The organism is Peribacillus sp. NPDC101481 (assembly GCF_044767165.1).
Classification (GTDB): domain Bacteria; phylum Bacillota; class Bacilli; order Bacillales; family DSM-1321; genus Peribacillus.
In genome coordinates, this window is record NZ_JBIWNJ010000003.1 from 115343 (window position 1) to 172777 (window position 57435).

At 42.9% G+C, this 57435-nt stretch carries 61 protein-coding genes, 1 tRNA gene, 2 pseudogenes and 1 riboswitch (2 of these 65 only partly in view); of the genes and pseudogenes, 48 read left to right on the forward strand and 16 right to left on the reverse strand.

Going from position 1 to position 57435, the window contains the following annotated elements; all coding sequences use genetic code 11:
• Together ACIROD_RS19265 and ACIROD_RS19270 are read left to right on the forward strand one after the other, a co-directional pair.
• On the forward strand, positions 1 to 455 hold the 3' portion of the coding sequence (locus ACIROD_RS19265) for a glycosyltransferase (RefSeq protein ID WP_402943181.1). The gene continues 667 nt to the left of window position 1, outside the view; only the last 455 of its 1122 coding nucleotides appear in the window; its start codon lies beyond the left edge, outside the window; its stop codon occupies positions 453 to 455.
• 10 nt (positions 456 to 465) lie between these two features.
• Positions 466 to 1002, forward strand: coding sequence for a serine O-acetyltransferase (locus ACIROD_RS19270; protein WP_402943184.1), 537 nt, complete (start codon positions 466 to 468; stop codon positions 1000 to 1002).
• Between the two features lie 84 nt (positions 1003 to 1086).
• On the opposite strand, the gene ACIROD_RS19275 is transcribed toward ACIROD_RS19270, so the two are convergent.
• Positions 1087 to 2379, reverse strand: a complete 1293-nt coding sequence (locus tag ACIROD_RS19275) for an NCS2 family permease (protein ID WP_402943186.1) — start codon at positions 2377 to 2379, stop codon at positions 1087 to 1089.
• Positions 2380 to 2674: 295 nt separating this feature from the next.
• Here ACIROD_RS19275 and ACIROD_RS19280 point away from each other — a divergent pair, with 295 nt between their 5' ends.
• The 3 genes from ACIROD_RS19280 to ACIROD_RS19290 are packed head-to-tail and all read left to right on the forward strand — an operon-like array spanning position 2675 to position 6421.
• Entirely contained in the window at positions 2675 to 4276 is a 1602-nt protein-coding gene (locus ACIROD_RS19280; protein WP_402943189.1) for a DEAD/DEAH box helicase, read from the forward strand.
• 15 nt (positions 4277 to 4291) lie between these two features.
• Positions 4292 to 5200: a phosphotransferase gene (locus ACIROD_RS19285; protein ID WP_402943192.1), complete on the forward strand. Its 909-nt coding sequence runs from the start codon at positions 4292 to 4294 to the stop codon at positions 5198 to 5200.
• 33 nt (positions 5201 to 5233) lie between these two features.
• Positions 5234 to 6421: a class I SAM-dependent methyltransferase gene (locus ACIROD_RS19290; protein WP_402943195.1), complete on the forward strand. Its 1188-nt coding sequence runs from the start codon at positions 5234 to 5236 to the stop codon at positions 6419 to 6421.
• 107 nt (positions 6422 to 6528) lie between these two features.
• Here the strand turns inward: ACIROD_RS19290 and ACIROD_RS19295 are convergent, their stop codons facing one another.
• The gene (locus ACIROD_RS19295) at positions 6529 to 8079 is read right to left on the reverse strand and encodes an ABC-F family ATP-binding cassette domain-containing protein (protein ID WP_034316019.1); all 1551 of its coding nucleotides are present in this window, start codon (positions 8077 to 8079) and stop codon (positions 6529 to 6531) included.
• Positions 8080 to 8311: 232 nt separating this feature from the next.
• Between ACIROD_RS19295 and ACIROD_RS19300 the strand changes: the two genes are divergently transcribed.
• Positions 8312 to 10504, forward strand: coding sequence for a DNA topoisomerase III (locus ACIROD_RS19300; RefSeq protein WP_402943198.1), 2193 nt, complete (start codon positions 8312 to 8314; stop codon positions 10502 to 10504).
• A 214-nt stretch (positions 10505 to 10718) separates the two neighbouring features.
• Here the strand turns inward: ACIROD_RS19300 and ACIROD_RS19305 are convergent, their stop codons facing one another.
• On the reverse strand, positions 10719 to 10883 hold the full coding sequence (locus ACIROD_RS19305) for a hypothetical protein (RefSeq protein ID WP_156404392.1): 165 nt from the start codon (positions 10881 to 10883) through the stop codon (positions 10719 to 10721).
• Positions 10884 to 11404: 521 nt separating this feature from the next.
• On the opposite strand from ACIROD_RS19305, the gene ACIROD_RS19310 reads away from it, so the two are divergent.
• Positions 11405 to 13393, forward strand: a complete 1989-nt coding sequence (locus tag ACIROD_RS19310) for an acyltransferase family protein (RefSeq protein ID WP_402943201.1) — start codon at positions 11405 to 11407, stop codon at positions 13391 to 13393.
• 177 nt (positions 13394 to 13570) lie between these two features.
• On the opposite strand, the gene ACIROD_RS19315 is transcribed toward ACIROD_RS19310, so the two are convergent.
• Positions 13571 to 13644: transfer RNA gene (locus ACIROD_RS19315), tRNA-Arg, on the reverse strand.
• A gap of 228 nt (positions 13645 to 13872) precedes the next feature.
• On the opposite strand from ACIROD_RS19315, the gene ACIROD_RS19320 reads away from it, so the two are divergent.
• The 23 genes from ACIROD_RS19320 to ACIROD_RS19430 all read left to right on the forward strand — a co-directional run bounded on the left by ACIROD_RS19320 (position 13873) and on the right by ACIROD_RS19430 (position 32878).
• A complete protein-coding gene (locus ACIROD_RS19320) occupies positions 13873 to 14721 on the forward strand; it encodes a polysaccharide deacetylase family protein (RefSeq protein WP_402944029.1) in 849 nt (282 codons plus the stop codon).
• Positions 14722 to 14807: 86 nt separating this feature from the next.
• A riboswitch (cobalamin riboswitch) is annotated at positions 14808 to 14982 on the forward strand.
• A 164-nt stretch (positions 14983 to 15146) separates the two neighbouring features.
• Positions 15147 to 16112, forward strand: a complete 966-nt coding sequence (locus ACIROD_RS19325; RefSeq protein ID WP_483878379.1) for an ABC transporter substrate-binding protein — start codon at positions 15147 to 15149, stop codon at positions 16110 to 16112.
• Entirely contained in the window at positions 16075 to 17130 is a 1056-nt protein-coding gene (locus tag ACIROD_RS19330) for a FecCD family ABC transporter permease (protein WP_402943207.1), read from the forward strand. The genes ACIROD_RS19325 and ACIROD_RS19330 overlap by 38 nt, the downstream gene beginning before the upstream one ends.
• Before the next feature lie 6 nt (positions 17131 to 17136).
• Entirely contained in the window at positions 17137 to 18609 is a 1473-nt protein-coding gene (locus tag ACIROD_RS19335; protein WP_402943210.1) for a heme ABC transporter ATP-binding protein, read from the forward strand.
• Positions 18606 to 19571, forward strand: coding sequence for an adenosylcobinamide-phosphate synthase CbiB (cbiB, locus tag ACIROD_RS19340; protein ID WP_402943213.1), 966 nt, complete (start codon positions 18606 to 18608; stop codon positions 19569 to 19571). The genes ACIROD_RS19335 and cbiB overlap by 4 nt, the downstream gene beginning before the upstream one ends.
• Complete coding sequence (gene cobD, locus ACIROD_RS19345) at positions 19546 to 20619, forward strand: threonine-phosphate decarboxylase CobD (protein WP_402943215.1); 1074 nt, start codon at positions 19546 to 19548, stop codon at positions 20617 to 20619. Before cbiB ends, cobD begins: the two co-directional genes overlap by 26 nt.
• The gene (locus ACIROD_RS19350; protein ID WP_402943218.1) at positions 20592 to 21167 is read left to right on the forward strand and encodes a bifunctional adenosylcobinamide kinase/adenosylcobinamide-phosphate guanylyltransferase; all 576 of its coding nucleotides are present in this window, start codon (positions 20592 to 20594) and stop codon (positions 21165 to 21167) included. The genes cobD and ACIROD_RS19350 overlap by 28 nt, the downstream gene beginning before the upstream one ends.
• Positions 21164 to 21955 (forward strand): adenosylcobinamide-GDP ribazoletransferase, encoded by a 792-nt coding sequence (cobS, locus tag ACIROD_RS19355; protein ID WP_402943221.1) that lies wholly within the window; start codon positions 21164 to 21166, stop codon positions 21953 to 21955. The genes ACIROD_RS19350 and cobS overlap by 4 nt, the downstream gene beginning before the upstream one ends.
• Positions 21913 to 22530: a histidine phosphatase family protein gene (locus ACIROD_RS19360; RefSeq protein ID WP_402943224.1), complete on the forward strand. Its 618-nt coding sequence runs from the start codon at positions 21913 to 21915 to the stop codon at positions 22528 to 22530. The genes cobS and ACIROD_RS19360 overlap by 43 nt, the downstream gene beginning before the upstream one ends.
• Before the next feature lie 5 nt (positions 22531 to 22535).
• The gene (locus ACIROD_RS19365; RefSeq protein ID WP_230176086.1) at positions 22536 to 22910 is read left to right on the forward strand and encodes a bifunctional adenosylcobinamide kinase/adenosylcobinamide-phosphate guanylyltransferase; all 375 of its coding nucleotides are present in this window, start codon (positions 22536 to 22538) and stop codon (positions 22908 to 22910) included.
• Positions 22911 to 22924: 14 nt separating this feature from the next.
• Positions 22925 to 23509: a cob(I)yrinic acid a,c-diamide adenosyltransferase gene (locus tag ACIROD_RS19370; protein ID WP_101223890.1), complete on the forward strand. Its 585-nt coding sequence runs from the start codon at positions 22925 to 22927 to the stop codon at positions 23507 to 23509.
• A gap of 2 nt (positions 23510 to 23511) precedes the next feature.
• Entirely contained in the window at positions 23512 to 24006 is a 495-nt protein-coding gene (locus tag ACIROD_RS19375; protein ID WP_402943228.1) for an ECF transporter S component, read from the forward strand.
• Entirely contained in the window at positions 24003 to 24701 is a 699-nt protein-coding gene (locus ACIROD_RS19380) for an ATP-binding protein (protein ID WP_101223888.1), read from the forward strand. Before ACIROD_RS19375 ends, ACIROD_RS19380 begins: the two co-directional genes overlap by 4 nt.
• Before the next feature lie 39 nt (positions 24702 to 24740).
• Positions 24741 to 24956, forward strand: a complete 216-nt coding sequence (locus tag ACIROD_RS19385) for a GntT/GntP/DsdX family permease (protein ID WP_402943231.1) — start codon at positions 24741 to 24743, stop codon at positions 24954 to 24956.
• Between the two features lie 27 nt (positions 24957 to 24983).
• Positions 24984 to 25112: a hypothetical protein gene (locus tag ACIROD_RS19390; RefSeq protein ID WP_260358807.1), complete on the forward strand. Its 129-nt coding sequence runs from the start codon at positions 24984 to 24986 to the stop codon at positions 25110 to 25112.
• 184 nt (positions 25113 to 25296) lie between these two features.
• Complete coding sequence (locus ACIROD_RS19395; RefSeq protein WP_402943234.1) at positions 25297 to 25395, forward strand: hypothetical protein; 99 nt, start codon at positions 25297 to 25299, stop codon at positions 25393 to 25395.
• A 22-nt stretch (positions 25396 to 25417) separates the two neighbouring features.
• Positions 25418 to 26962 carry a gluconokinase gene (gene gntK / locus ACIROD_RS19400; RefSeq protein WP_402943237.1) on the forward strand — a complete coding sequence of 515 codons (1545 nt, stop codon included), beginning with the start codon at positions 25418 to 25420 and terminating at the stop codon, positions 26960 to 26962.
• Between the two features lie 97 nt (positions 26963 to 27059).
• Positions 27060 to 27536 (forward strand): Cys-tRNA(Pro) deacylase, encoded by a 477-nt coding sequence (gene ybaK / locus ACIROD_RS19405; protein ID WP_101223884.1) that lies wholly within the window; start codon positions 27060 to 27062, stop codon positions 27534 to 27536.
• Positions 27537 to 27625: 89 nt separating this feature from the next.
• Positions 27626 to 28744: a PRK06851 family protein gene (locus ACIROD_RS19410; protein ID WP_101223883.1), complete on the forward strand. Its 1119-nt coding sequence runs from the start codon at positions 27626 to 27628 to the stop codon at positions 28742 to 28744.
• A 166-nt stretch (positions 28745 to 28910) separates the two neighbouring features.
• The gene (locus ACIROD_RS19415; protein WP_101223882.1) at positions 28911 to 29777 is read left to right on the forward strand and encodes a Cof-type HAD-IIB family hydrolase; all 867 of its coding nucleotides are present in this window, start codon (positions 28911 to 28913) and stop codon (positions 29775 to 29777) included.
• A 27-nt stretch (positions 29778 to 29804) separates the two neighbouring features.
• Entirely contained in the window at positions 29805 to 30893 is a 1089-nt protein-coding gene (locus ACIROD_RS19420; RefSeq protein WP_402943242.1) for a PQQ-dependent sugar dehydrogenase, read from the forward strand.
• A 341-nt stretch (positions 30894 to 31234) separates the two neighbouring features.
• Positions 31235 to 31654, forward strand: coding sequence for a MarR family winged helix-turn-helix transcriptional regulator (locus tag ACIROD_RS19425; RefSeq protein WP_053536927.1), 420 nt, complete (start codon positions 31235 to 31237; stop codon positions 31652 to 31654).
• An 18-nt stretch (positions 31655 to 31672) separates the two neighbouring features.
• Complete coding sequence (locus ACIROD_RS19430) at positions 31673 to 32878, forward strand: MFS transporter (protein ID WP_402943245.1); 1206 nt, start codon at positions 31673 to 31675, stop codon at positions 32876 to 32878.
• Positions 32879 to 33029: 151 nt separating this feature from the next.
• Here the strand turns inward: ACIROD_RS19430 and bshB2 are convergent, their stop codons facing one another.
• The 3 genes from bshB2 to pdxK form a co-directional block, all read right to left on the reverse strand.
• Entirely contained in the window at positions 33030 to 33695 is a 666-nt protein-coding gene (gene bshB2 / locus ACIROD_RS19435; RefSeq protein WP_402943248.1) for a bacillithiol biosynthesis deacetylase BshB2, read from the reverse strand.
• Between the two features lie 97 nt (positions 33696 to 33792).
• Positions 33793 to 34140: a YojF family protein gene (locus tag ACIROD_RS19440; RefSeq protein WP_096339115.1), complete on the reverse strand. Its 348-nt coding sequence runs from the start codon at positions 34138 to 34140 to the stop codon at positions 33793 to 33795.
• Between the two features lie 124 nt (positions 34141 to 34264).
• Positions 34265 to 35092, reverse strand: a complete 828-nt coding sequence (gene pdxK / locus ACIROD_RS19445) for a pyridoxine/pyridoxal/pyridoxamine kinase (protein WP_230176092.1) — start codon at positions 35090 to 35092, stop codon at positions 34265 to 34267.
• 370 nt (positions 35093 to 35462) lie between these two features.
• Here pdxK and mobA point away from each other — a divergent pair, with 370 nt between their 5' ends.
• Genes mobA through ACIROD_RS19465 form a run of 4 tightly spaced genes read left to right on the forward strand, consistent with a single transcriptional unit; the run spans position 35463 to position 37822 of the window.
• Positions 35463 to 36098 carry a molybdenum cofactor guanylyltransferase gene (mobA, locus tag ACIROD_RS19450; RefSeq protein ID WP_402943253.1) on the forward strand — a complete coding sequence of 212 codons (636 nt, stop codon included), beginning with the start codon at positions 35463 to 35465 and terminating at the stop codon, positions 36096 to 36098.
• The gene (locus ACIROD_RS19455; protein ID WP_260358804.1) at positions 36088 to 36552 is read left to right on the forward strand and encodes a molybdenum cofactor biosynthesis protein MoaE; all 465 of its coding nucleotides are present in this window, start codon (positions 36088 to 36090) and stop codon (positions 36550 to 36552) included. Before mobA ends, ACIROD_RS19455 begins: the two co-directional genes overlap by 11 nt.
• Complete coding sequence (gene moaD, locus ACIROD_RS19460; protein WP_402943257.1) at positions 36545 to 36778, forward strand: molybdopterin converting factor subunit 1; 234 nt, start codon at positions 36545 to 36547, stop codon at positions 36776 to 36778. The genes ACIROD_RS19455 and moaD overlap by 8 nt, the downstream gene beginning before the upstream one ends.
• Positions 36779 to 36802: 24 nt before the next feature.
• Positions 36803 to 37822 carry a MoeB/ThiF family adenylyltransferase gene (locus ACIROD_RS19465; RefSeq protein WP_402943260.1) on the forward strand — a complete coding sequence of 340 codons (1020 nt, stop codon included), beginning with the start codon at positions 36803 to 36805 and terminating at the stop codon, positions 37820 to 37822.
• Between the two features lie 62 nt (positions 37823 to 37884).
• Here the strand turns inward: ACIROD_RS19465 and ACIROD_RS19470 are convergent, their stop codons facing one another.
• Positions 37885 to 38232 carry a YflT domain-containing protein gene (locus ACIROD_RS19470; protein ID WP_053536921.1) on the reverse strand — a complete coding sequence of 116 codons (348 nt, stop codon included), beginning with the start codon at positions 38230 to 38232 and terminating at the stop codon, positions 37885 to 37887.
• Between the two features lie 135 nt (positions 38233 to 38367).
• Positions 38368 to 39801, reverse strand: a complete 1434-nt coding sequence (locus ACIROD_RS19475; RefSeq protein ID WP_402943263.1) for a phospholipase D family protein — start codon at positions 39799 to 39801, stop codon at positions 38368 to 38370.
• Between the two features lie 150 nt (positions 39802 to 39951).
• Between ACIROD_RS19475 and ACIROD_RS19480 the strand changes: the two genes are divergently transcribed.
• The 3 genes from ACIROD_RS19480 to ACIROD_RS19490 all read left to right on the forward strand — a co-directional run bounded on the left by ACIROD_RS19480 (position 39952) and on the right by ACIROD_RS19490 (position 41552).
• Positions 39952 to 40632, forward strand: a complete 681-nt coding sequence (locus ACIROD_RS19480; protein ID WP_402943265.1) for a uracil-DNA glycosylase — start codon at positions 39952 to 39954, stop codon at positions 40630 to 40632.
• A 270-nt stretch (positions 40633 to 40902) separates the two neighbouring features.
• On the forward strand, positions 40903 to 41160 hold the full coding sequence (locus ACIROD_RS19485; RefSeq protein WP_402943268.1) for a YwdI family protein: 258 nt from the start codon (positions 40903 to 40905) through the stop codon (positions 41158 to 41160).
• Positions 41161 to 41183: 23 nt separating this feature from the next.
• Positions 41184 to 41552: a DUF423 domain-containing protein gene (locus ACIROD_RS19490; RefSeq protein WP_137017372.1), complete on the forward strand. Its 369-nt coding sequence runs from the start codon at positions 41184 to 41186 to the stop codon at positions 41550 to 41552.
• Between the two features lie 110 nt (positions 41553 to 41662).
• Here ACIROD_RS19490 and gerQ read toward each other — a convergent pair whose 3' ends face one another.
• Both gerQ and hemQ read right to left on the reverse strand, forming a co-directional pair.
• Positions 41663 to 42193, reverse strand: a complete 531-nt coding sequence (gene gerQ, locus ACIROD_RS19495; protein ID WP_230176097.1) for a spore coat protein GerQ — start codon at positions 42191 to 42193, stop codon at positions 41663 to 41665.
• Positions 42194 to 42602: 409 nt separating this feature from the next.
• Positions 42603 to 43352 (reverse strand): hydrogen peroxide-dependent heme synthase, encoded by a 750-nt coding sequence (hemQ, locus tag ACIROD_RS19500; protein ID WP_101223873.1) that lies wholly within the window; start codon positions 43350 to 43352, stop codon positions 42603 to 42605.
• Between the two features lie 254 nt (positions 43353 to 43606).
• On the opposite strand from hemQ, the gene pta reads away from it, so the two are divergent.
• Together pta and lipL are read left to right on the forward strand one after the other, a co-directional pair.
• The gene (pta, locus tag ACIROD_RS19505; protein WP_402943274.1) at positions 43607 to 44593 is read left to right on the forward strand and encodes a phosphate acetyltransferase; all 987 of its coding nucleotides are present in this window, start codon (positions 43607 to 43609) and stop codon (positions 44591 to 44593) included.
• A 35-nt stretch (positions 44594 to 44628) separates the two neighbouring features.
• Entirely contained in the window at positions 44629 to 45477 is an 849-nt protein-coding gene (gene lipL, locus ACIROD_RS19510; protein ID WP_402943277.1) for an octanoyl-[GcvH]:protein N-octanoyltransferase, read from the forward strand.
• 236 nt (positions 45478 to 45713) lie between these two features.
• On the opposite strand, the pseudogene ACIROD_RS19515 reads toward lipL, so the two are convergent.
• Both ACIROD_RS19515 and ACIROD_RS19520 read right to left on the reverse strand, forming a co-directional pair.
• Positions 45714 to 46013, reverse strand: a pseudogene (locus tag ACIROD_RS19515) (hypothetical protein); the annotation flags it as partial.
• A 167-nt stretch (positions 46014 to 46180) separates the two neighbouring features.
• Positions 46181 to 46460 (reverse strand): annotated as a pseudogene (locus tag ACIROD_RS19520) (RsfA family transcriptional regulator); the annotation flags it as partial.
• A 269-nt stretch (positions 46461 to 46729) separates the two neighbouring features.
• On the opposite strand from ACIROD_RS19520, the gene ACIROD_RS19525 reads away from it, so the two are divergent.
• The 3 genes from ACIROD_RS19525 to ACIROD_RS19535 all read left to right on the forward strand — a co-directional run bounded on the left by ACIROD_RS19525 (position 46730) and on the right by ACIROD_RS19535 (position 49037).
• Entirely contained in the window at positions 46730 to 46951 is a 222-nt protein-coding gene (locus ACIROD_RS19525) for a YuzB family protein (RefSeq protein ID WP_048683566.1), read from the forward strand.
• 236 nt (positions 46952 to 47187) lie between these two features.
• A complete protein-coding gene (locus ACIROD_RS19530; RefSeq protein WP_101223869.1) occupies positions 47188 to 48495 on the forward strand; it encodes an HD domain-containing protein in 1308 nt (435 codons plus the stop codon).
• A 32-nt stretch (positions 48496 to 48527) separates the two neighbouring features.
• On the forward strand, positions 48528 to 49037 hold the full coding sequence (locus ACIROD_RS19535; RefSeq protein WP_098185024.1) for a YwgA family protein: 510 nt from the start codon (positions 48528 to 48530) through the stop codon (positions 49035 to 49037).
• A 29-nt stretch (positions 49038 to 49066) separates the two neighbouring features.
• Here the strand turns inward: ACIROD_RS19535 and ACIROD_RS19540 are convergent, their stop codons facing one another.
• A complete protein-coding gene (locus ACIROD_RS19540; protein WP_061465772.1) occupies positions 49067 to 49252 on the reverse strand; it encodes a 2-hydroxymuconate tautomerase in 186 nt (61 codons plus the stop codon).
• Positions 49253 to 49392: 140 nt separating this feature from the next.
• Between ACIROD_RS19540 and ACIROD_RS19545 the strand changes: the two genes are divergently transcribed.
• On the forward strand, positions 49393 to 50067 hold the full coding sequence (locus tag ACIROD_RS19545; protein WP_230176100.1) for a site-2 protease family protein: 675 nt from the start codon (positions 49393 to 49395) through the stop codon (positions 50065 to 50067).
• Positions 50068 to 50105: 38 nt separating this feature from the next.
• A complete protein-coding gene (locus ACIROD_RS19550) occupies positions 50106 to 50615 on the forward strand; it encodes a YwhD family protein (RefSeq protein ID WP_230176101.1) in 510 nt (169 codons plus the stop codon).
• Between the two features lie 150 nt (positions 50616 to 50765).
• Here ACIROD_RS19550 and ACIROD_RS19555 read toward each other — a convergent pair whose 3' ends face one another.
• On the reverse strand, positions 50766 to 52835 hold the full coding sequence (locus ACIROD_RS19555; RefSeq protein ID WP_402943283.1) for a transglycosylase domain-containing protein: 2070 nt from the start codon (positions 52833 to 52835) through the stop codon (positions 50766 to 50768).
• A 207-nt stretch (positions 52836 to 53042) separates the two neighbouring features.
• On the opposite strand from ACIROD_RS19555, the gene speE reads away from it, so the two are divergent.
• From speE to argS, 4 genes are all read left to right on the forward strand, one after another.
• On the forward strand, positions 53043 to 53870 hold the full coding sequence (gene speE, locus ACIROD_RS19560) for a spermidine synthase (protein WP_101223866.1): 828 nt from the start codon (positions 53043 to 53045) through the stop codon (positions 53868 to 53870).
• Positions 53871 to 53884: 14 nt separating this feature from the next.
• Positions 53885 to 54763, forward strand: coding sequence for an agmatinase (gene speB / locus ACIROD_RS19565; protein WP_101223865.1), 879 nt, complete (start codon positions 53885 to 53887; stop codon positions 54761 to 54763).
• Between the two features lie 280 nt (positions 54764 to 55043).
• The gene (locus tag ACIROD_RS19570; RefSeq protein WP_402943286.1) at positions 55044 to 55484 is read left to right on the forward strand and encodes a YwiB family protein; all 441 of its coding nucleotides are present in this window, start codon (positions 55044 to 55046) and stop codon (positions 55482 to 55484) included.
• 3 nt (positions 55485 to 55487) lie between these two features.
• Positions 55488 to 57158, forward strand: coding sequence for an arginine--tRNA ligase (argS, locus tag ACIROD_RS19575; protein ID WP_402943289.1), 1671 nt, complete (start codon positions 55488 to 55490; stop codon positions 57156 to 57158).
• A gap of 49 nt (positions 57159 to 57207) precedes the next feature.
• Here the strand turns inward: argS and uvsE are convergent, their stop codons facing one another.
• Positions 57208 to 57435 carry the end of a UV DNA damage repair endonuclease UvsE gene (uvsE, locus tag ACIROD_RS19580; protein ID WP_101223862.1) on the reverse strand. It continues 726 nt past the right edge of the window, so the window shows 228 of its 954 coding nt (coding positions 727-954); the start codon falls outside the window, past its right edge; its stop codon occupies positions 57208 to 57210.

A 57435-nucleotide genomic window follows, 5' to 3' on the forward strand; every position in this document is an offset into this window, starting at 1 on the left:
TTGGAACGGGCAGTGAAGGCTACATCGAAAAATTGAAAACATTCATCCTGGACAACGGCTTGGAAGATTATATCAGCCTAGAGGGTGTAGTGGCCTTTGATAAAGCATTCGAATCCATCCAGAAAGCACATGCAGGCATGGCATTTTTAGTTCCTGATCCTAATTTCATGGGTGGTAAAACAACAAAGTGTTTTGAATATATGGCCGCGGGCATTCCATTTATGGTTTCTAATTTTCTTATTCAAGATGTACTGGATAAATGGAACTGTGGAGTGTCGGCCGATGTAGCGAACATGGATGATATGGTTCAAAAAGCGGTTTATTTACTGGAATCCCCTGAGGAAGCAGCGAACATGGGGGAACGAGGAAAAGCTGCATATAGACAAGAATATAATTGGGAGAATGAAAAGGAAAAACTACTATCTCTGTTAGATGAATTAAATTCATGTTCCTAGGAGGTTTGCTATGGGATTATTTAAATGGATAAATAAATTGGCATTTATTAGTAACTGGGGGAGGTTGGGCGGAATCCACGGAATAATCGTCATGTTTGTTTACCGGATAGGCAATATAATTTACTATAAAGTGAACGTTCCAATCTTAAAACAAGTATTATGGATTTTGTACCGCATGATTGATTTGTTAATTATAAGACTCTTCATGAACTGTGAATTTCCTGCGCAATCTCAAATAGGAAAAAAATTGCACCTCCCACATGGAGCTAAAGGCATTATAATCAATCCGTTTACTAAAATAGGCGATCATGTTACAATATTGCATCAAGTAACGTTCGGGCAAAGTAAAGAAATCAGAAAAGCTCCTGAGGTTTGTGATTATGCATATATTGGAGTGGGCGCTAAAATATTGGGCGGCATCCGAATTGGCACGAATTCGAAAGTGGGGGCAAATGCAGTTGTTTTGACATCCGTTCCCGATAATTGCACGGCGGTTGGGGTGCCAAGTGTGATTAAAGGTAAGCAGAAAGAAAACGTTATAAAATAATTGCACGTAAACAAATAAAGGAGTGTTCAATTAGCCTAATTGAACACTCCTTTTTATTATCCCATGGTGCCCTTCATGAGATGATCAAGCCAGGAAAATCAGTTGATAAAGAAATAGGGCAGCAAACATGTACACGAACGGATGCACTTCACGGAATTTGCCTCTTGCCATTTTTAAAATGGGGTAGGCGATGAATCCGAGTGCTATCCCGTTGGCGATGCTTGATGTCAAAGGCATGGCGACAATGACCAAAAAGGCTGGGAATGATTCATCAAAGTGTGTCCAGTCAATTTCATTAATGCTCTTAATCATCATGCTTCCCACGATGATCAAGCTAGGTGCCGTGATTGCCGCTACATTTGAGACAGCTCCTATCAATGGACTGAAGAAGGCTGTTATCAAGAAAAGGATGGCCACTACCAAAGCGGTTAAACCTGTCTTGCCGCCCGCTCCTACACCAGCTGATGATTCAACCGAGGCAGCGGTCGGGCTTGTACCGAACATGGCACCGACAGTAGTGCCGACGGAATCTGCAAAGAAGGCACTGCCGGATTTTTCAAGCTTGTTCTCCTTCAGCAATCCAGCTTGGCGGACAATTCCTAATAAAGCACCGGTCGTATCGAATAGCATTACAAGCAAAATGGAGAAGACGACGCCATATAGCCCGTAGTTAATGACATCGGCGATAGATGTGATGGGATTGGCGACTATAATGCCTTCAGGTAATGAAGGGGTGGAAACCAGGCCGTTAATTTCCAATTGGCCTGTAAAGAAAGCGATTATGGCAGTCACGATCATTCCGATGAATATCGCTCCCTGCACATTGCGAACGATCAGAACGAACGTTATGACTAAACCAACCAATGTAAGCGCCACGCTGGGATCCCTGAAGCTTCCAAGGGTAACCAGGTTGGATTCATGCTGTGTGACGACACCTGACAAACGCAGTCCGATGAAGGTGATGAAAAGCCCGATTCCGGCACTGATAGCATGTTTCAAGTTATTAGGTATGGCCTCGATCAATTTTGAACGGAAAGAGGTTAGGGATAAAAGGATAAAGATGATGCCCGTAACAAAGACTGCAGAGAAAGCAACTGTATATGAGATATCATGGGTTCCCAATACCGAGTATGCAAAATAAGCATTCAATCCCATTGCCGGTGCTATGACAATTGGGTAATTGGCTAAAAGGGCCATGCATAGGGTACCGACTATTATTGCGATTATGGTTGCTGTGAATGCCTGGTCGAATGGAACACCGGCATCAGAAAGGATCATGGGGTTTACAACGATGATATAAGCCAGTGTTAAAAAGGTTGTAAGCCCCGCAAGTACTTCCGTCTTAATATTTGAATTCCGTTCTTTTAATTTAAACATGCGGTCACTCCTTTTTTCTATACAAAAAATCCTTGCAAAAATCTACAAGGAGGAGATGCTTACCCTTTTTCAAGTAAGTAGCTCGATGATAATAAATCTTATAAATTATATTAGAAAAATAACTAAAGTACAATAGCATGAAAAATTTTAAGGTACAGGTTTTCTCGAAAATAGATAATGATATACTAACAAATAGCTTAGACTAAGGATAATGACATGAAGTGAACGAAGCTGTTACCATTAAAGTGGATTTATCAGTCAATTAAATGAAGAAATTCAGAAAGTAGGCCCATACATGACAGAATTCATCGACCTTGGCGTCAGCCCGGCGATTAATAACATATTAAAGCAAATAGGAATATCCGCCCCTACCCCGATTCAGGAGAAATCGATACCAGATATCCTTGCTGGAAGGGATGTCATCGCGAAGGCGCAGACGGGAACGGGGAAGACTTTGGCATTTTTGCTGCCAATCTTGGAAAAGGTCGATCCCGCCGCATCCCACATACAATCATTGATCGTCACGCCAACCAGGGAATTGGCTTTGCAAATCACTGCTGAATTGAAAAAATTCGCTGATGAAATCGAGGGACTTCAAGTGCTTGCAGTTTATGGCGGACAGGATGTCGAGCAGCAAATGAAAAAGCTGACAAGAAACATCTCCGTGGTGGTCGCCACGCCAGGAAGGTTATTAGATCATTTACGAAGAGGCACCATTGATCTCTCACAAACTCAAACACTTGTGCTTGATGAAGCTGATCAAATGCTTCATATTGGGTTTTTACCAGAAGTGGAAGAGATCATGGGACAGCTTCCAGATGAGCGCCAAACGCTGCTCTTTTCAGCAACGATGCCTGAACAGGTGCATCAATTGGCAAAACGATACATGACTAAACCATTAACTGCCGCTGTGAAGGCAGAGCAAGTAACGGTCGAGAAAATCAGGCAGCTTGTCATCGAGACGACCGATCGTGCCAAACAATCTTCATTAATCAACATGATCAAAGAAGAACAGCCATACCTTGCGATCATATTTTGCCGTACAAAACGGCGTGTTTCGGTTTTGAATGATGCCCTGAAGGCAGCTGGATTCAATTCTGAAGAGCTTCATGGTGACCTTTCACAGGCAAAGCGGGAACGTGTGATGAAAAACTTCAGAGACGCAAAGCTTCAATATTTAGTGGCAACGGACGTTGCTGCACGAGGGCTTGATGTAGAAGGCGTGACCCATGTGTTTAATTATGATGTTCCCGAGGATGCAGAAAGTTACATCCACCGAATTGGCCGGACGGGCAGAGCGGGTGAGAACGGCTTGGCTGTAACCTTCATAGCAACGAAGGATCTTCAGCTTTTAAGCGATATTGAAAAAGGGATATCCATGAAAATCGAAAGAAGGACGATTGAAGGAGTGAAAATGTTCCAACCCGATGAGGTGAGGCAAAAAAGGAAGCGTCATGATGACTCTTCCGATGAGGGTACCCGCCGCCCGCGTTCGGGAGGGGGAAGGAAACATCGGGAACGGATAGATACGAGAGGACCGAATCGGGGCAGTCACCGTTCTGTAAATCAAGCGGACAATCGTGAAGTCGAGAGGGAGAAACCACGTGGAGGCCGGATGGAAAACAGCCGCGGGCCTATACGTGAGGATTCACGGGGAGTTCGTTCGGAAAACGGCCGCGGACCTATACGTGAGGATTCACGGGGAGGCCGTTCGGAAAACAGCCGTGGACCAAGGCGAGAGAATCCGCGGAGTGGCCGCTCGGAAGACAGCCGTGGACAAAAGCGTGACAATCCACGAGGAGGTCAAAGAGACAGCCGTAGATCAACTAGTACACAAGGGGCGAGTAATCGCAGAGGTGGATCTGGCAGCAGCCCCAATAGAGGGAGAAACCGGTAAAAGGGGGAGACGGGAGTGAACAAGCCTTGGTTGGCAGAATATCCAGTTTCTCTGGATCTGGCAGGGAAATTGATCATGCTGCAGTTTCCGGAAATTGAGTTGAATGAGATCAAGCAACTTGGGGAGGGTTTCGATAACACGGTCATACAAATCAATGGGCAATTTGTATTCCGTTTTCCCCGCCGCCCTATTGCAGTTACGTTGATTCAAGTGGAAAATCAGCTTTTGCCATCCATTGCAGGCACTTTTCCGCTTGCTATCCCTGAACCAATCTTTTTTGGGAAACCAAGCACTTTGTATCCTTATCCTTTTACCGGTTATAAAATGGTGAAGGGACACTTGCCTGTAGAAGGAACAAAAGCAAATAAGGTCGAATCGGCAAAAAGATTTGCCCGCTTTTTGAAGGTTCTTCACAGTTTCCCTGTCGAAAGGGCTATGTGTTTGGGTGTGCAGCCTGATGGGATGATGAGGCTTGATGTACCCTATCGAAAGAAATCACTTATGGAAAATGTCTCGAATCTAATAAACCTAGGATACTTTGAACAGGCGCATGCGGTTAAGGATTTTGTTGAAGCCTTAGGCGAATTGGACGTTCAGCATCCGATTTCACTCGTTCACGGAGACATTCATATCCGGAATGTTTTACTTGATGACGAAGGCGTTCTCGCAGGTATCATTGATTGGGGAGATGTTCATATCGGGAATCCAGCCATTGATTTCTCCTTTTTATACAGTTATTTCCCGAAAGAGGCGCGCAGGTTTTTTTTCGAAATCTATGGTGAAATCGAAAAGGAAACAGAGAGCCTAGCCCGGTTCAGAGCCATATATATGCTTGTTACATTACTCGTTTATGGCATAGATCGCCACGATGAAGAGCTGATTGCCATTACGAGTACCGGTTTGGAATTTGCTATAGAAGAATAATCGTCATGCTCTTTTGATGTTTAGGAGGTACATATGAAGGCAAGTTATTATCAAACAATCACATTAATGGCGAACATATTGGATCAAGCTAATATTCCCTACCAATATTCAGGTCGATCTGCTCTTTTCGTACAAGGAGTGGATATCGATGAATATCAGAAAATCGAAATGGATGTACAATGGGATGTCTTTAATGAGGCTTTGGATCTTTTTTCCGAATACGCGCCAACAAAGCCTGAAAGAAGTCCTGAGACTGCATTCTTTCTAATGGATGTCGAGGGGATTTCTGTCACTGTTCGCTGCCGGTTTAACACGACCATTAAAACGGACCCTTATCGTTTATCCATAAAGATGGGGGATATGGAGGTTTGGTGCAGGTCGTTATACAGTTATTTATACGAAGAAGAAATGAGAAAGTTCAGTGCCGAGATTCATGCTTACTTATCAGCCGAGCAGAAGGGGTTCACAGCGGAAAATGAACAGGCGTGGAACCAGAATAATTATTTAGCGCTTGTCAATCGTTATGGAGATCCCGTTGAATTGGCATCAAAAATCAAACAGAACCCAAAATGGAGACTGCACCCTTTTTATAAATATATGGGGGAAATATCCGGCAAAAAAATCACTCATTTGATGGGATCGAACGGTGTCAAGGCAGTTGCACTGGCCATATTGGGAGCAGAAGTGAAAGTCGTTGATTTTTCCCAGGAAAACGCAATGTTTGCAAATGAGCTGGCAAGTGGCGCCAAAGTCTCCATCGAGTATATAGTTTCGGATGTCCTTTCGCTATCATCCGACCATGAATCGGGGAAGCAGGATCTGGTTTTAATGGAGCTCGGTGTACTTCATTACTTAATAGATCTGCAGCCGTTATTTGAAAAAATTAAAATGATGCTGAAACCTGGAGGCCGATTCGTACTGCATGAATTTCACCCGATTTCAACAAAGCTCATTACTTCAAATGGTAAAAAACACAAAGTCACAGGCAACTATTTCGCTCCGGCAATCGAAAATAATGAGGTCGCTTTTTCGAAGCATATGCCGGATGAGGAAAAAGGGAGCCTTTCAAGAGTTGTACAGCGTAAATGGACAATCGGGGAACTTATAACGTCAATAGGTCAATCAGGGCTCGTTATTAAAGTGCTCGAGGAAGAACCGAATCATAAAATCCATGATATTGGGCTTCCAAAAACATATACCTTGGTGGCGGAACGTGTTTAAGCTGCATGATGAGGAAATGAAAGCTGACTGAAGGAGCCCTTTCAGTCAGCTTTTTTATTTATTCCATAATAAAGGGGATGCCGCGTTCCGCGACATCCCCGAAAAAATTAATTTTGTGCCGACCATTCCTCTACATCCCATACCTTGGTAACCCAATCTTCATAGAAATCAGGTTCATGGCATACGAGGACAATCGTTCCTTTATACTCTTTCAATGCACGTTTCAGTTCTTCTTTTGCAACGACATCCAAATGGTTCGTCGGTTCATCGAATAACAGCCAATTGCTTTCGGTAAGCATGAGTTTACATAGGCGCACTTTAGCTTGTTCTCCACCGCTTAGATGGCTCATCGGACGTGTAATGTGCTCGTTTTTCAAACCGACACGGGCAAGAATCGCACGTACCTGCGGTTGGTCCAGATGCGGAAATGCATTCCATACTTCATCGATCGGCGTCGTATCGCCTGCTTTCACTTCTTGTTCAAAATACGAAGAAAAAAGGAAATCGCCAAGTGATCTTTTACCGCCTAGAGGATCGATTTTACCCAAAATCGTTTTTAATAGAGTGGATTTACCAACTCCGTTACAGCCGACCACGGCAATTTTTTCTCCCCGCTCGATGGTCATGGACAACTTCGGAAGCAATGGGCGGTCATATCCGATTTCCAGATCTTCACCTTCAAAGACATAACGGCTGCTCGCACGTGACTCTTTAAAGTCAAAGGTAGGTTTCATTGCAGTTTCCGGACGATCGATGCGTTCCATGCGATTCAATTGCTTTTGACGGCTCTTTGCCCGTCCGGTCGTTGAATAGCGTGCTTTATTCTTTGCAATGAAATCTTCTTGCTTTTTAATGAATTCGCGCTGTTTTTCATAGGCGTTAATATGTTGGTTTTTATTCAATTCAGCCAGCTCAAGGAATTTTTCATAAGTTGCCGTGTAACGGGTCAATTTAGAAAATTCAAGATGGAAGATGACGTCGACGACGCCGTTCATGAACTCGGTATCATGCGAAATTAATAAGAATGCATTAGGATATTCCTTTAAGTAGCTGCTCAGCCAGCGGATATGCTCTACATCCAAGTAGTTCGTCGGTTCATCAAGGAGCAGTACTTCAGGCTGTTCCAAAAGTAGCTTGGCTAGTAAAACCTTTGTCCGTTGTCCGCCGCTTAGGGCAGAGACATCACGGTCCAAACCGATTGCATCCAACCCTAAACCGCGTGCTGCTTCTTCAATTTTAATATCCAGATTGTAAAAACCGCCGGCTTCCAGCTTGTCCTGGATTTCACCCATTTGTTCCAAGAGTTCTTCAAGTTCCTCCGGAGTGGCAGTACCCATTTTCTCTGTAACTTCATTCAGAGCTTTTTCCTGCTCGAATAAAGGTAAGTATGCATCCCTCAAGACGTCGCGAATCGATTTACCCTTTGAAAGTATCGTATGTTGATCAAGATAGCCATATTCGACACCAGGTGTCCATTCGACCCGGCCATCATCATGGATAAGTTGCCCTGTAATGATATTCATCATCGTTGATTTCCCGACACCATTTGCCCCGACCAGACCAACATGTTCGCCGGCCATCAGGCGGAAGGAAACATCCTTGAATAAGGTACGGTCGCCAAAGCTGTGTGCTAATTTATCTATAGAAAGTAAGCTCATTTATATTGAACCTCCCAATTAATTTGAAAAAATCCCTACGTTTCATCATACTAAAATCTGCACGGGATTGCTATCTAATCTATTAATTTACATATATGTGGGTACAGGGAGCCCCTCGAAGGGTAATCCTTAATGTGAACCAATGGATCCAATGCCATGCCGTGCATTATCGCCCTGTCTTAAATTATATGAGATAATGGAGGAACCAGTTTAAAAGCGAAAGGATGTTATTATGAGTAAAACAGTCGTACTGGCCGAGAAACCCTCGGTCGGCAGAGATATAGCAAAAGTGCTGAATTGCGGGAAAAAGGGTAATGGCTTTTTTGAAGGCGATCAGTATATCGTCACTTGGGCACTAGGTCATTTGGTCACCCATGCAGATCCGGAATCTTATGATGAAAAATATAAAACTTGGCGCCTTGAGGACCTGCCCATGCTGCCGCCTGCTTTGAAATTGGTCGTGATCAAGCAATCAGGCAAACAATTTCAATCGGTTAAAACACAATTAAATCGCAATGATGTCAAGGATGTCATCATTGCAACGGATGCAGGACGTGAAGGGGAACTTGTTGCACGCTGGATTCTCGAAAAAGCGAATGTGAAGAAGCCGGTCAAGCGGCTTTGGATTTCCTCTGTAACGGATAAAGCGATCAAAGATGGATTCAGAAATCTGAAGGATGGCAAGGAGTATGAAAACCTATTTGCCTCTGCTGTAGCAAGGGCGGAAGCGGACTGGATCGTTGGGATGAACGCGACACGTGCCCTAACAACGAAGCACAATGCCCAATTATCCTGCGGGAGGGTCCAAACGCCGACACTTGCGATGATTGCAAAAAAAGAAGAGGAAATAAAACAATTCCAACCTAAGAAATATTATGGCGTTTCGGCAATTGCAGAACCCAATTTGCGCCTCGTCTGGCAAGATGCCCAATCAAAAGATATCCGCACATTCGATAAAACCAAGGCAGAAAAGGTTCTTGCAGCCGTTAAGGGGAAAAGTGCAGAAGTGGTTGAAGTAAACAAGTCCCATAAGAAAAATTTTGCCCCTTCTTTATATGATTTAACAGAACTTCAACGGGACGCCAATAAGAAATTCGGCTATTCGGCGAAAGAGACGTTATCGATCATGCAGCGCTTATATGAAAGCCATAAGGTCTTGACTTATCCAAGGACGGATTCACGCTTTTTATCAACGGATTTGGTTGATACGCTAAAAGAAAGATTACAGGCTGTAAGCATTAAACCATATGCCCAGTATGCATCAAGGATCCTGCGCAGCCCAATTAAAACCAATAAATCGTTCGTGGACGATAGCAAGGTTTCTGATCACCATGCAATCATCCCCACTGAGCAAACGCCGCTGCCGGGAAAACTGAGCGACAAAGAATCGAAAATCTATGATTTGGTCGTTAAAAGGTTCCTTGCTGTATTGATGCCGCCTTTTGAATATGAACAAACGACCATCACCGCAAAAATGGGGCAGGAAACGTTCATGGCAAAAGGGAAGGTCGTCCTGAAATCGGGATGGAAGGAAGTCTATGATCACCAATTCGATGAGGAAGAAGCTAAGGATGGCCTTGCTGAGCAACTGCTTCCGAATGTTCAAAAAGGTGACAGTTTAACCATTTCGACTGTGAAACAAACAGAGGGTGAAACGAAACCGCCGGAACCATTCAATGAAGGGTCGCTTCTTTCGGCGATGGAGAATCCTGCTCGTTTCATGGCAGGGGAAAGCAAAGAGCTCATCAAGACTCTTGGTGAAACTGGCGGGATTGGAACTGTGGCAACGCGTGCTGACGTTATTGAAAAGCTGTTCAATAGCTTCCTGATCGAGAAGAGGGGAAAGGGCCTTCATGTTACCTCGAAAGGAAAACAACTTCTACAATTGGCGCCTGAAGACTTGAGATCTCCAGCTTTGACAGCCCAATGGGAGCAAAAGTTAACTGCGATAGCAAAAGGAAAGCTGCCAAAGCAGGCCTTTATCGGCGATATGCGCACTTATGCCAAAAATATCGTCCTTGAAATCAAAAATAGTGACCAAAAATTCAAGCATGATAACGTGTCAGGTACGAAATGTCCTGATTGCGGCAAGCTGATGCTAGAAGTGAATAGTAAAAAGGGAAAAATGCTTGTCTGTCAAGATCGTGATTGCGGCCACAAAAAAAGTGTTTCACGTGTAACAAATGCCAGATGCCCGCAATGTCATAAAAAGATGGAAATGCGCGGTCAAGGAGAAGCACAGACATTCACCTGTAAATGTGGTTTCCACGAAAAACTTTCTTCTTACAATAAACGTAGAGGGCAAAATAAAAATCAAAAATTATCCAAAAATGAAGTTTCCAATTATATGAAAAAGCAAAATAAAGAAGAGCCGATCAATACTGCATTGGCAGATGCCTTGGCAAAACTGAAATTCGATAAATAAAGGAAAGAGTCCTTCACTTTTAGTTCCAAGGTGAAGGGCTCTTTTTTATGGAGTTAATTGCATGGAGCAGGTATGGGGAAATTTCCTTGTCGGCAGGCCCGTCTTTCCAGACAACAAGGTTGCAGCTTTATGAACGCAAAATTAGTATAAAAGAAAAAGACGGCAGAAAGGGATGGAGCGCTCGCTCCATCCCTTTCCATATATCCTGCATCTGTTAAATTTCATTCAGTACGGTGCCATGTAATTCATATTCAAGTGTTTTGTCAGTGTGTGTGTGTTTATCCGAATCTACTCGTATGAGCGTACTGAATGGCTTCTGATCACCCGGACTGAAAATTGCTTCATCATTCTCTGGATTCCATAGGCTGTAAATACTCATGATCGTATCCTCCTCCTTTGGATGAGAAGACTAGTAATTCCCATATTTGATTATCATCCATCTCTTCAATTGACTCTAACGCTGATCACCGGGACTAAACACCGCTGCGTCATTCTCTTTGTTCCATTGGCTTCTGATTGTACTCATCATGCACTATCATCTCCTTTGGTGAGAATGTCTTACAGTATTTATATACCCGGATGGGACAGGATAAAACATATATTTTTAAAAAAACATGATTATGTTTCTGAATAACAAGTTGTAACATGCCGAGTTTGCGTCTGCTTCCAAATATCCATAATGCCCCATGGTGGACTGACGTTTTTTCATAAAGTAAAGTTCTGCTGTAGGCTTCGTGCCCAGGCAACGACATTTTCTGTAAGGGGCCTTGGTTGAAAAGTTGGAAAAAAATCCGTATTTGTGAAAATTAAAGAACCTTTTCTACTATGTTGACAAATCATTATTGTAAAGTGATATAATTTTAAATTGTATGCATGACAAAAGGTAGGAGATAGAATCAAATGAATCAAAAATTAATTAATACTGAGAGTAAGTTCAGACCCGAAATCGAAGGGTTACGTGTTGTTGCCGCACTGCTGGTGGCGGTTTATCATATATGGCTTAATCGTGTTTCTGGCGGGGTTGATGTATTCTTTGTAATTTCAGGTTTTCTTATTACTACTTCAATTGTTTCCACAATTAATCGAACAGGGGAATTTCGTTTTCTTCCATATGTTACCAAATTAATGAAAAGATTACTTCCTTCTGTATTTTTTATTCTTGCAATTGTTCTGGTTTTAAGTTGGTTTTTATTACCTAAATCAATTTTAGATAAAACTATACATGAAGTATTTGCCTCCATGTTTTTCTATCAAAACTGGCAACTTGCTTTTTCGAGCACGGATTATTTAGATTCCAGTCAAATGAAAACACCTGTTGAACACTTTTGGGCTTTGTCTATACAGGGACAATTTTATATAATTTGGTTTTTATTATTCACTTTGATTTTATTTTTAATAAAAAAATATAAATTAACTAAAGTTAAAACATTAATTAATACGATTTTAGGAATATTATTTGTTTCTTCTTTTATATATTCCATATATTTAACCTCTGTCAATCAGCCATGGGCTTATTTCATAACGATGACACGTGTGTGGGAATTTGCTTTAGGCAGTTTGCTCTGTATCAATTTATCATCAATTAAGGTAAATAAATATATAGCAACAGTGATAGGGTGGCTTGGATTAATCGGTTTAATTTTAACGGGAATAGTTTTCAATGTATCTGAAATGTTTCCGGGGTATATTGCCTTATGGCCAATGACCTGCGCATTATTCATTGTTTTGTCTGGTACACGCGATACAAAATATGGTGTCAAACGCTTTTTAGGTTCACCCGTAATGGTGAAGCTAGGTGGAATCGCTTTTGGAATCTACTTGTGGCATTGGGTTTTATTGGAGTTCTATCGTTATAATGTCCAAGAAACTCCAGGATTCATCGTCGGAACTCTTATTATCATTTCATCAATTGCCCTTTCTTTTTTTATGACTCGATATATAGAAGAACCAATCCGAAGCTCAAAGGACAACAAATTCTCATTCAAGAGACTCGGGATAATGGGCAGTGTGAATGTACTCTTGATTGCATCGCTTTTAATTGGAGTATATATAGATAAAAATAGGCTGGAAAATAATATAAACGATAAAAATTATCCAGGAGCGTTAGCTGTAAAAAACCCTGATGATATACCTGATCAGGAACCAATTCCATCATATTCTGAAGTCTTTGATGATTTACCACAATCGCATTTGGACGGCAGTAACCAAGGGTTGAAGGAAAGTGACTTGAAAATTGGGGAATATGGCGAAACTGAAAATTACGATGCTACAATTGCCCTGATCGGCAGTTCCCATTCAGAGCATTGGTTAGGTGCCATATTAAAAGCTACAAAAGATGATAATTATCGTGTATTGAATATGACCCGTTCAGGTACACGTTTTTCAACAGGTTATACGGATGATGATTTGAAAGGTATCTGGGTCAATAATGTTCTCGATTATCTAAAGGATGCAGATGTAGATCTTGTCATTTCTCACGCCACAGCTTCTGATACGCCCAATAATAAAATACAACAACAGATGGTTGATCAGCTGCAGTATGTTAAAGATGAATATGGTATTGAAGTGTTAGCGGTTCGTGATGATCCAAGATATAGTTTTAATGTACTGGAATCATTAGAAACACATGGAATAGAAGAAACAACAAAAAAAATGAATTCAGTAGATAATCAGAAAGACGAAAGCTTTTGGAGACAATTTGAAAAAGAGAATAAATCATTGCATAAAATTGACTTAACAGATTACTTTAAAGTGAACGGTGAATTTCAGCCCATTATTGGTAATGTTATAATTTACCGGGACAATAGGCATTTAACGAATACTTATTCTGAAAGTTTCGGACCTATTTTTGATGAAAAAATCAACGAGATAGGCTTAGATAGAAAGTAAGTATAGCTAAAGGGAGTTTTGTTTGGGTCTATTGGTTATCTGTATATAAAAAATCTGAGTTCTGTGTTTCACAGGGCTCGGATTTTTTTTATGAACTTGTTTAACCGCCCCATAAATCACAGAAAAAAACCCTGCTACTACGCGGAAGAACCGCATTGTAACAGGGTTTTTAGTTAGCGTCCCAGATAGGAATCGAACCTACGACCTACAGCTTAGGAGGCTGTCGCTCTATCCTGCTGAGCTACTGGGACATATAAAAAGTCGACGACTTATTTATTATATTTCTTATAGGCAAACTTTTCAAGCTAATAGCACATACTTATTAAAAAAAATCCTCATAAATGCTTAACAGGTCACTAAGCTCTCGTCTTTCCCTTTTTTTCATTTAATGGAATACTTTATTAATCACTAGTTTTCTGGTACTATTTTACTATAAGAAAATTAGGAGAATGATAGTGGGGAAATATAGAGTATTAAGGATGGTTGCATTGCTGGGGATTTTGATTTTACCTGCATGCTCACAAGAGATTTTAGAAGGTATAGGCACAAAGACAGCTGCACCGATTGCGGAAGATGACATCGAAGTGGTCGAAGCGGCGGATAATGGGGCAGGGCAGGAATTGGAGGGCCAGATCGATACGGGAGACTGGATAACGGCCGAGCCCGCCGTCCAGCTTCCAATCTTGATGTATCACAGCATTTCTGAAGGTAATCGCCTTCGGGTTCCAAGTGAGGAATTCCGGTCACAGATGGCTTGGCTTCGGGAGAATGGCTACTATACATTATCTCCTGAAGAGGCATTCCTCGTTTTAACCGAGAATCGGATACCAAGTGAGAAGTGTGTCTGGCTTACTTTTGATGATGGCTATACAGATAACTTCACGGAGGCTTTCCCGATATTAAAAGAAAATGATATGAAAGCAACTGTCTTCATGATCGGGAAGTCCATTGATAAAGGTCATCACCTGACTGAAAATCAAATGATGGAGATGAGCAGGAATGGGATTTCGATTGAAAGCCATACTATCAACCATTTGGAGCTGAACCGCATGACGGCAGAGCAGCAAGAAGCTGAAATGGTCCAGTCTAAGAAGCTATTCGACCGTATTCTCGACCAGGACACGACAGTGCTTTCCTATCCGGTTGGCCGGTATAACGAAGAGACTCTCAGGCTGTCAGATGAAGCGGGATACAAGATGGCAGTCACTACCGAACCTGGGGGAGCTTCAAGGGAACAAGGGATGCATGCCCTGCATCGAGTTCGGATTTCACCCGGTTTATCAGTCGATGGGTTTGCGACATTGATTGAAAATGCTTCAAATCATTGAGTGTGGAAGGGTCATTTCGAACCTGTTCAGAAAAATCATATAATAATAGATTCTTACATGGTGTATAATGAAGGCAATGAAAATTATATACATATGAACGATTTGGTGTCGTAATGACTTAAAAGGGAAGCTGGTGAAATGCCAGCGCGGTCCCGCCACTGTATATGGGAGCTGACGGCTGTGTACCACTGTATGAAATATGGGAAGGTGCCGTTGACGATGACCATGAGCCAGGAGACCTGCCAAAATTCGTACACCTGTAACCTACGCGGATGGGAAGGTGTGTGGCAGACCCTAAGAAGTCCGTAATGATATTGTTGCCATACAAGTACCTTCCGTTTAACGGGAGGTGCTTTTTGTTTTGGGTGCATCTTCCGGGATTATTGGGTGAAAGAAATTAAATAAAAAGATTGTGGGGAATGAAAATGAAGAAAATTTTTGGTCTGATATTGTTGATGTTGCTTACTGCAGGCATGATGGTCGGCTGCAGTGGAGCTACTGATGAAGGAAAAGAACAGCAGCAAACGAAACATGCTCAACACGAAGCTTTCCCGATTACGATTAAAGATGCAACTGGGGAAAAAGTAACGATAGAAGAAAAACCGAAGAAAATCGTTTCGTTAATACCAAGTAATACGGAAGTGGTCTTTGCACTTGGTTTGGGTAAAAAGGTCATTGGTGTTTCCGATAATGATAATTACCCGGAAGAAACGAAAGAAATTGAAAAAGTTGGCGGAATGGAAATGAACACGGAGCTGATTGTCTCCATGAAGCCTGACCTTGTTCTTGCCCATGCATCAAGTGCCCATAATTCGAATGAGGGTTTACAGCAGCTTAAGGATGCTGGAATAGATGTCCTCGTAGTCAATGATGCACAAAGCTTTGACCAAGTCTATGAGTCTATTGAAATGATTGGACAGGCAACGGGTGAACATGACAAGGCAAACGAAATCGTTGCGGATATGAAAACGAAGCTTAAGGATATCGAGGAAAAAGCCAAATCCGTAAAGGAAGAGGATAGGAAGACCGTTTTAGTGGAAGTTTCGCCTTCACCGGAAATATACACACCGGGAAAAAATACTTTCATGAATGAGATGCTTACTATTATTTCAGCGGATAATGCTGCTGCTGACTTGGACGGTTGGGCAAAGATTGATGAAGAGTCGATGATTGCTGCAAATCCTGATGTCATCATTACAACTTATGGTTATTATACGAAAGATTCAGCAAATGAAGTGAAGGGCCGAAAAGGATGGCAAGACGTAAATGCTGTTAAGAATGGCCAAGTCTTTGATGTCCATTCTGACTTGGTGACCCGTTCCGGTCCACGCTTGATAGAGGGAGTAGAGGAACTTGCCAAATCAGTCTATCCGAACCAATTTAACAACTAAATGGACGTTTGCCTATTTGATTGCGTTTTTAATTTTGTTATTCGCAATGACGGTAGGCATTTCCTTTGGTTCGGTGTCAGTACCGATTCCCGTACTTTTACAAATAATCGGCAAGGAGATCTTTCATTTGCCGATTTCCGCTGATCCGGATGTGATGCTGACGAATATCGTGATGAACATCCGCTTGCCGCGTGTGTTGCTTGCGGGGTTGGTCGGGGCATCGCTGGCGATTGCGGGTGCGGCATTTCAGGGGCTGCTCCGGAACCCGCTCGCTGATCCTTACACATTAGGTATTTCATCAGGAGCATCGGTCGGCGCCGTATTGACAATATTCTTGAATATATCACTGCCGTTCATCGGTTTATACACTCTTCCGGCATTGAGCATTTTATGCTCAGTGCTCACGATGCTCTGCGTATTGACTTTTGCAAAAAAAATGGATCGATCGATGAAAGTGGAAACGATCATTTTAACGGGAATCATTTTCAGCTCGTTTTTAAGTGCCTTCATTTCATTGATGATTGCGCTGACGGGTGATGAATTAAGACAAATCATCGGCTGGCTGATGGGAAGCGTTTCAATGCGCGGATGGAATTATATTGCAATCATTTTGCCGTTTTTTATCATTGGTTCGTTGATCTTGATCATGAATACAAGCGAATTGAATGCGATGACTTTCGGGGAAGACCGGGCAAAACACTTAGGTGTGAATGTTAAGCGGCGGAAAATGTGGATCTTGATAGCCGGTTCGACATTGACAGGGGCAGCGGTAGCCGTTTCAGGGGCGATTGGCTTTGTAGGATTGGTCATTCCTCATTTTGTCCGAAAGATATGGGGACCTGATCATAAACATTTGCTTCCGCTGTCATTGCTGATAGGAAGCGGATTTTTAATTTTGGCAGACTTTGTAGCACGGACGGTCATTGCCCCATCGGAACTGCCGATCGGGGTTATCACCTCACTTATCGGGGCACCTGCATTTGCGCTGATTTTATTAAAGAGACGGAGAGAAGGGTAAAAACGAATGCTTGAAGTTAAAGGGTTAACAGGTGGATATGACAACAAAGCTGTTTTGGACTCTGTCTCTTTTGATGTACATAAAGGAGAATTATTCGGGATTCTTGGGCCTAATGGCAGCGGAAAAACGACGCTCTTAGGTATGCTTAGCGGGGTGCTCGATTATAAGGGCGGAAGCGTACGGATAAGAGGTAGGGATTTGAAGGATTATTCGTCAAAACAACTTGCACAGGTCATTGCTGTGCTCCCTCAACATTCCTCATTAGCTTTCTCCTATACAGTAAAAGAGACGGTCTCACTTGGGCGATATGCCCATCAATCAGGTTGGTTCCATAGTTGGTCCGGAGAAGATGAATCGATTGTCCAACGAGTTATGGAACAAACGGGCGTAGCCGATTTTCAGGATCTGCATTTTGAACGATTATCAGGAGGGGAGAGGCAGCGGGTACTGCTGGCACAGGCACTAGCCCAAGAACCCGAAATCCTTTTTTTGGATGAACCTACGAATCACTTGGATCTTTCCTATCAAAAAGACCTTCTTGATTTAATGAGGAAAATGGCAAAAGAGCAGAACTTGACCGTTATTTCAATTTTCCATGACCTGAATTTGGCTGGGTTATATTGTGATCGGCTGATGTTGCTTGAGAAAGGGAAAATTCAGGTTGTTGATGTGCCGAATGAAGTGCTTCAACAGGAACGGATTCAGGGTGTATATCATACGACGATCGAAAAACATCCACATCCCGCCCTTCCGAAACCGCAGATGTTCATCGTTCCGGAAAAGCATGGCCATGATACTATTCCATTGGAAATTGATGAATCCTATCTGACAGTCGGACCTGAGATGATTCAATTGGATTCGCCGATCCCGCTTAGAACGATGTCTTCCGGAGTGACTGGTTCGGGGACGGGCTGGCATAAATATTTTGTGAATAGGCACGTACATCATGGCTATGACTGCGAGGATCATCATGTTGAAATGGCCGAGTATTTAAAGGCTCATGGTTTTGAACCTCAGGAGACGGTAGGGATGATGACAGCTGTCTTTCTCGATACGGTTGCTTTCAAGCTTTTAAGAGCTGAAGATTTCTCTGTTTTCATTATCGTGACGGCTGGTGTAGGAAATGCCATCGACGCTTCCTTAGCTGACCGGCACTCTTGGAATTCCGCTCCGGGAACGATAAATACATGGATATTCGTAAATGGTCATTTGGCAGAAGAGGCTTTCATCCACAGCATAGTTACTGCTACCGAGGCAAAAGTAAAAGCCCTTCATGATTTGCATGTACTGGATAAGGTGACAAATACATGTGCAACAGGAACGTCGACTGACAGCATTTTAATTGCGGCTGCGCAAAGAGGGGTAAAGCTTCAATATGCAGGCACCATTACTCCGTTAGGGAAGCTGATCAGTCGCGGTGTATATGATTGTACAGTGGAAGCATTAAAGAATAATCGGAAACGGATTGAGGATTTATGATCTATCATCATCTTTTTGCGGTTACGCTGGCATTTTTCCTTGATCTATTAATCGGTGATCCGCCAAATTGGCCGCATCCAGTCAAATGGATAGGAACGATGATAAGCAAGCTGGATCTGGCATTCAATAAAGGGGCATATAAGAAACGGAATGGACTCTTCATGTTGATCATCGTCTTATCGGCGGTGTTATTGATTACGGGTCTTACCGTCTATTTGGCTTATCTAATCCATCCGCTTGCAGGTATCCTTTGGGAAGCTGCTGTCATTTCTACTACGATAGCTCAGAAGGGCTTGAAGCAAGCTGGGATGGATGTTTGCCTTCCGCTTAATGAACGCGATTTTCCTGAAGCGAGACTAAAGCTTTCCTATATCGTGGGCCGTGATACGGCTGATCTTGATGAATCCGAAGTCGTCAGGGGCACCGTGGAAACTGTAGCGGAAAATACCAGCGATGGGATTACAGCCCCGATGTTTTGGGCAGCTATTGGCGGTGCGCCGCTCTCTATGGTGTATAGGTCGATTAATACATGCGATTCCATGGTAGGGTACAAAAATGATAAATATGGGCAATTCGGCTGGGCTTCAGCCAAGCTCGATGATATCGTGAATTGGATTCCCAGCCGCCTCACCGGTTTCCTGATGTTACTCAGCTCAAAGTCCCGCTATCATGGATTTGGTGCTAGATGGAAGATATTATTCAATGACGCAAAAAAACATCCAAGCCCGAATAGCGGGTGGTGTGAAGCAGGCGTTGCTGCGATTTTGGGAATACAGCTTGGAGGCCGTAATATGTACAAAGGAATTGTTTCCGACCGTGCGAGGATGGGAGTTCCGCTTGTTCGATTGGAAGCAAAACATATACCAAAAACGATTACCATCATGCATCGGTCATCTTTTCTATTTCTGCTGATGCTATGGCTAGGGGGGCTTATTCTTGACATTACCTTCTCATGGCTCTAATCCTCATTATCTTTATGAAGCGCTGAAAATCGAGATGCCTGAAGGGGTTCTCGACTTCAGTGCTAACATCAACCCATTGGGTCCGCCTTTACGCATAAAGGAACAGTGGGCTGGATTTTTCGAAGGAATCCTTCAATACCCAGATCCGCATGCCATTGAACTGACAAAATCCATTGCAAAAAAAGAAGCTCTTCCTGAGCAATCCGTTTTGGTGGGGAACGGTGGTGCTGAAATAATCATGCTGGTAGCGAACGGATTAGCCAATCAAAGGGTGCTGATCATTCAGCCGGCATTTGCGGAATATGCTGAAGCTTGTTTGGCGGCAGGATGTAAGGTCGATTTTCACCAGCTTGATGCTCCTGAGTGGCAATTGGACTTGGAGCGATTGATTCCCCGATTCCCCGAATATGATGCAGTTTTCTTATGTACGCCTAATAATCCGACGGGTGTTTCATTTAATCGGGATGCAGTCAGGGAATTGATCATGGAATGCCAAAAAGCGGATTGCCTGGTTGTATTGGATGAGGCTTTTTATGATTTTACGGAAGATGCCTTTAGTTATGCTTCTTTAATCAATGCATTTCCACATTTACTCATTCTAAGATCAATGACTAAAATCTTTGCAATCCCGGGTTTGAGACTAGGCTACTTGCTTGCGGCACCTGACATCATAAAACGGGTTAGAAACTATAAGCCGCATTGGAGCGTCAACCACGTGGCGCTTGAAGTGGGGAAAATCTGTCTTGCGGAAGAAGCCTATATGAGAAAAACAAGAGACTATATTGCCTGGCAAAAGCAAAAACTATTCCGGTTTTATGAGGAGCAAGGGTTGAATGTCTCTGCTAGCACAGTCAATTTTTATTTGGTGAAGGATGAATCTCTATCCCTTTTCCCCTTTTTGCTGAAAAAAGGAATCGTACCGCGCCATACCAATAATTTTCCGGGTTTGGACGGAGTGTGGCTTCGGTTTGCAGTGAAGAGTGAACATGATAACGAAGCACTGATGGAGGGGGTAAGACAGTGGAGAAAGCAAGGCTCTGTTTTATAACCGGGGGTGTCCGTTCAGGAAAAAGCAGCTTCGCAGAAAGAAAAGCCTTGGAGTATGCACTCCAGATGGATGGGAACTTGCATTACCTCGCCTGTGGCCGAGTCAGTGACGCTGAGATGGGTGAACGCATCCTTAGGCACCGGAAAGATAGGGAAAGCAGCCCGATTGCGTGGAAGACCTCCGAATACGCAACGGATATTACAAGAATAGGGGCGGATATTGATCAGGATTCCATAATTCTGCTCGATTGTCTGACAACCCTGCTTGATAACGAGCTATTCGGCCCTGGCCTTCCGCTTGAAGAAGAATTCTTAAATAGCGTTTTTTCAAAAATAATAACCGGAATCAATGAGATTAGAAAACAATCCAATTGTTTAATAGTCGTGAGCAATGAATTGGTGCAGGAGCCGATTTTCCGGGATGATTTCCTCCATTTATACGGAAAAACACTGGGCCTGCTTCATCAAACGATCGTCGGGCAGGCCGATGAAGCCTATCTTGTCGAAGCGGGAATTCCATTGCGGAAGAAAGGGTGCATGCAGGAATGAGCGGAGTGGTCGGATTTTTAATTAACCTGCAGTTCTTTACGGTCTTTCCAATAAAGAAGCAGCTTCCGATGGAGAAGAAATATATTCACCGTGCCATTCAAACCTTTCCATTAGTAGGTCTTTTGCTAGGCTTGATATTGGGCGGTGTTTTGTATGCACTAGTGGAATGGACCCCATTGTCATCGCTTGCGATTGCCTTTTTCCTCTGGTTTTTGACGATGGCATTAACGGGTGGTTTGCATCTTGATGGCTGGATCGATGCAAGTGATGCTTTTTTTTCCTATCAGGATAAAGAGCGGCGTTTGGAAATCATGAAGGATTCCAGGACAGGTGCCTTCGGTGTCATCTCCGTCATAGTCCTATTGGCCGCCCGGTTTCTATTTATCTATGAAATTGTCGAAAGGGTAAATGAATGGACATACTTCTTGATCATAGCCCTTCCGCTCTTAAGTAAATGTGTGATGGGTTATTTACTCATCCGGATGCCGCTGGCTAAAAAAGAGGGGCTCGGCGCTTTTTTTCAAAGTGCAGTAACGAAAAGCAGTTTGCCCATTTATTGGCTATATCTCCTTGTAAGTCTGGCGATTGCCTGGACAATCGATTTTAAGCTTGTCACCTTATTTTTCATCATGTGCCTGGCTGCAATGATTTTCCTGGTTTATATAAAACGTAAAGTCATCAGTTGGTTCGGTGGGATAACGGGGGATGTGCTGGGGGCGTCCGTGGAAGGGGTTGAGCTTTGGTTATGGCTGATATTGTGGCTATTACACTACTTCGCCATGGGCTGACAGTAGCAAATGAGCGAAGGGCCTATTTAGGCTGGACGGATTCTCCATTAAGTACCGAAGGAGAAAAGGAAATATCGGACTTAAGGGGTTCTTACCCACAGTATGAAAAAATTCACAGCAGCGATTTGCCCCGCTGTTTGGAAACTGCACGACTTCTGTTTCCAGATGCTGTTCCGGTCAAAAACCCTTCGTTCCGTGAGATGAACTTCGGCTATTGGGAAGGACGGACGTATCATGAGTTGAAGGCAGATGGAGATTATCTTAATTGGCTGGAACGTCCCATGGAGGCACTGGTGCCTGGGGGTGAAAGTTATCCGGCATTTTCCGAGCGTGTTAATAAGGGCTGGAACGAATTGATTGCCTGTAAGGAGAGCCGGTTTGCCATATTGACGCATGGAGGGGTAATCCGTGATTTATTGGTTCGCTATGCCCCGCAGGAGAAGTCTTTTTTTGATTGGAGGATTTCCCATGGCAGGGGATATGAGCTGATATGGGAAGACCGGAACAGCTTAAGGAGGGGAGAACGCTGCACTTTGTTACAGGAGGCGCCTATAATGGCAAAACTAAATGGGTAAAGCAATTGTATGGTTTGGAAAATGATGTCCTTTGGCTATCCGGTTATCGAAAAGAAGAGCCGGAAATGATTGATTTTCAAGGCAAGACTGTTGTATTGCAAGGGTTGGATGCATGGATTCAACAAGATGCAGAAAAGATGGATTCAAATTCGATTCGAAAAAAATGGAAGGAAATCATGGCTGATTGGCGAATATGGGAGAAAGAAAGAGATGACCGTAACTGCATTGTGATCGGTTCAGATATCACCAAAGGCATAGTGCCGATGGAAGCAAGAGATCGCAGATGGCGCGATGCCTGCGGATGGGTCTTTCAAGATGTAGCATCCATATCAAGGCGCGTTGATATCATCTGGTATGGAATTGACCAGCGAATAAAGTAGAGGAGGTAATTGGGATGAAAATTTATACACGTACAGGGGATAAGGGACAAACAAGCGTAATCGGAGGTCGGCTTGACAAGGATGACATCCGTGTCGAGTCTTATGGTACGGTTGATGAAGTTAATAGCTATATCGGTCTTGCGGTGACAGAATTGGATCCAGCGATATTTAAGGATATACTGGCCGACCTAGAGAAAATCCAGCATGAGTTGTTTGACTGCGGCGGTGATTTGGCAACCGTTTCCGAGAAAGCCCCACAAAAGCTGACGGATGAGGCCATTACCTATTTGGAAGAACGGATAGATGCCTTCATACTTGAAGCGCCGGAATTGGAAAAGTTTATCCTGCCTGGCGGCTCAAAAGCGGCTGCAACCATTCATATTGCCCGAACCGTTACAAGAAGGGCAGAACGATTGGTCGTTTCATTGATCAAGTCGGGTGCGGCTGTTTCACCATTATCACTTCAATATTTAAATCGTTTGTCGGATTACTTCTTTGCTGTTGCACGTGTGATCAATTTCCGTGTTGGTGTGAAAGATGTGGAATATATCCGCAGCGCAAATGTGTTCCGTGGAGGGAAAAGAAAGGAAAAAGAGTAAACATGGACGTAAGAAAAATTAGTGCAACCGCTATATTCATTGCCTTATCGGCAGTAGGGGCAATGATTAAAATCCCTTCACCGATAGGGAGCATCGCTTTGGATAGTTTTCCGGCCCTTTTGGCTGCTGTCATACTTGGCCCGGTATCGGGTGCTATAGTAGCTGGGCTTGGTCATATCATTTCAGCGTTCATCGGCGGCATGCCGCTTGGGCCATTCCACTTTTTGATCATGGTCGAAATGGCAGTCCTGGTATGGATGTTTGGCATTTTATATATACACGGAAAAAAAGTAGGCGCATTTTTCCTCTTCTTTATCGGTAATGCCTTCGTTTTAGCCCTGCCTTTCGCATTTCTGATCAGCCCTGGTTTTTACACGTTATTGGTTCCGGGATTAACGGCAGCGACTGCGGTAAATGTAGTATTGGCTGCCCTTTTACTGCCACGCTTGGAGCCTGTTTTGAAAAAGATGCTTTTTAAAGATGGATCCGTAGAATGAGTGATTCGTTGATTTTGCCATTTTCAGAATCAGATTCATTGATTGTTTCTAGTGATAATAGCGGCGGTATCGGGCTGAAGGAAAAGGACCTTGTCCATGTCCCTTATGAGGTCGTTGGCTATTATTCCTTTCGGGTTGCCGTCATGGAGTGTTTGGGAGTTGGCGGAAGACCCGTATCCGTCGTTCTAAATAATTTCTGCGGTGATGAAGCTTGGGGGGACTTGACCAGGGGTGTCAAAAAGGGGCTGGGTGAATTGGGAATGGAGGACCTTCCGATTACTGGAAGCACAGAAAGTAATATGCCGCTTCTTCAATCAGCACTTGGTCTTATGGTGATTGGTAAGCGAGTGAACGAACGTGTTAAAAAGCAGCATCCTTCACGGAAAATCGCTTTGATCGGCAGGCCGCTCGTTGGAGAAGAAGTAATGGAACAGCAAGATTGGGTCGCGCCATTATCTTTATATAAAAGCCTATGTGAAATGGAAGACGTTCAGGCACTTCCGGTCGGCTCAAAAGGGATAGCATATGAATGGAAGCACCTGGATCAAAGTGGTGAAGGTGTTTCTGTGCATATAAGTGATAAAGTCGATATCGAAAAATCATCAGGACCATCCACCTGCTTCCTCATTGCCTATCCTGAACATCTGGAGAAAGAAATCAAGCACATATCCGGTCCTCTTTTCAATGGAGAATGATGTTCTCATGACTGAATCAGGCATCGAGTTTAGTTCTCAATGAACGGGTTCGATGCTTTTTTCATTAAGATCTTACTTTTATTGATTGTTAGCCATAACAATGGTTTGCTCTTGATCGTTATCATAGCCAAGGCGAAATGGTCCCCATTTATTGCGTTACTTCTCGCTTCCATCATTTTAGGGATTATCGCAGGTATGGATATTCCGGATGTTGCAGATGCTGTTCAGATAGGGATAGGTAATACTCTTCGTTAGTTGGCACTCATTTTCGGTTTAGGTAACATGCTTGGAAAGATGATGGCAATGCCGGTCTTTTTATTGTTGATCGAGGCTTTTGGTGCTTTGTTTGCAGAAGATTCATATGAATTGATTGGAATGCCTTCATTGGAAAGGCAATCATCGCCCCCATGATTTCTGTGGCATTAGGATGCGCTAGAGGTTTTAATAAAGAAGAACTAATCCAATTCATGTCCGCCTGCCTCGTCCCAACTGCGTCCATCATCTTGGGGCGTGCAGTGCATTTAAAATTGTATTGATCACGAGCGGGGTGGATGAAGCCGTTGCAGCTTATGATCCATGTCGCTAAAGATTTAATTTGACAGTCGCACAAAGGTTAAAGTCTTGTACGGTTATGGAAACGATTATATCAGTCGTTTCACTTATCCTAATCTTACTATTGAATTCAATTGTTTAAGAGAAAGGAGCATGTTGTAAATATGGGGCATTCAGGTTATATGATGGGGATAGATATTGGTACGACGAGTACGAAGGTTGTTCTTTTTTCAAAAGGGGGGGAGGTTGTCCAATCTTGTTCGAGGGGATATCCTCTACACAGTCCAACCCCTTCCGTGGCGGAACAAGATCCCGAAGAAATTTATAAAGCGGTTATCATTACTATAGGCGAGGTTATGATTGCAAGCGGGATAGAAAAGCAAGAACTGGGCTTGATATCGTTCAGTTCGGCGATGCATAGCTTGATCGCCATGGGTAAAGACGGCAGACCGCTGACAAATAGCATTACATGGGCTGATAATCGAAGTGTTGCCTATGCGAAGAAACTGAAGGCTTCGGTACAGGGGATGCAATTGTATCACAGGACCGGAACACCCATTCACCCGATGTCCCCAATCACGAAAATAATGTGGTTAAAAAATGAGCATCCCGGGATTTTTAACGAAACGGACAAATTTATAGGAATTAAAGAATACATCATCTATAAATTCTTCAATGAGTATGTGATGGATTATTCACTCGCTTCTGCAACGGGCATGTTCAACATGAATGACCTGAAGTGGGATGAAGAGGCACTCACCATTGCTGGAATTGGGGCTGAAAAGTTGCCGATGCTTGTCCCTACAACGCATATCCTCTCAGGCTTAAGTGAGGAATTAGCTGCAAAAATGAATATTCAGGCTGGTACCCCGTTTGTGATTGGCGCGAGTGATGGTGTGCTTGCCAACTTAGGGCAAAACGCAATCAAGCCAGGCGTTCTGGCAGTGACAATCGGAACGAGCGGTGCGGTAAGGACCGTCAGTGACCGACCGCTTACCGATCCGAAAGGCAGGACATTCTGCTATGCCCTTACTGAGAATCATTGGGTAATCGGCGGACCGGTCAACAATGGGGGAATCACCTTCCGATGGGCACGCGATCAATTGGGCCGTGTGGAAATCGAAAAAGCGAAGGCTTCAGGACAGGACTCCTATGAGATTCTGACGGATATGGCTTCCAATATTGCACCTGGTTCTGATGGGTTGATATTCCATCCGTATATGGCAGGGGAACGGGCACCATTATGGAGTGCCGATGCAAGGGGCTCCTTCTTCGGACTGGCGCTTCATCACACTCGTGACCATATGGTCCGGGCAGTGCTGGAGGGTGTGATGTATAACTTGTACAGTGTCCTTCTTGCTGTTAAGGAATTGACGGGTGCCCCCGAGAAGATCCATGCAAGCGGCGGATTTGTCCGCTCAAAGCTCTGGCGCCAAATCATGGCTGACATATTCAATCAAAACGTGACAATTCCTGAAAGCTTCGAGAGTTCAAGCTTAGGTGCAGCCGTTCTTGGATTATATGCTTTAGGCGAAATCCAAAGCCTTGATGAGGTTGAAGGTATGGTTGGTGAAACGAATGAACTTATCCCGATCGAAGAGAACGTTAAAGTATATGAAGAATTAATGTCGATTTATTTATCCGTGAGCAGGCAATTGGAAGGCGACTACAAGAGAATCGCTGATTTCCAAAGACGTCATTTAGAATGATCTTTAGGGAAAGCACAGATGCATCAGGCACTGTGCTTTTCTTTTTGCCTGGTAATTAAAATGGTAAGATGGAAGAAAACGATAAGGGGAATTTTCAATGGGAGCCAGTAAAACGAATGCAATGCGAATTCTTGATAACAAACGTATAGAGTATGGCATGATGAGTTATGATGCCCGCGACGGAAAAATCGATGGGATCACTGTTGCGGACAAAATTGGAAAAGCGCCAGAAACCGTTTTTAAAACGCTTGTTACCCATAACGGACCGCAGCAGCTTTACGTATTTGTCATTCCTGTAGCCACCGAACTGGACTTGAAAAAAGCAGCGAAGGCCGCAGGTGCAAAAAAAATTGAAATGCTTGCGGTTAAAGATCTGCAAAAATACACAGGGTACATTCGGGGAGGCTGTTCCCCGATCGGAATGAAAAAGCAATATCCGACCTTTATTGACGAAAGTGCAGCAAACCTGCCTGAAATCATCGTAAGCGGAGGAAAGATCGGTACACAGATCGTGTTAAAACCGTCAGAATTCCTGGAGGTCACACAAGCGGAATCTGCTGCCCTAATAAAATAGACTGTTAACCTGTAGGCATTCACCTATTAGTTCATTTCTGCATACGCTGTCTTGAAGATCACATCTGTATTGTGAGGGAGAGTGTGAAAGTGACAGGAAAAGAGATGCATTATTTCGCAGGAGGCAATACGGCTAAAGGTTTTTATAGTTTATATGATTCCAATTTGGCAGGTCTGGAAAGATTGTTCATTTTAAAAGGCGGACCTGGTTCCGGTAAATCGACCATTATGAAAAAAATCGGCCAAGAATGGCTGGATAAAGACTATGACATCGAGTATTTACATTGTTCGTCCGATAATGATTCCATTGATGGAGTGATCATTCCCGCTTTGAAAATCGGACTCGTGGATGGGACCGCGCCGCATGTGATTGAGCCGAAGGCACCTGGGGCCATTGAGGAATATGTCAATCTAGGGGCTGCCTGGAATTCCCAGCAGCTGGCTTCTGAAAGAGCGGCCATCATAAGATTGACGAATGCGAGAAGCAAGAGTTTCGAGAAGGCATATGCCCTATTTGCTGAAGCATTGAAGATACATGATGAATGGGAAGACATTTATAAAGCAAATATTGATTTCGCTAAATTGAATGGGTTGACCAATAAATTGATAGAAGGCTTTTATAGAGATATAACCCTTAATAAGAAGTCGGATGTTCGTCACCGATTCTTAGGGGCAGCTACACCAAAAGGTGCAGTTGATTTCATCCCCAATATTACTGAGGGAATACAAAAACGGTACTTTTTAAAGGGACGTCCAGGATCCGGTAAATCAACGATGCTGAAGAAGATTGCAAAGGCTGCGGAGCAAAGGGGCTTTGATGTGGAAGTATATCATTGCGGATTCGATCCTCATAGCTTGGACATGGTAATCGTCCGGGAGGTAGGAATCGCCATTTTTGACAGCACATCACCGCATGAATATTTCCCGAGTTGTGAAGGTGATGAAATCATAGATATATATAAAACAGCTATCCTGCCTGGAACAGATGAAATTTATGCCGATCAGATAAAGGATGTTTCCACCAGGTACCGGACAAAAATGAATGAAGCGACAGCAAATCTGGCTAAGGCGAAAGAGCTGCATGACGAACTTGAAAAGATTTATGTAAAAGCAATGGACTTTACAGCCATCGATGACATTCAAAGAGACATCCAAGAACAGATCATTGAACGGGCACAAGATGTCGATAGCCAAACGATTCTGCATTAAGAAAACAAACTGCACCTATTTTAATTAGGTGCAGTTTATTTATATACATAAGACTATTTTTTAACGACGGAAGTCACACAAGAATAGAGACGGGTTTGTTAAACGTGTTTATCCACGTCCTTTCGGTTAAAATAGGGATTATATTGAAAAAAAGGAGCCGGTTGAATTGATAAAGACGATTGCGATTGATATGGACGGAACATTGTTAAACAAAATGCAAAAGGTCAGTGAGGAAAATAAACACGCTATCCAGAGGGCGCAAAGTGAGGGAGTGGAAGTGATCATTGCTACTGGAAGATCTTATGTGGAAGCAAGGTTCGCTTTAGATGAAGCAGGCATCGTATGCCCTGTCATTTGTGTAAATGGTGCTGCACTCTTCACGGAGGATGGAAATATTGCCGCTTCCAATCCAATGTCAGCTGCCACTGCTAAAATGGTCGCTGGATTCCTCGAAGAACAAGGGATTTATTTCGAAATATATACGAGTCAGGGAATTTATTCTAAAGACTATGAAAACGCAATATCTGTTTTGGTTGATGTATTCGTTACAGCCAATCCGGACATTGACCCTGAGAATATGCGGAAATATGCGGAGGAGCGTTTACAGCTTGGACAGGTAACTTCCATTTCCGATTATTCCGAGTTATTCAGCCGTTCGAATGAGGAATATTATAAAATTCTCAGCTTCTCAAAGGATTTAAATTTATTAAATGAAATTGCTTCGAAATTGGAAGGACAGGGAGTTACAGTCACTTCATCGGGACGTGAAAATGTGGAAATCATGAGTGAAACAGCTCAAAAAGGTACGGCACTTGAAACATATGTGAATGGAAAATCCGGATCGATGCAGGAAACGATGGCTATTGGGGATAATTATAATGATGTATCCATGTTTGAACGGGTAGGTTTGTCTGTCGCAATGGGAAATGCCCCGCTCGAAATAAAAAAACTGTGTGATGAAGTAACAGGCAAGAATGATGAATCCGGTGTAGCGGAGGCCATTTTAAAGGTACTTAAACAGTCAGCCTATTAAACTCATGAATCGAAGGGAGAAAGACTTTTGAAAAAATTGCTCTTATTTTTCCTTATGGCTGCATTGATTTTAACTGGTTGTAACATGAATGATGATGACACTGAAACCGAGCCGAATCCTGACAAGGAAGTGACGGGCACTTTAGGCGAAGATCCGGATGTGCTGGTAACGAACTTGCATGCCCCATGGTCGATTCAGAAGAATGGGGACACAATGTATGTTTCGGAGCGGACAGGAACTATCGTTGAATGGGACAAGGGTAAGATGACACGGCAAAAGGTCAACCTAAAAAAGACATTGTCGTCAAAAGCGGAAGCTGGGTTGCTTGGATTTTTATTAGCTCCCGATTTCTCTAAGAGAGGGAAAGCTTTCGCTTATTATACGTATGAAGAAGGCGGGAATCTCATCAATCGAATCGTCATTTTAGAAAAAAATGATGATGAGTGGCATGAGATGGAGACCTTAATCGACGGAATACCAAGCGGGGACTTCCACCATGGCGGCAGGATCAAGATTGGTCCGGATGATAAGCTATATGCAACGACAGGTGATGCAAGAAGGGTTGAGATCGCACAGGACACAGATTCTTTAGGCGGGAAAATTCTGCGCATGAACCTGGATGGCACCATTCCGAACGATAATCCTTTCGCGAATTCATACGTCTATTCATACGGTCACCGCAATCCACAAGGCCTTGCTTGGGATGAAGCAGGACAGTTGTATGAAAGTGAGCATGGAGATTCGGCTCACGATGAATTAAATAAAATTGATCCGGGTAAGAACTATGGCTGGCCAGAGATACAGGGCGATGAGCAAAAAGCTGATATGGTAAAACCATTGATTCATTCCGGTGAAAATACATGGGCTCCTTCTGGCATGGCCTATTTTGACGGAAAGCTCTATTTTGCAGCCTTAAGGGGCGAAGCGCTTAAAAGTTATGATGAAAAAAACGGAAAACTGACTAATATCATTACGGGCTCAGGAAGGATACGCGATGTATTCGTTGATGAAAAATTTCTTTATTTCATAAGCAACAATACGGACGGCCGAGGAAATCCTGATGAAAAGGATGATAAGCTTTATCGTTTGCCGCTATCTCAGTTAAATATGCCTTGATGTAATCAATCAGGAGAAAAGAAGCATATAAAAGGAAACCTCGCTAATAGCGGGGTTTCCTTTTTGGTTTATGTCCTTTAAAATCACGAGTAAAAGCCCCAAACTCACGAGTATTTGCGTGGAATTCACGAGTAAAAGCCCCGAATTCACGAGTATTTCCTCCAAACTCTCAAATAATAGCCCCAACCTCCTGAAAAGAGGTTTTTTCTTGTTGTGTAGGAAGTGATGGAGAAGCTTAGGAAACAGTGTGTCTACGATTATTTTCGTTCATCCGAAGGCTAGACATTTTTACTGAATAGGTGTATAGTTACCTAGGTAACTACTTTACAGGAGGAATACCTTTGTCCTTTCAAAATGGTTTTTTTCATCATAACTTACAATTTTCAAGGTCATTTACGAAAAAGTTAAATGAACAATTGGCCAAGGTTGATCTTTATCATTCCCAATGGTCGATTGTATATTATCTGAGTCAGTTCGGCTGTTCTACGCTTGTTGAAATAAGCACTTATTTAGATGTGGAGAAACCGACGGTAACCAGGACGGTAAACCGATTGGAAGAACTTGAGTTGATTGAACAAGTTCCTGGAAAAGATAAACGGGAACGGAGAATACAGTTAACGGAGTCAGGTTTAAGGACTTATCAAGAGGCCAAAAAGGTAGTTGAGGAATTTGAACTTCAATTAATGAGCGGTTTGGCTGAAGAAGACCGGGAGGCAACGTTACGAACGTTGATTTTCCTGAAGGAAAAATTAAAACAATAGTAAGGAAGAAGGATTGAAATGAATCAAAAACCGAAATTGTGGACGAAAGACTTTCTGATTGTTTCGTCTGCGAACTTTTTTCTATTTTTAACTTTTTATGTCTTGATGGTGACATTGACCATTTATACGATAGATAATTTTCATGCTTCGCAAGCACAGGCAGGGCTTGCTTCAAGTATCTTTGTTCTCGGTGCTGTGCTTGTCAGACCGATTGCAGGGAAAAAAATTGACAAGATCGGCCGCAGAAAGATGTTGCTTGGCTCGTTGGTGCTATTCCTGATTGCATCCATTGGCTATTTCCTGGTGAATGGTTTATCCCTCTTATTGATTGATCGGCTTATTCACGGTTTTGCTTTTGGCCTTGCCACTACGGCAACTGGAACGATTGCTGCAGATATCATTCCGAATGAAAGACGCGGGGAAGGCACAGGTTACTTTGCCATGAGTACAAACTTGGCAATGGCTTTCGGTCCGTTTATTGGATTGCTGATAACACAGCATTTCAGTTATTCCATCATTTTCTATGCAGCCTCTTTATTTGCCGCGTTTTCTTTAGTTGCATCGTTATTCATGAATGTGCCTGAAGGGGAAAAGGTCGGAGCTTCACCACAAAAAGGATTTAAAATCAGTGATTACTTTGAAAAAAGGGCACTTCCCATTGCCGTTTTTATCGGATTTGCCGGATTTACCTATTCGAGCATCTTGTCCTATTTAACGTCTTTTGCAAAGGAAATGGATTTAATGGATGCGGCGAGCTTTTTCTTTGTCGTATTTGCTGTATTCCTTTTGGCGTCCCGTCCGTTTACAGGCCGGATGTTTGATGTGAAGGGGGAAAATGCAGTTATTTACCCATCGCTCTTGCTATTTGCCATCGGTATGGTCATCCTGAGCCAATCCCATCATGGTATCACGCTTCTGATTGCCGGCGCCTTTATCGGAGTGGGTTATGGTACGTTCCAATCTAGCAGTCAAGCGATTTCCATCAAGGAAGCCCCCTCAAATCGGATGGGATTAGCCACATCCACATTTTTTACAATGTATGACTTCGGTATTGGTGTGGGCCCGTTCCTATTGGGATTCCTTATTCCATATACAGGGTTCAAAGGGTTATTCATAGGAATGTCTATCTTTGCGTTCATACTTATTGGCATTTATTACTTGGCGCATGGAAAAAAAGCCTCGGCAAGAGTGAAAATGCAGCATGAGGAACGCTTGTCTGCTTAATTTTTTGAATATGATTGTATAAAATGAAGAATTTTGGGGATGCTTATATTATGATTGATTTTCCAAAAGTATCCCCCTTTTCTCCGCCTGTATCCCACAGGCGTTTTTTTTTATGCCATAAACAAAGAAAACCGCCATATTGGCGGTTTCTTTAAAACTTATAGGTCCATAATCTTTCTTTGCGGATCCAGTCTAGAAAATCGGCATCCTGATTTTCGAATTTTTCTTTCCAATCGATCACCATTGCCTGAGTTTGCGAACGGTGGGCAGTGAATGTGGCTACCTTTTTTTCTTCGACGGCAGAGATATCATGAATGATGTCAGGTTGCCCTAATTCGTCAATGCAGTTATTCGAGAAGGCGACACAATGAAGTTTAGGCCTCTCTTTCACTTCCATTCTTTCAACGGCCCGCACCACAGCCCGTGCTGTCGCTTCATGGTCAGGATGGACACTGTATCCTGGGTAAAACGTAATGATCAATGAAGGGTTCAATTCATTGATGGCATCGGTAAATAATGAAGTCAGCTTTTCATCATCTTCGAATTCAATTGTCTTATCACGCAATCCAAGCATGCGTAAATCTTGGATGCCAATCGCATTTGCTGCATCGATTAATTCCTTTTTACGAATTTTAGGGAGCGATTCCCTTGTTGCAAATGGAGGGTTTCCTAAATTACGTCCCATTTCTCCTAAAGTTAAGCATAAATAGGTGACAGGAGTGCCCGCTTCTCTATGAAGGGCAAGCGTTCCGGAGACCGAGAAGGCTTCATCATCGGGATGTGGGAATATAACTAATACATGGCGTTCTTTTTCCAAGGTATATTTCTCCTTCCGTTCTACTTACAGTGAGTATTGTTATCGGTAAATGGGAGTTTTCATCGGAATTATATGATATATTTCAAGCAAGTTGCCATCATTCAAAAGGAGTGGGACTGAGCTGCATGGAGACAGCAAGCTTTCCGGAAAAATCAAGGCCTGCCAATAGCAATCTTCCTTGTTCATCCATTTCGAAGTGGTTAACGCCTTCTGCATATACCCAGCCAATATTGAGCTTCAAGCCGATGCGGTAGGGTCCATCCCCAACTATCTTCCCATGTTCATACTGTATAAGAGCATTACGAATATAAGCGCCTGCCGAAAAGAAAGCTTCATCTACATGAGTGGCATAGGCACCATTTGTCGTTTCAAGGTGAAGATATACATCTTGTCCTGCGAAAGAATCAATGGCATTTTGCACCTCTGTACGGTCTATAGGTTTCATACTATAATTTCCTCCTTAACTGGGCGGCTAGATAAGCTTTTCCTTCTTTCTATTTTACTAAATAAAAACGAAAAAAGCGAAAAAGGCCGCTCGATGAATTTGAGCGGCCATTAAACTTGATGTTTTATTTTTGTGTTTTTTCAGCGATTCCATATTTATGGTATGCACCATGATTGACAGGTCCAACATAGTCATTCATCTTCCAAGAATGGCGAACGGCCTCGGTGATGAAGTCTTTAGCGATGAGGATAGCCTCACGCGGGCTTTTACCTTCAGCCAATTGAGCTGCAATGGCTGCTGAAGATGAACAGCCGGCACCATGTGTATTGGTCGTTTCGATTTTTTCTGATTCAAGGATTTCAAATTCAGTTCCGTCATATAAAAGGTCAATGGCTTTATCATGATCCAGCTTATTACCGCCTTTGATCAAGACATATTTTGCACCAAGTTCATGAATCTTTTTGGCTGCAGCCCTCATATCGTCAATCGTCTTGATAGGCGCAGTTCCCGCTAACTGAGCGGCCTCGAACAGGTTTGGCGTGACTACAGTTGCACGTGGAACAAGCAGTTCGCGCAGAGCTACAGCCGTTTCAGGGTGCAATACTTCATCTTCACCTTTACATACCATAACTGGATCGATTACGACCTTGTCCAGCTTCAACTCGTCTATTTTACGGGCAACAAGTTCAATGATTTCCACTGATCCAAGCATTCCCGTTTTCATGGCATCGATGCCGATTGATAGAATCGTTTCGATTTGGGCTTCTAAAACCTCGACCGGTGTAGGGAATACATTATGGGACCAGCCATTCTTTGGATCCATCGTCACGATTGTCGTTAAAGCGGACATACCGTAAACGCCGAATTCTTGGAATGTCTTTAAATCTGCTTGAAGACCCGCACCGCCGCTCGAATCCGATCCGGCAACTGTCATAGCTCTTTTCATAGTCATTATGTGACCTCCTCAGGAGAATTAGATTTCGATATTATCAGCATACCAGTTAATATCCTATTTTTAGAATATACCAAAATTTCTTTTATGTAAAACTTAGTTTTCACCTTAATATGAGTACCTTAAGAAAGGTAATGGAATGGCCACGTATGAGTCATTTTTTCGGACATGGAATTCAGAAAATAAAATGGGTGGGTGGCCTGCTTTTTAGCCTTTTGATCCTACTTTCCATCTTTTGATATGCAAAGCAAAGTTTGTGAAGGTGTCATTATTTTCAAAGTTGATTTAAAATATTTAAATATAGTGGGATACATTTAGTAGCTTTACCGTTCGATGCTGGATTAAACCTAAAAAAGGGAGGGTGATTTCTATGGAATGGACAATGTTGCTTTTAGCTGGTGGGAAATCAAGCCGTATGGGCGTGAATAAGGCCCTGTTGTCCATAGGTGGCATTGTGAACATTTCAAGAGTGGCATCCGAATTGAAAAAGGTGTCAGAAAACATTATGGTCATTACGAATACAGTTGAAGAATATCGTTTTCTGCAGCTGCCGCTAATTCCGGATTTACATAAAGATCTAGGACCTCTTGGCGGATTGCATGCAGGGTTGACCTCATCGGAAACGGAGCTTCAGTTCCTTGCAGCCTGTGATATGCCGTTTGTGAGTGCAGATGCCATAAAGGATATCATATCCAATTATGAACCTGAATTCGACGCAGTCATTCCAGAAATAAATGGCAGGCTCCAGCCGCTTTTTGCTGTTTACCATAAAAGATGTCTTCCTGTACTGACGGACTGTTTATTAAAACATGAATTGAAAATGAGACTATTTTTGGAAAAGATTTCGGTGAAAATCATGAAAGAAACCGAATTTAAGTTATATCGCGAGAATCCTGAACATTTTCACTACCTTTTTTTCAATATGAATACGATGGAAGATTATAAAGAGGCAGGTTATATTGATCAAACTGAATTATATATAAAGGATGGTAGACATGAATTATAATATTTCAAAAGAGCCGATTGTCATCCAGGAAGTGATTGATAAAGTAGTCAGTCGAAATGCAGGTGCGGTCACGACCTTTATTGGTACGGTGAGGGAAATGACGAAAGGGAAAAAGACTCTCTTCCTAATATACGAAGCGTATGAACCGATGGCCATCAAGAAATTGGAGCAAATCGGATCTGAGATCAAGGAGCGTTGGCCTGATGCAGAAACGGCGATCACCCATCGTGTAGGTAAACTAGAAATCACGGATATCGCAGTGGTTATTGCCGTTAGTACGCCACACCGGAATGATGCATATGAGGCAAACAGGTATGCGATTGAAAGAATTAAAGAAATCGTCCCGATTTGGAAAAAAGAACACTGGGAAGATGGGGAGACATGGGTCGGAAACCAGTTGGAAACCGTTCCATATCCAACGGGGAAACCGGAAGAGGGGGATATTGATGATTAATGTACTTTTATTTGCCCAATTGAAAGATGAGCTAGGTAAAGAGACTGTTACTATAGAAGGAAATGGAATGAGTGTGGCCCAGCTAAAAGGAAAACTGAAGGTGGATTTTCAATTGGAAGGTCTTGAAACCGTGATGACAGCGGTCAATGAAGAATTTGCCGATGATGACACAATTCTATCTGATGGAGATACTGTAGCTTTCATTCCGCCAGTAAGTGGAGGCTAAAGCATTTGGAAGGGAGGGTTCACGGTGAAAGAGCGATTTTCAAGGCAGACTTTATTCGCCCCCATTGGTGAAGGGGGCCAATTGAAAATTATGAAGAAGCATGTATTGCTTCTTGGTGCAGGGGCTTTGGGATCTGCTAATGCCGAGGCCCTTACTCGTGCAGGAGTAGGGAAGCTTACCATTGTCGACAGGGATTATGTCGAGACCAGTAATTTACAGCGCCAACAAATGTATACGGAACGGGATGTCGAGGAGAAACTGCCAAAGGCAGAAGCGGCAAAGCGTCATTTATTTGATATCAATCATGAAGTTGAAGTGAATGCCATCATCATGGACGCAACAGCCCAGAACCTCGAGCAGCTGCTTGGTGATGTTGATTTGATCATGGATGCAACCGATAATTTTGAGACACGGATGATAATTAATGATTTATCACAAAAGCTTCATATACCATGGATTTATGGGGCATGTGTGGGGAGTGTGGGGATGACTTTGACGATCCTTCCCGGACAGACACCATGTTTGCACTGTTTGCTGAAAGCAATCCCCATTCAAGGTATGACCTGTGACACAGGAGGAATCATATCACCAGCAGTAACGATGGTAGTGGCACACCAAACTGCCGAAGCTTTGAAAATCCTTGTAGAAGATTGGGAATCTGTACGGCCTGCACTTGTTTCTTTTGATCTGTGGAGAAATCAATACCAAACCGTTAAATTGACAAAAGCGAAAAAGAAAGATTGTCTCTCATGCGGGGAGCAGAGGACATATCCCTTTTTAACAATGGAGAATGCAACGAAAACGGCTGTTCTTTGCGGGAGGGATACTGTACAGGTAAGACCGCCAAAACCTTTGAAACTGCAACTCGAGAAATTAGCCAAGGATCTGGACGGCAGCGGCTATTTGGTGAAATTCAATCCATTTCTTCTCTCTTGTGAAAAAGCTGGGGAGCGTATCGTCATTTTCAAGGATGGACGGGCGTTGATACACGGTACGAAGGACATGGTCCATGCAAAGGCCACGTACCAAAGAATCCTGGGATAATGATTATAAAAAACGAGGCCCCCGGTTAAGGAGCCTCGTTTTTTATGAATTCATATAGGGTTTTAGTGTGTAACCCCGTCTTTATTGTCTTGTTTGGAAGCGACGATGACTACTTTTCCTTCGTCAAGAACTTCCTCGTAACGTTCTGCCTCCATATCACTAAGGCCAAGGTTGCTCATTCGATTACGAAGTTCATCTCCGCGTGATTTAAAGAGATTTCCGACGGTATCAAGGAAACCTTGTTCCTTCATGCCTACACCTTCTGTATTTGTATTCTCGGTAAGGTGTTTTGAACGGGTTTTATCATGGGCAAACAAATATACATCGTCTTTCGTATAACCTGATGTAACTAATTCATCGATTTTTTCCTTTGCTTGTAAACCGTTTTCTACTACATGTACTTGATACATATAAACTCCTCCTTGAATTTCAGTGAGATTCTCTTGAAAATAGGTAAATGGAATCTTGCTTATTACAGTTGTTGATTGGCTATAGTAGTATATAACCTTGTTTGGGCACAGATAAACATTTTTATCGAAGAATATTTAGTAAGTGGTGAAGCGGAATACCTTTTGAATGCGGTAGGTCAAGTATTTGAAGACAGGCAGTTTCTTTTGGTATTCACTGTAATCCACCGTGTAGGTTCCGTTTTGATTTGTCCAAAGTCTTTGAAAGTAGCTATCGACATCCTTGGAAACGCCGGCATCATTTGAAGCATGGATTTCAACATTCGCTTCAAGATTATAGTCATCTAGATTGCGGGAGGTATAATTAGCCGATCCTCCAAGGATAACCGTTTCATTAGCCTTTTGGATCATCATCAATTTTGTATGGAACTGTTCTTTATCTGTTTTGTACCAGCGGATCGAGATGTTTTCATCCCCCAGTTTTTCAAATTCGGCGGCAACCGGAAGGTTGGGAAGCCCGATTTTCTCACTTCCGAAAGCGTTTTGATTCGGATCCAATATCATTTGAATCTTCACACCCCGTTCAGCTGCATCCGTTAATGCCTCGACAACCTCGCGATCGGCAATGTAGAACATGGCAAGATGGATCTTGTCCCCCTTTTTTGCATCCTTAATTGCCTTAAGGACATGTTTATTGATTTTTCCTTCCGTTAGCAGTTGTACCGATATCGGTCCTTTATCTGCCGATGTCCCTTTGAACTCAGGAAATGACTTTGGTCCTCCCGAGAATTTCGAAGCGGCTTCTTCGGCTTTAAGAAAATCGCCGATGATATTCCCATCCATCTGGAACGCGATATTGGAATGGAATCCACTTGCGTCATGAGGATTGGCAGATGAGATGATGGCCGTTTTTTCAGTAGCGACCACTTTTCTGTGATTGGCTTTGATATTCATCAGTCTAAGGTAAGAACGCAAGGTGACCTTTGGTGCGCTTTTGGCCATTGGATTCACAATCCAGCCTTTTCCGCTTTCACCGAACCATTGGAAAAAGGTCCGATACACACCTGAATAGAGAGGATTCGGATCCCGGAGGCGGTCTAAGTTGGTAACAATGACATCAATTCCATTTTTCTTCATCGTTTCCAATGCCTCTAATTGGTAGGCATTATAGGAAGTATTCACTTCATCTGTAATGAATATAACCTGGAGATCAGGTTTCCTTTTCTTCTGTTTCACCAGATTATCCTTCAGAGTCTCGGTTAACTTCGGGAAGTTTATCTTTTCATCATAAAAAGCATTAAACAAAAACATATCGATTACGATATAAGAATCAGCCTCTTCTATCGCTTGATTTATGGTTTGGAAAATTCGCTGCTCATGTTGCAGATTCCCTTGTTCATCGTGATAGGAAAGGTCATAGATGAAATCGATATCCTCGACATGATGAACTTTTCCTTCATAAGAAATACCATCGGGGAGAGGCTTGTAGCTGTTATAGACGATTACGATTGCAATGACGATCAAAATGCTGACAAGCAGATAAAATCGTTTTCTTTTGTACCATTTTTTCATAGGGAATCCTCCAACATGGTTAAATTGCTTGCTAACTTTCTATTTTCCCACTTTGGGGTATATAGAAACATACATCGTAATCTATGGAAAAGGCAAGGCGATTAAGTTTGATATAATATAGTTTCAAAAAGTGGAAAGGGGCTGTGGCAGATGGAAAAGCAGTTATTGACAAATGATTGGTGGCCTCTATTGAAAGAGGAATTCAAAAAAGAATATTACCAGGAGCTAAGGGAATTTATAAAGCAAGAGTACAGCCAGCAAGTTATTCATCCTGATCAGGACGATATTTTCAATGCGCTTCATTATACTCCTTATGAAGACGTAAAGGTTGTCATCCTTGGACAGGACCCTTACCATGGCCCTGGTCAAGCGCATGGCCTTAGTTTTTCAGTTAAGCCGGAAGTTCGCATCCCACCCTCTTTAAGAAATATCTTTAAAGAGTTAAACACCGATCTAGGCTATGAGGTTCCGGATAATGGTTACCTTGTTGAATGGGCAAAACGGGGAGTGCTTCTATTGAATACCGTCTTGACTGTGCGTGAGGGAGAGGCGCACTCACACCGCGGAAAAGGATGGGAAATCTTTACGAATCAAGTTATTCGCCTATTGAATGACCGTCCGAAACCGGTTGTATTCATCCTGTGGGGAAAACCTGCTCAAACCAAAATCCCTTTAATTGATGAAACCCGCCATAAAATCATTAAGTCCTTACATCCAAGTCCGCTGTCGGCTTCCCGTGGTTTCTTTGGCACAAAACCTTTTTCCAAAACAAATCAATTGCTGTTGGAAATGGGGGAATCCCCAATTGATTGGAAAATCACGAACCGATGATATGGGCAGGAAAACGAAACGGGTGAATTGTATGGCGTGCAGTCATTTCTATATAACTTGGGATCCCAGTTTTCCAAAGGGCTGCCGTGCTTTTCAATTCAAAACATCAAACCAGCCTTCTCTTGATGTCTTTCATTCTTCAGGACAGCCATGCTTGAAATTTCAAGCCAAGCCAATGAAAAGGTAGGAAATATGCAAGGTGTTTTCTTCTCTGATTTTTGCTATGCTAGTTATGATAGTTTTGACCTGTATATAGACGAGGTGGTAAAGTTGGATATTTCATCAAGACAAATGTTAGATAAAATCGAAGAGCTTGTTTTAAAAGCGAAACAGGCAAATTCAGAGGATAAGGTGCAGGGGTATGTAATCGCCATTAAGTCCCTTTGTGAAGTAATGGTGGATGAAAACGCGGTGAACATCAGCATACCGAAGCCAATCACATTGACCCAGCCCGTTATGTCGGCTACACCGAATGTAGAACCGGTTAAAATGGATGAGGCCAATGGGGAGTCCTTGTTCGATTTTTAAATTAGGGAAGGGGAGCGAAATAATTGAAACTGTTCATCATTTTAGGTGCATTGAATGGGTTTATTGCTGTGGCACTAGGTGCATTCGGTGCACATGGACTGGAAGGGAAAATTCCCGATAAATATTTAGAAACCTGGCAAACCGCTGTTCAATATCAAATGTTCCATGCGGTGGGTTTATTGGTACTCGGTTTATTGGCCGGGAAAATTTCAAGTCCGCTGATCAACTGGTCCGGCTGGCTTATGTTAATAGGAATTATCCTGTTTTCCGGAAGTCTATTCGTTCTAAGCGTTACGCAAATCAAAGTCCTAGGGGCCATCACACCGCTTGGCGGAGTTTCCTTCTTGGTTGCTTGGGTCTTAATGATCGTTGCTGCATATAAATACTTGTAATGAAGGTAGCTGATCTTCTTCGGTCAGCTCTTTTTTGGGAAAAAGTCATTCCAATATAAGAAGAGCCTCAGAATCAAATAGATTCTGAGGCTCTTCTATATAGGATTTTTTTACCTTGGCGAATAGGTGGTAAGCCCAGTGCCTCCAAATGGATATTCATATTCGATTTCTTCATCAAACGTTATATAATCTAAGTATACCATCGGGATTAAGTATCGTTTTCCCGTTTGAGGATCGCTTATGATTAAGTGATCGCGTCCTGCAGCCTCGATGATTCCTTTGAAGATCTTGGCATTCCATTCCTTGTTGTTTTCAAACGTTGTATAAACAGTGGCCAATTTCCCTTTATTCAAACGCAAGATGTTCTCGATGTACGACTGTTCGACCGGAAGCATGCCAGGTATCTGTGGTCCGGAAGGGGGTTGACCCATCGTCATCGGCACTTGTTGTGGCGTGCCTGCCATAGTGGGCTGTTGTGGCTGGTATGATGGCTGTTGGTATCCTTGCTGTTGGTAACCTTGTTGCGGGTAACCTTGTTGCTGGTTAGGATTCTGCTGCCTTAGTTCAGGCTCATTATTTTCATAGGGGTAATAAGGGCTTCCTCCGTACGGATAATTACCATAAGGATTATTTTGTGACATTGCATTCCCTCCTAAATTCAAGGTTTAGTTGATGCTGTGGAATTTGGACAATCCGAGAGAGTGGACTGGAAGAAACAGTGCGATTTATAGCGACCGGTAGTATTGTATATGTTTTCTGGACAATCCCCGGGTGGCTTAAAAAACCACAATGAATGTTAAGCGATACATAACGGCTGCCGTTCATGATAAGCCATATCCTCTTGTCGGCTAATTAATAGAAGTAACGTTCCTTCACCTCGCTGGAGTCAGGAATTGCCTTGATCAATTTTCCTGAAGCTGAATGGGACTGTGAAAAAATGAATTCATCACTATTGAAAATGTATGGGATATGGATTGAATTTATTCCAAAGCCGGGAAAAAATAAGGAGGGGACGCAAAAAAAGCCTCCGGAAACCGGAAGCTCATCGTCTTATACGTATAGGAATGAAGGTACGTTTTCTTCCGGCAGGATATTGCCTACAAAGAAAGAACCAAATGCAGCGTAACGTGCACTCACTTCATCAAAACGCATTTCATAGATTAATTTTTTAAATTGAAGGACATCATCTGCGAATAGTGTTACGCCCCATTCATAATCGTCAAAACCGACAGAACCCGAAATGATTTGTTTCACTTTACCTGCATAACTGCGGCCAATCAAGCCGTGGGAACGCATTAAGCCTTTGCGCTCTTCCATGGAAAGCATATACCAGTTATCATCGCCATCACGACGCTTGTCCATTGGATAGAAGCATACATGTTTCGCTTTTGGAAGTATCGGATAAAGTCTGGAACGGACATGAGGGTTCTGGTATGGATCCTCATCATCTCCGCCAGCTAAGTAATTGCTTAATTCCACGACGGAAACGTATGAATAAGCGGGAATTGTATATTCGGCAAGCTTCGTTTTGTTGAATTCGTTTTCAATTGCATTCAATTCTTCCATGGTTGGGCGGGCAAACATAAGCATGAAGTCCGCTTTCTGACCAACGATTGAATATAGGGCATGGCTGCCTTCATTGTCGCTTTGTGTCATATTCCATTTATCCAGTAAACCTTGGAACTCCGAGATGGCCAATTGGCGTTCGTCACTTGATAACGTTTTCCAAGAAGACCAGTCAATTAGACGGAAATCATGTAAACAATACCAGCCGTCCAGTGTTTGTGCTGCTTCACTCATTACGATCACTCCTAAGTCTTATTATAACTTTAATATAACATAGTTTCAGTATAAGGAAATTTATATCAACCCGCAAACACCATCACTGTTTTCCGGCGTTCTGCAAATTTCAGATTTGCGGATTGGAAGGGACCGAAGTGGCTGGAATTTACCTGGCTCCTAGAGTATTCTTAAAAGAAGACGGCAATGATTTTCATCGAATGGTTAAATATAAAAAAAATGGGGGAAACGTATCTAAAAAGGAGGAATAGCCAATGGGTGATTTATTTGAAATATTGGAATCGAAAATTATGGGGCATAATTTAAAGATCGTTTTTCCAGAAGGGTTGGATGAACGGATTTTGGGAGCGGCAGGCAGGCTTGCCAAAGCTAAACTGGTGACACCTGTATTGATCGGGGATATCGGGTTGATTCAAGAGAAGGCAAAAGATTTAAAGATCTCCCTTGATGCAATCGAAATATATGATCCGAAGAATTATATCATGATGGATGAAATGGTAGAAGCATTCGTTAAGGTCCGTGATGGTAAAGCGACCGATGTACAAGCGCGTGAAATCTTAATGGATGAGAACTATTTCGGTACCATGCTCGTCCAAATGAAACTGGCACATGGAATGGTCAGCGGCGCAACTCATTCGACTGCCGATACGGTTCGGCCCGCCCTAAGGATCATTAAAACAAAGCCAGGCGTCCAAAAAACATCGGGAGTATTCATCATGGTCCGGGATGAAGAAAAATATGTGTTCGCGGATTGTGCCATCAATATAAACCCCGATTCCCAGGACCTGGCTGAAATTGCTATAGAAAGTGCGAAGACTGCACTAATGTTCGATATCGAACCGCGTGTGGCGATGCTGAGCTTTTCGACGAAGGGATCCGCAACATCCCCTGAGACCTTAAAAGTGGTTGATGCTGTCGATTTGGCAAAAGAAATGGACCCTGAAATCATCCTTGATGGGGAATTTCAGTTTGACGCGGCCTTCGTTCCTTCAGTAGCAAGAAAAAAAGCACCGGATTCCCTTATTCAGGGGGATGCGAATGTTTTTATTTTTCCAAGTCTCGAAGCAGGGAACATCAGCTATAAGATGGTACAGCGCTTGGGCGGCTTCGAAGCGGTCGGTCCGATCCTTCAGGGCCTGAATCGTCCGGTGAATGACCTTTCGAGGGGATGCAGTGAAGAGGATGTATATAAACTGGCTGTCATTACAGCGGCACAGGGGTTTGTGGCGCAGTATCAATAGGCAGCTTGAGGATTAAATGTTAGAGGGAGATTCGTATGGGTGAAATAGATTCATTATTAATGCAGCAAGAGTGGAGGATTATTGATCAATCTTCCGTCGGACCTCAGTTTCCTGCTCTGGAGTCCTTTGCGATGGATGATACATTTTGTGCTTCCGTAGGGTCAGGTGAATCAGCGGCCGTAGCCAGAGCGTGGGTACACCACCGAACCATCGTCATGGGTATACAGGATACGAAGTTGCCTTTTCTTAAAAAGGGTTTGGATCATTTAGAAGAACATGGCTTTCAGGCCATCGTGAGGAATTCCGGAGGGCTGGCAGTCGTGCTGGATGAGGGTGTCCTTAATTTGTCGCTCATTTTTCCTGAAAACGAGCGGAAAATTGAAATCAATCGTGGATATGATGCGATGTGGGAGCTTGTCCAATTGATGTTTTCCGATTTCCCAGTCACGATGGAAGCAAGGGAAATCGTCGGTTCCTATTGTCCTGGAAGTTATGATTTAAGTATAAATGGGCAAAAATTTGCCGGTATTTCCCAACGTAGGATCCGCAATGGCGTAGCGGTGCAAATCTATTTGTGTGTCAATGGAAGCGGAGCTGAACGTGCCAGTCTCGTGAAGGGTTTTTATGATGCAGCTAAAGGAAATGCAGCAACCAAATTCGTTTATCCTGATATCGTCCCTTCGGTGATGGCGTCCCTAACTGAATTGTTGGGTGTGCAATTGAGTGTTCAGGACGTGATGCTCAGATTCCTGCATGTATTGAAGGAACATAGCGAAAGGATATTCTCTGACACTCTTTCCGTTCAGGAATGGCCGATGTATGAGGCATACTTGACAAGAGTGGTGGAACGCAATGATAAAGTATTTGATGCATTAAAGGATTGAAATGAACGAAGCCGTTCCATTAAGTCAGGAACGGCTTTGTTCATTTAATACGAATTTAGCATTCACTGAAACTGTAAAAGGACTGGATGATAGGCAGCGGCGTCCAGGGAGATATTATTCCTTCTTCTTGAAACAATGAAAAAAAGAGCCTTATTGGCTCCCTTTTTCGGATAAACATGGGTGAAACGGCCTTTATCATGTGGTTGATCTATGTAACTTATCCCCACATTATCTTATTACTCGGCCATTTTTTCCAAATTGCCATTCCGGTCCATCTTGAATTTAGTTGCCGGACGTTCCTCTTCCTCTAACAATACCAGCTTTCTTGCTCGATTCATGATATTCATCAAAGTTTCATAATCTTCCTGCATCAAGCCGCTGTTTTGCTCTAGGTGGCTGATTTTATTCTCCAATTCTTCATTTCGTTTTTTCAGCCCTTTAATTTCAAGCTTCAATCTTTCATTTTCGGTTTTTAATACTTCGGCTTGGAGCATGCGGCCGTTCATAGATTCCAAATAGGCGATGACGGTATCAAGGCTCATGGCCGTTTCCAAGGTAACTGGTGTGTGCTGTGTCTTAGGAGCGAGGGCTTCTGCCACAACGAATTCCTCTGCTGCTTCATAATTGGTAATATCGACTTCGGATTTCAACTCTAGTTCCTCTTCTTGTACATGGGGAACCATTATGTCGGAAATCGTTGGGGACGGCGGTGTATAAAGAAGTCGTTTTTTTCCTCCTTGATCTTTTCCAAGGATCCTTTGCCGCTGCTTACGCTGTTTCTTGGCAAGGGAAAGCGCTTTATCATAATTATGCCGGACAACTGCATTCCAGCGGAATCCGCATGCTGCAGAGGTGCGATTCAACTTATCTCCTACCTCTTCAAAAGCATTGAGCTGAGTGCTGCCTTCCCGCACATGGCGCAATACCGTTTCTGCCAAAAGCAAATCATCTTCTTCTGTCCAGGCGTCTTGACGAACCTTCATTTCTACATACTCCCTTTCTGGTAATTTTTTAAATAAATAACTATATAAAATATCGTGTGGCAGTGATTTATGGAGTGTTCTACTAGCATTTTGGACAAAATATGGATTTTTTATACAAAAAGGTTAAAAGGATACTAGTTTTTTGATTATTTACATGCTTTTCACATCATCCAGCCCTCTTGATATTCATAAGTAGAAACGGTAAAATACCCTTTAGTCGTATAAATGGATGAAAAATAGTTTGTCATGGAAAGGATGGTGACCGGAGGATGTCCAATGAATTCAGAGTGTGCGATGACTGCTTGGCGGTAAACATTAAAACGTTGATCCCGCGTCTTGAAAAGCTTGATCCCGACGCGAAAATTGAAGTGGGCTGTCAATCCTATTGCGGTCCTGGCAGAAAGAAGTCTTTTGCCTTTGTCAATAACCGTCCAGTTGCTGCACCGACAGAAGACGAGTTACTAGATAAAATCAATAAAAAACTAAAGTAGGATCCATGATATATAGTTAGAGTGGATTGTTTGCTTATGATAAATGAAACAAGTAATCATCACCCAGATTCGACACACTGCGGTGATTTTTTATTTCTTTAATTTCAAGACAAAATCGGACTGAAACTTCCGTTTTCTTACAAAATGACCCCTCTTACTAGCAAGGTGGAAGTTAGGGTTTTTTGTCAAAACACGCTATAATGAGTGCATCGAGATTACGAAAAAGAGGGTAGTTCATGGAATATTCCGGTGAAAAATTACAAGAAGAAAAAGTATTCAAGGACCCGGTGCACCGATATATACATGTTCGCGACCGGGTTATATGGGATTTAATAGGGACGAAGGAATTTCAGCGTCTTCGAAGGATCAAACAGCTGGGAACGACTTATTTAACCTTTCATGGTGCGGAACATAGTCGGCTTAGCCATTCGCTTGGAGTATACGAGATTGTTCGGAGAATCGTGGATGATGTTTTCGAGGGCAGACCCGAATGGAAACCTGAGGAACGGTTACTATCCTTGTGCGCAGCACTTCTGCATGATTTGGGTCATGGTCCTTTCTCTCATTCTTTTGAAAAAGTGTTTGACCTGGATCATGAGCAATTCACGAGGCAGATAATCCTCGGCGATACGGAAGTTAATAGGATCCTCCTTAGGGTTGGACGTGATTTTCCTAAGAAAGTGGCAGAAGTCATAGCGAAAACCTATAAAGGCAAATTAGTAGTCAGCCTGATTTCAAGTCAGATCGATGCTGATAGAATGGACTATTTACAGCGTGATGCTTACTTCACTGGCGTGAGTTATGGACATTTCGATATGGAAAGGCTTTTGCGTGTAATGAGGCCAAGGGAAGAACATGCCGTCATAAAACAAAGCGGGATGCATGCGGTTGAGGATTATATCATGAGTCGATACCAAATGTATTGGCAGGTTTATTTCCATCCAGTTACGAGAAGTGCGGAGGTCATACTTACCAAGATTCTACATAGAGCGAAACATTTATATGAATCCGGTTATGAGTTTGCACAAGAACCACACCATTTTTATTCATTGTTCAGGGGAGAAGTGACTTTAACGGACTACTTGAAAATGGATGAATCGGTGATGCTCTATTATTTCGAAGCATGGGAAGACGAAAACGATGCGATTTTAAAAGATTTATGCACTCGCTTCGTTAACCGTAAACTATTTAAATATGTGGAATTCCATCCATCGAACAGTCAAATGAACAGGTTGATGGAGTTAAGGACGCTATTCAAGAAGGCGGGCATTGATCCGGATTATTATCTCGTCGTCGATTCTTCATCAGATCTGCCGTATGATTTTTACCGGCCAGGTGAGGAAGAGGAGAGACTGCCGATTCACTTGCTGAAAAATAATGGCGAAATTCGTGAATTATCGCGTGAATCCGAAATTGTCGATGCAATTTCAGGGAAAAGAAGAACGGATCATAAGTTGTATTATCCTGCGGATTTATTGCGTGATGAATCTACGAAGAAAAATATAAAAAAACAGATTCGTAAGCTTCTGGAGCTATCGGATTAAAGTGGTACATTTTTGGTGAGGAGTGACGAGCCTTGTTTAAGGATCATGCAAACATTATCAATGCAATTTCTACTGCCGGTGAAATCTCGGGTCGGAAAAAATTACAAAAGATCGTTTATATCGCGAAGAAGCTGTCCTTCCCATTTCATGAAAAGTTTCAGTTTCACTTTTATGGACCGTATTCGGAGGAGTTGACCTTACGGATTGAAGAGCTCTGCGAAATGGGCTACTTGAATGAAGTGAGGGAAAAAAAAGCAGGCTATTATCAATATTGTTATTCGATAACGGATGCAGGCCGGGATTTCCTATCCATACAGGAAGTGGAGATGCCGGCGCTTGAGGCATGCTTACAGGATATGAACGAACAGAATGCCAGGTTTTTGGAGCTGGTTTCAACGGTATTATACTTCGACACGCTTGAAAAAGAGGAAGTCACCGAGAAAATTTTCACGCTGAAAAGCAAACAAAAATATACGCTTGAAGAAATTGATGAGGCATATGAATATATTGAGCAGCTAAAAACAAAAGCTAAGCCGAATTGATGGCTTAGCTTTTCCCCATTATGTAAAACTTATTGATCGCTTTTACGGACACCGGCTACTGCTAAATGATTTTTTGACATTTCTTCAATGAAAATCGTCACGGCTTCAGCTGGTGCTCCAGTTGTTTCCGTAACGGCTGCAGTCACCTTTTCGACTAAAGCCTTTTTTTGTTCGTCTGTACGGCCTTCAAGCATTTTGACTGTTACATATGGCATCTATTTTTCCCCCCTTCCTCTCTTATCTTGTAGTGTTTCACAATGGAAAGAGAAATGCAAGACACGGAAGTCAGAGTTTTTTCACTTCTTGCTCTTTTGATGTATACTAACGGTAATAAACAATGGGGGAGAAGCTATCGATGGAATTCTTTGATCAAATAGGAAGGTTTTTGGCTTATCCTTTGGAACAGCTTCCATATGTCATTGTGTCACTGTTAATCGCATTTACGGTTCATGAATTTTCCCATGCCTATGTGGCCTATAAGTTCGGTGACCCGACTGCAAAGAATGAAGGAAGAGTCACATTGAATCCGATTTCGCATTTGGATCCAATCGGAACTCTGTTGATATTGATAGCCGGATTTGGTTGGGCGAGACCCGTACCGGTTAATCGTTTTCATTTCAAGAATCCAAAATTGGCAGGGGTGCTCGTCTCTTTTGCCGGTCCGTTCAGTAATTTGCTTGTTGCAATTTTGGGGTACTTGATTTTTTATGGGTTGCTGGCGGCAGGCGTTGGACCTGATTTACCGTTCTTCGTTCAGCCATTCTTCGAGGTGCTCATCAACTTGAATATCCTTCTGTTTGTATTTAATCTGTTACCGCTGCCGCCGCTCGATGGTTATAGGATCGTACAGGATCTTGTTTCAGCTGACTTGCGGGCAAAAATGACCCAGTATGAACAATATGGCTCACTGATTTTTTTGATTCTGATCATCACACCGCTGAGCAAGTATACAATTGGCCCGATTTTGAACAATGTTGTACCATTGGTAGGCGACGTCCTGAGTCGGTTCTTTACACTTTTGCTTTTTTAAACGATAGGAAATGACAAACCATTAAGGGGGATATAAGCATGGATGAACAACCAAAGAAAAAGGTAGGCTTCAATATTATAAAAAACGACCCAACAGAAGGTCATGGCGGATATGGAGCAGGGGTATTAACGCTCGATAATATTTCCCCGGTCATCATCGATGTGGATGCAGGTGAAGCAGAGGTCGATATCGGCGCGATGCATGCAAGAAGTGCAGTGGAAAAAGGGATCAAGTTTTTAAAGACTAAAGAAGAGGTCCCGAATGCCAAACCTTACTGGCTTGTTTGGGTGACCATTGAAGCCACTCAAAATGGCCCGCACTATGCAGGTGTGACAGCATGTGAAATGATGGTTGACAGGTCAATTAGACGCGGTTACAAATCGCTCCCGGAGCATGTTAACCGGATGGATAAATCGCTAAAGCGAAAAATCATCGTCGAGGACATGGACGATAAATCGAAGCGTGTGCTTGCAGACTTCCTGAAAAATCATGATGCAGGAATGTGGGAGCGTTCTTCAGATCTGCTGAAGGAGTCATTGACGGTTTGAAACTCGATTAATGGGTGAAATGTTAAGTTTAGTGAAAAATGCACTTGTAGGAAAGCGATAAAATCAGTAAACTTAAAGACAGCAGTTTAGTCACTGTGGAACTAGGACAGAAAAACCCCCGAAGCCGATGCCGGCTTCGGGGGTTTTTCGTTATCCCCAAGGTTTTAAGACTTTTTTGTACCATGGGGCCTTTTTATGTTCTTCTTCTTTTGGGGCATGTTTCGGATTCTCGCCCTTAAAGTGCTCGGCACAGTATTCGACAGGTTCGGTCCCTTTAACATAATAAGTCAATCTTGATGCAGGACAGTCCTTTGTGGCCAATTTTCCGCTAACGGGGTTCACGTTTACCCCGATTACGTTTTTGGTTTCCTTAAACGATTTTGCCGGTTTTCCTTGCAGGCCCCTTTCCATATAGGAAGCCCAGATTTTCTTTGCATAGCCTTTTTCAGCAGGGATCTCGATTTTTTTGCCTTGATCATATCCAGTCCATACCCCTGCTACAAGCTCCGGTGTGTATCCGATCATCCAGCTATCAGTCGGAGTGGAGCCTGATTTGCCGGCATATGGGCGGGACAGCTGGGAACTGATGGTGCTGCCGGTCACTTTCGTATAGCCATTTAAGGTTTCATCGAAAACCCCTGTAAGCATCTGGGTCATGACAAATGCCTTATCCTCATCCAAAATCTGTTCCGGTTTATCATTTTCATCAAAAATCACTTCACCTTTTTGATTTTCAACCTTTTTGATAAACACGGGTTCAACCTTCTTGCCGCCGTTAGCCAGAATGCTGTATGCGTTCACCATTTCAATCGCCCTTACACCTGACGTACCGAGTGCCAGGGAAGGTACCGCATCCATCTTTGCCGTGATGCCGAAACGGTGCGCGGTATCGACCAATGTCTGTTCCCCAAGGAACAAGTGCGTTTTTACGGCGAAGATATTATCGGAAAGAGCAATGGCCTGAGCCATCGTGATTTCGCCCTCCGCATATTGATGGTTGTAATTATGCGGTGTGTAAGATGAGTGACCATCATCGAAAGAAAATGTAGTTGTCTCGCTTTTTAAGGTGGTGGACGGTGTGAAACCATTCTCCAGAGCTGAATAGTATAGCAAGGGCTTCATGGTTGAACCAGGCTGGCGAACGGCCTGTGTTGCCCGATTGAATGGCGACTCGGAGTAATCTTTCCCTCCTACCAGCGCACGGACCTCCCCTGTATCCGGATCCATTGCCACTATCGAGGCTTGAATGCCTGATGACTTGGGTATGGTATTGGAAAGAACTTCTTCAGCAGCGTCCTGCTGGGTTTCGTCCAGTGTGGTATAGACCTTAAGCCCGCCAAGCTCGATCGTCCTGTCATCTAAATGAAGCTGAGTTTTTAAAGCCTGCTTGACGGCATCCTGGAAATAGGGAGCGGTCTTCTTGGTGACCGTTCCGTGTTCCCCTTTTAATGTAAGGGATGTTCGCAGCGCTTCCGCGATATCCTTTTCTGAAACGTAGTTTTTGCTTTTCATGGATTGCAGGACGATTCTCTGCCTTGATTTGGCTTTTTCAAAGTTATCCAATGGAGAATAGTTTGACGGCCCTTTTGGTATTCCGGCCAGCATGCTCGCTTCAGGAAGAGTCAAATCCTTGGCATCCTTGCCAAAGTAATATTGGCTTGCAGCTTGAGCTCCATAGGCACCATGGCCATAGTAAATCGTATTTAAATAGCCTTCTAGAATTTCCTTTTTGGAGTAGTTCATTTCTAAACGTATCGTATAAAAGGCCTCATTAAATTTACGCGACCACGTTTTGTCATGCCCAAGAAACAGGTTCCTGGCATACTGCTGGGTAATGGTGCTCGCACCCTGGACTTTGGACATTGCCTTAATATCAGCAAGGATGGCTCCGCCGATCCGCTTTATATCAAATCCATTATGTGTGTAAAATTGACGGTCCTCAACGGCTACAGTCGCTTTGATGAGCTCTGGTGAAATCGACTCCATTCCGGCCCAATAACGTTTCTGGCCATTATCGGTTTCACCGATCACATTTCCATTATCACTATAATAGAGAGTGGACTGTGGCACGACCAAAGGAGGCGGACCTAATATTTTTGCATAAATCAGTAAAGAGAGAAGCAATACAAAGAGTATTGTGAGCCCGATTGTGGCAAGGATAATGAAGGCCCGTACATATTTAGTTGTCCTTTTAAATCGTTCGCTTGGAATCAATTCCATTGCTTTCACCTCTCTTATCACGTAAGAATCTAGTATCTATTACTATTATGGAAAAAAAAGAAAATTTTAAACATAAGAACTGCATTTAAGAAATTTATCTTGCAATTCTGCTAGATTCGTCTATAATTTTTCTAGCTAATGACTATACCGATTTTGGGGAACCTATAAGGTGACTGACAATATGAAATGGAAAAGGAGCGTTAATAAATGAGCATTTGGTTTACTGAAAAACAAACAGAGAATTTTGGTATTACGATGAAAGTGAATCGTACTTTACATACGGAGCAAACTGAGTTTCAAAAGCTGGATATGATTGAAACGGAAGAGTGGGGCAATATGCTGTTGCTGGATGACATGGTAATGACTTCACAGCGTGATGAATTCGTGTACCATGAAATGGTAGCCCATGTTCCTTTATTTACCCATCCTAATCCAGAAAACGTTTTGGTTGTAGGAGGAGGGGACGGAGGAGTTATCCGTGAAATCCTAAAACACCCAAGCGTAAAAAAAGCTACATTGGTGGATATCGATGGGAAAGTTATCGAATACTCAAAGAAATTCCTGCCTGAAATCGCAGGCATGCTTGAAGATCCGCGTGTAGACGTACAAGTTGGGGATGGCTTCATGCACATCGCCAAAAGTGAAAATGAATATGACGTGATCATGGTTGACTCGACTGAACCAGTCGGACCTGCTGTCAATTTATTCACTAAAGGTTTTTATGCCGGGATTTCCAAGGCTTTGAAAGAAGACGGGATTTTTGTGGCACAATCCGACAATCCTTGGTTTAAAGCGGACTTAATTCGTGATGTACAACGTGATGTAAAAGAAATATTTCCAATCACCAGCTTGTATTTAGCGAATATCCCGACGTACCCAAGCGGCCTTTGGGCGTTCACGATCGGATCGAAAAAATATAATCCATTAGAAGTGACTGAAGATCGTTTCCATGAATTAGAAACGAAATATTATACAAAAGAACTTCATAAAGCAGCTTTCGTTCTGCCTAAATTCGTTCAAGATTTAGTGAAATAAGGGAGGCATGGAGCATGAAATTCGATGAAGCCTATTCAGGCAATGTATTCATTAAAAGCCATCCTGTTTTTGAGGAATCGGAAGCTGTGCTATACGGCATGCCGATGGACTGGACGGTAAGCTTCCGTCCGGGTTCCCGCTTCGGCCCTACCCGAATTCGTGAAGTTTCGATTGGTTTGGAAGAGTACAGCCCGTATTTAGATCGTGAATTAGAAGAAGTTAAATTCTTTGATGCCGGGGATATACCATTACCATTCGGCAATCCGCAGCGCAGTATCGATATGATTGAAAAATATGTCGACAGCTTGTTGGATGCAGGTAAGTTCCCAATAGGTATGGGCGGGGAACATCTTGTAACATGGCCTGTCATCAAAGCCATGTTCAAAAAGTATCCCGATATGGCCATCATCCATATGGATGCCCATACAGATTTACGTGAGGATTATGAAGGAGAGCCGCTTTCCCATGCGTCCATCATCCGTAAATCCGCAGAACTTATCGGCCCGAAAAATGTATACTCTTTCGGCATTCGTTCCGGTTTGAAGGAAGAATTCCAATGGGCGAAAGAAAATGGCATGCACATCTCTAAATTTGAAGTTCTTGAACCTCTGAAAGAAGTACTGCCGCAGTTAGCTGGCCGTCCTGTATATGTGACGATCGACATCGATGTTCTTGATCCTGCGCACGCGCCGGGAACAGGCACCGTAGATTGTGGAGGCATCACCTCCAAAGAGCTTTTAGCTTCGATTCATGAGATAGCACGGTCTGAAATTAATGTAGTCGGCTGCGATTTAGTAGAAGTGGCACCGATTTATGATCCATCCGAGCAAACTGCGAACACTGCGAGTAAGCTGATTCGCGAAATGATTTTAGGTTGGGTTCAAAAAGGTTAATTGATGTAAGACTTGACTTGACTGTTCCTGTTTTTTGGCGGGAATGGTCTTTTTTTATCCATTCAGGGAAAGAATTTTACATTTGATGGACTCTATTTGAATAATTCCGCCCCGATGAGTCATTATTGTGTTAAATTCAAATGAATTGCAACAACATGATTTCGAATGTTTATCCTCACTTTTTTTGATTTACACTTTATTTTCCGCTCCAAGTTGAAACTTCCTTGAAGAATATTTATACTTATAAAGTTAAGAACGACATGATGAAGGAAGTGTAGCTTTGACTCTTCATGATATAGATAAGCAAGCGATTAAAGTGACTTTACAGACAAAAATCAAGCACGGCTCAGAAACGGAAACGTATGAGCTGGTCACATTTGGTACAAAAATGTATAAAGGTGCAGATTTATATTTGCAATATAAAGAGGAAAATGAAGCCGGTCAAATACAAACGACCATCAAGCACAAACTGGATGAAACGATCCTGCTTAGAAATGGTGCCATTAAAATGAGGCAGCTTTTCCGCCTGAAGGAAGCGACAAATGGACATTACGAAAGTATATATGGCAGGTTAGGGTTACGGACGACAGCGAAGAAGATACATCATCAATGGGATGAGCAGACCAAACAAGGGAAACTCGTCCTTAAATATACGTTACATATGCAGGGAAGCGAACCCGGTCAATATGAGATGACGATTTCCTACAAGGAGGAAGCATAGCGAATGAATATAGTAAAAGAGGTACAGGAAAAACTGAAAGAAGAGATTAAAGCGGCAGTCATTAAAGCTGGTTTAGCAACGGAAGAGCAGATTCCAAATGTTGTATTGGAGCTGCCAAGAGATAAGACACATGGAGATTATTCCACGAATATGGCCATGCAATTAACGAAGATTGCAAGGAAAGCACCAAAGATGATAGCAGAGGCAATCATCGAAAACTTTGACAACTCAAAAGCATCCATCGAAAAAATTGAAATTGCAGGACCAGGTTTCATCAACTTCTACATGAATAATGCCTATTTGACAGAATTGGTTCCGGTCATTTTGAAAGTGGATGAAGCATATGGGGAAAGTGACTTTGGAAAAGGGGAAAAAATCCAAGTGGAGTTCGTTTCCGCGAATCCAACAGGTGATCTCCATCTTGGTCATGCACGTGGTGCAGCAGTAGGTGATACGCTATGTAATATCCTCTCTAAAGCAGGTTACGATGTTTCACGTGAATACTATATCAATGATGCAGGAAACCAAATCAATAATTTGGCCATTTCCATAGAAGCCCGCTATTTCCAGGCACTTGGCCTCGAAAAGGATATGCCTGAGGGCGGTTATCATGGCGAAGATATCATTGGCATCGGTAAGACGCTTGCAAGTGAATATGGGGATAAGTATGTAAATGCCGATGAGAAGGAACGTTTTGAATTTTTCCGTGAGTACGGCTTGAAATATGAAATGGAAAAACTGAAAACGGACTTGGGTAATTTCCGTGTCGGTTTTGATGTATGGTACTCCGAAACATCCCTCTATCAAGACGGTAAAATTGATGAAGCACTTAAAGTGTTGAGGGAAAGGGGCCATGTTTACGAGGAAGATGGTGCTACATGGTTCCGCTCTACGGAATTAGGCGATGATAAAGACCGGGTGCTTATTAAACAGGATGGGTCTTACACATATCTGACACCGGATATTGCTTATCACCGTAATAAATTGGAACGCGGCTTTGAAACACTGATCAATATCTGGGGTGCAGATCACCACGGCTATATCCCGCGTATGAAAGCGGCTATCGAAGCATTAGGGTACAATCGCGAGCAGCTTGAAGTCGAAATCATCCAGCTTGTACACCTGTACAAGGATGGCGAGAAAATGAAGATGAGCAAGCGTACAGGTAAAGCAGTTACGATGCGTGACCTTATTGATGAAGTAGGTCTGGATGCAACACGGTATTTCTTTGCGATGAGAAGTGCGGATACTCATATGGACTTCGACTTGGATCTTGCGGTCTCACAATCCAATGAAAACCCGGTTTATTATGCACAGTATGCCCACGCCCGTATTTCCAGCATTTTGCGCCAAGGTGTGGAACAAGGGATCAGCTATGAAGGAGTAACTGATTTCTCTGCCCTATCTACTGAAAAAGAAGTGGAACTTTTGAAGAAATTAGGAGAATTCCCGCAGGCTATAGCGGAAGCAGCTGAAAAAAGGATGCCTCACCGCATGACGAATTATATATATGACCTGGCTTCTACATTCCACAGTTTCTATAATGCAGATAAGGTTCTGGATGTTGAAGAGATGGAAAGAAGTAAGGCACGTCTAGGACTGGTCAAATCCGTCCAAATTACTTTAAATAATGCATTGGCCATCATCGGGGTTTCGGCACCGGAAAAAATGTAATGGAAAAAGCGGCTGTTTCTTGCGAAACAGCCGCTTTTTTTTAGGTTAATTAACACTCGACGGCACCGCCGCTCACCCTTTTTACACCACGAACCTTAGCTATATCTTCAATCAGCTGCAGCATCGCCCGGTCCTTCATCTTGGCCTCGATCATGAAATCAACGTCCTGTCCAAGATCCTTAAGCACTTTAAAGAGGGGCATGATGAACTCCAAATCGATATAATCTGCATGTGAGCGAAATTCACCTGCCGATTTTGGGGAGGAAATATGAATCTT

Excerpts from the sequence above, each read along its gene's own strand:
- ACIROD_RS19540 (WP_061465772.1), bottom strand. The coding sequence starts at position 49,252 with ATGCCATATGTAACAGTCAAAATGCTTGAAGGCCGTACAGACGAACAA.
- ACIROD_RS19440 (WP_096339115.1), bottom strand. The coding sequence starts at position 34,140 with ATGAAACCTATAGACCGTACAGAGGTGCAAAATGCCATTGATTCTTTC.
- speB (WP_101223865.1), top strand. The coding sequence starts at position 53,885 with ATGAAATTCGATGAAGCCTATTCAGGCAATGTATTCATTAAAAGCCAT.
- ACIROD_RS19385 (WP_402943231.1), top strand. The coding sequence starts at position 24,741 with ATGAACGGGTTCGATGCTTTTTTCATTAAGATCTTACTTTTATTGATT.
- lipL (WP_402943277.1), top strand. The coding sequence starts at position 44,629 with ATGGGTGAAATAGATTCATTATTAATGCAGCAAGAGTGGAGGATTATT.
- gntK (WP_402943237.1), top strand. The coding sequence starts at position 25,418 with ATGGGGCATTCAGGTTATATGATGGGGATAGATATTGGTACGACGAGT.
- pdxK (WP_230176092.1), bottom strand. The coding sequence starts at position 35,092 with ATGACTATGAAAAGAGCTATGACAGTTGCCGGATCGGATTCGAGCGGC.
- moaD (WP_402943257.1), top strand. The coding sequence starts at position 36,545 with ATGATTAATGTACTTTTATTTGCCCAATTGAAAGATGAGCTAGGTAAA.
- ybaK (WP_101223884.1), top strand. The coding sequence starts at position 27,060 with ATGGGAGCCAGTAAAACGAATGCAATGCGAATTCTTGATAACAAACGT.
- ACIROD_RS19375 (WP_402943228.1), top strand. The coding sequence starts at position 23,512 with ATGGACGTAAGAAAAATTAGTGCAACCGCTATATTCATTGCCTTATCG.
- ACIROD_RS19430 (WP_402943245.1), top strand. The coding sequence starts at position 31,673 with ATGAATCAAAAACCGAAATTGTGGACGAAAGACTTTCTGATTGTTTCG.
- ACIROD_RS19545 (WP_230176100.1), top strand. The coding sequence starts at position 49,393 with ATGGAATTCTTTGATCAAATAGGAAGGTTTTTGGCTTATCCTTTGGAA.
- ACIROD_RS19525 (WP_048683566.1), top strand. The coding sequence starts at position 46,730 with ATGTCCAATGAATTCAGAGTGTGCGATGACTGCTTGGCGGTAAACATT.
- mobA (WP_402943253.1), top strand. The coding sequence starts at position 35,463 with ATGGAATGGACAATGTTGCTTTTAGCTGGTGGGAAATCAAGCCGTATG.
- ACIROD_RS19455 (WP_260358804.1), top strand. The coding sequence starts at position 36,088 with ATGAATTATAATATTTCAAAAGAGCCGATTGTCATCCAGGAAGTGATT.
- ACIROD_RS19555 (WP_402943283.1), bottom strand. The coding sequence starts at position 52,835 with ATGGAATTGATTCCAAGCGAACGATTTAAAAGGACAACTAAATATGTA.
- ACIROD_RS19280 (WP_402943189.1), top strand. The coding sequence starts at position 2,675 with ATGACAGAATTCATCGACCTTGGCGTCAGCCCGGCGATTAATAACATA.
- ACIROD_RS19360 (WP_402943224.1), top strand. The coding sequence starts at position 21,913 with ATGGCTGATATTGTGGCTATTACACTACTTCGCCATGGGCTGACAGTA.
- ACIROD_RS19290 (WP_402943195.1), top strand. The coding sequence starts at position 5,234 with ATGAAGGCAAGTTATTATCAAACAATCACATTAATGGCGAACATATTG.
- pta (WP_402943274.1), top strand. The coding sequence starts at position 43,607 with ATGGGTGATTTATTTGAAATATTGGAATCGAAAATTATGGGGCATAAT.
- speE (WP_101223866.1), top strand. The coding sequence starts at position 53,043 with ATGAGCATTTGGTTTACTGAAAAACAAACAGAGAATTTTGGTATTACG.
- gerQ (WP_230176097.1), bottom strand. The coding sequence starts at position 42,193 with ATGTCACAAAATAATCCTTATGGTAATTATCCGTACGGAGGAAGCCCT.
- ACIROD_RS19370 (WP_101223890.1), top strand. The coding sequence starts at position 22,925 with ATGAAAATTTATACACGTACAGGGGATAAGGGACAAACAAGCGTAATC.
- ACIROD_RS19270 (WP_402943184.1), top strand. The coding sequence starts at position 466 with ATGGGATTATTTAAATGGATAAATAAATTGGCATTTATTAGTAACTGG.
- ACIROD_RS19305 (WP_156404392.1), bottom strand. The coding sequence starts at position 10,883 with ATGAGTATTTACAGCCTATGGAATCCAGAGAATGATGAAGCAATTTTC.
- ACIROD_RS19390 (WP_260358807.1), top strand. The coding sequence starts at position 24,984 with ATGCTTGGAAAGATGATGGCAATGCCGGTCTTTTTATTGTTGATCGAG.
- hemQ (WP_101223873.1), bottom strand. The coding sequence starts at position 43,352 with ATGAGTGAAGCAGCACAAACACTGGACGGCTGGTATTGTTTACATGAT.
- ACIROD_RS19480 (WP_402943265.1), top strand. The coding sequence starts at position 39,952 with ATGGAAAAGCAGTTATTGACAAATGATTGGTGGCCTCTATTGAAAGAG.
- argS (WP_402943289.1), top strand. The coding sequence starts at position 55,488 with ATGAATATAGTAAAAGAGGTACAGGAAAAACTGAAAGAAGAGATTAAA.
- ACIROD_RS19275 (WP_402943186.1), bottom strand. The coding sequence starts at position 2,379 with ATGTTTAAATTAAAAGAACGGAATTCAAATATTAAGACGGAAGTACTT.
- cobS (WP_402943221.1), top strand. The coding sequence starts at position 21,164 with ATGAGCGGAGTGGTCGGATTTTTAATTAACCTGCAGTTCTTTACGGTC.
- ACIROD_RS19475 (WP_402943263.1), bottom strand. The coding sequence starts at position 39,801 with ATGAAAAAATGGTACAAAAGAAAACGATTTTATCTGCTTGTCAGCATT.
- ACIROD_RS19550 (WP_230176101.1), top strand. The coding sequence starts at position 50,106 with ATGGATGAACAACCAAAGAAAAAGGTAGGCTTCAATATTATAAAAAAC.
- ACIROD_RS19320 (WP_402944029.1), top strand. The coding sequence starts at position 13,873 with ATGGTTGCATTGCTGGGGATTTTGATTTTACCTGCATGCTCACAAGAG.
- ACIROD_RS19325 (WP_483878379.1), top strand. The coding sequence starts at position 15,147 with ATGAAGAAAATTTTTGGTCTGATATTGTTGATGTTGCTTACTGCAGGC.
- ACIROD_RS19530 (WP_101223869.1), top strand. The coding sequence starts at position 47,188 with ATGGAATATTCCGGTGAAAAATTACAAGAAGAAAAAGTATTCAAGGAC.
- ACIROD_RS19300 (WP_402943198.1), top strand. The coding sequence starts at position 8,312 with ATGAGTAAAACAGTCGTACTGGCCGAGAAACCCTCGGTCGGCAGAGAT.
- ACIROD_RS19310 (WP_402943201.1), top strand. The coding sequence starts at position 11,405 with ATGAATCAAAAATTAATTAATACTGAGAGTAAGTTCAGACCCGAAATC.
- ACIROD_RS19295 (WP_034316019.1), bottom strand. The coding sequence starts at position 8,079 with ATGAGCTTACTTTCTATAGATAAATTAGCACACAGCTTTGGCGACCGT.
- ACIROD_RS19380 (WP_101223888.1), top strand. The coding sequence starts at position 24,003 with ATGAGTGATTCGTTGATTTTGCCATTTTCAGAATCAGATTCATTGATT.
- ACIROD_RS19335 (WP_402943210.1), top strand. The coding sequence starts at position 17,137 with ATGCTTGAAGTTAAAGGGTTAACAGGTGGATATGACAACAAAGCTGTT.
- cbiB (WP_402943213.1), top strand. The coding sequence starts at position 18,606 with ATGATCTATCATCATCTTTTTGCGGTTACGCTGGCATTTTTCCTTGAT.
- ACIROD_RS19470 (WP_053536921.1), bottom strand. The coding sequence starts at position 38,232 with ATGTATCAAGTACATGTAGTAGAAAACGGTTTACAAGCAAAGGAAAAA.